We start from the raw sequence: 57308 nt of genomic DNA, 5'->3' as shown, positions 1-57308 counted from the left end.
CAGCCCCCCAAGCTACCGCCCCCGCTCCGCGGGTGATGCTGCCCGACAGGGAGGGCACCGTCATGCGCAGGCGGTTGGCCCGGTCATGGCTGTTCTGGCGCGGCTCGGCCAAGGGGGCCGGCTGGAAGTTCTGGTTCTGCACTGCCCCTTCAGAGGAGAGCTCCTCCACCATGGGAACGTCGGCGCTGCGGCGGCGCGGAGTGGGAGCGGCATCCGCGTCCACCGGCTTCATGGGCATGCTCAGCGAAGGCAGCGAATCCAAGAAGCTCTCGCGGCGGGTGCGGGGCACCGGCACGCTTTCCGCTGCCACGGCCGCGGGGGCGGAGGCAGCGGAGGTGGCGATGGCGGGCACATAGGGGGCCGCCGACTGCTGGGTGGCGTGGCCCTCGGCCGCCGGGGCGGGGGGCACCGGCACGAAACGGCGGGTGGCACCTTCCAGCGGCACTTCCTCGCCAGCCGGCTGCTGGGGCGCCTCTTCCGGCACCATCGGCTGCTGGGAAAGCACCGGCACCGAAGCCATCTGGGCCTGCAGCTCGGCAGCACGGGCAGCGGCTTCCGCGGCCTGGCGCTCCGCTTCGGCGGCTTGGCGCTGGGCCTCGGCCTCTTGCCGTTCCGCCTCCAAACGGGCCGCTTCTTCAGCAGCGGCGCGCTCTTCTTCCTCGCGAGCCCGCTGGGCGGCTTCCATGGCCTGGGCATAACGGGAGCGATAGATGGGGGCGCTCTCGTTCACCGGCTTCTTGGCCTTCTTTTGAGCCGACTTGAACCATGCGGGAACGTCGTCTTCCTTTTCCTCCACCGGCTGCGCCTGCAGCTCTACCGCTTCCTCGGCCGGTTGCGTCTGGGCCTCGCCCTGCGCCTCGGCCTCGCGCTGGGCCATTTCCTCTTCGGAAAGGGGAGCGAAGGCTTCGCGCGTCTTGGAACGGGCCTTTTGCATTCCTTCCTCGGTGGGAGCGGCGATGGGAGGCTCTTGCACCTTCACCAGGTTTTCCGCCAAATCAATGTGAACGGCGTCGCTCACCGGCTTGCCGCTCATGGCAGCCACGGCCGCCTTAGCGGAAAGCAGACGGGCGCGGGCGCTCTGCTCGCTGTCGCCCTCAGTGGAAAGCGCGTCGTAAACCAGCTCGGCCCCTTCTGGCACAAAGCCGGAGGCGTGGGCTTCCTCGACGCCGTGCACCGTGTAGTCGCCCTCGGCAACTGCCGTGGAGCCGTGGGCCACGCGGTCGGCCACTTCCAGCAGCACCGCCACGCCGGCGCCGTTGCAGTTGGCGCCTTCGGTGTAGGGGGAAATGCGGTTCAGCACCGTGGCCAGCAGCGGCAGCGCGGCGCACACGGCGGCGGCAATGCACAGCACGCGGAAGGGAGTGCCCCCCACGCCCGCAACGCGCATCACCATCAACAGCGCAGTGAGGGCGATGCCGCCCACGCCTACCCACTGCAAGATAGGCAGCGCCGCCAGGATGGGCTGGCGGGCCAGCGGGTTAACTTTGCCGGTGTCGTAATGTGCCACCAGCACCACCTTGCGCTGGCGCCCCGGGCGGCCGGTTGCCGGAGCGGCCGGCTTATAGGTGGCCACCACGTTTTGGCTGATGCCGCGCGAGAGCACCTTCGAAATAATGGGCTTATCAAAAATTTCTGCCGCGTAAAGCGCGGCAGCCAGCACAGAGAGTATCAAACAGGGGATGGCCATGAAGGACACCAACATGGCCACAATGGCAGCCACAACCGCCACTGCGGAGCAAACCGCCGCCGGGATGTCGGAATCTGCATTGCAATTGAACTCTTCGGTTTCAGTGGGAAGCCCCGACACCTGCCGCAGTTGGTCGGAGATGAACGTTGCCGCCTTCTGCTCTTCCTCGGTGCCCGCGGGGCGCGGGCCAATGGTCTTGGAGAGGTATTCAACTGTTTGCTGTAGACCGGCCATCGATGCCGCCTTTCAGGAAAACACAAATAAGTAGGCACAATTATTGGCAAGTATACGCCATTTGCCCGATAAACCTGAAAAAGTTTCCCTGGTGACGCAAAGTACGAGGGGCCAAGGAGCCATTATGGGCGCCCAGCGTTACGCCAGAAACTCCCGCAGATGCTCGTCGGCAACGGAAACATTGCTCCGTTCGGCTTGGTAGCTTTGCAGCAGAACCGTCGTGGCGGCGGTAAAGGCCTTCTCATAGGCGCCGTCGGGGTTGGCCTCCGCCAGGGTAAGACAGTCAGCGGCCTGCGCTTCGTAATCGTTTGAGGCGGTGTTCTTCTCGTCCATCAGCTCTTTGTTGCGGGCCAGGTAGGCGTTGTCCGCTTCCACTGCGGCCGACGAGGCGTTTATCTTCAGCTGCAGGTACTGCTCGTAGGTGGACAAATCCACCGCATCGCTGGCCTCTTTGGCGGCGGCAAACTGCTCTTTCGCCTGTTCCAGTTGCTGCAGCGCCTGCTGGGAGCAGTCCCGTGAAGCCTCAACCGTGTCCGCATTCAACGGTGAAAGGGCCTGGGCGGCCTGACGGGAAAAATTCTCCGCCTGCCCCAGCGACTGCCACCCCAAATGGGCTTCTTCCTGGGCTTTTCTCAACGGAAGCGCCTCTTGCAGAATGGCGAAACCGGTTTCTATCATGGCGGCGCGGGCGTGGGCCGAAACCATCAAATTGTTGGCCACCTCTCGGTCGGCGCCGGACATTAGCTTCTCTTCCACCTCTTGGGCCCGCTGCTTCACCGCATCTAACTGGGCCAGAACGTCCCCGTCCCCTTGGGCCAGCAGCGCCTCAAGCGCCTTTGCCTCATCGGCGTCGTAATCGCTGCCATCGGTGAGAGCCAAAACGCCGTTGTCTAAAGCCACCAGCAGCGTGTCCGTCTGCTCAAGCTGTTCCACCAAATCCATCAGTTGCCGTTGCTGCAAGTTCTGGGCGTTCACCAGCGACGCCGCCAAACTGGTAAGGCCCGCCACCACGGCCAGCACCAGAATGAGGCTCACCCCCACCCCCACTAACTGGGCGCGGCGACGGCTGCGCTTGCGCACCGCCACTTCCGAAAGCGGCATCGCCGAGGACGAGCGCCGCGCATCGGTGCTGATGAATTCGCCGGTGGACAAGGTGATGCCCTGCTCTTTGCGAGGAGTGGAGGGGGGCCTGTTGTCGTTTCCCAAGGTGAAAAGCGAAATCTCTCCCGGCGGCGGAGCCACAGGCGACGAAGGGCCCGCCCCTTGGTCGTAAGACTGCCACGCACTCTTCTGCTTTTTCTTGTCGGAGCCCTTGCGCTTCGACGCGGCGTCCAGCACGCTAAAGGAAATCTCATTGGAAGTGCCAAAGGTGGACTTCCGAATGTGAGCCCCCCGCGGGTTGTCCCCTTTCCTACGCAGCCCCATCGCCGGGCCCTTCACGGCGCGCCTGGGCCGCAGCGGCCAGCTCTTCCAGAATTTCCGCCCTGGTCATTACCTTTATGTTGCGGCTGGGCATCGAACGCTGGAACACTTTTCCGTACCATTTAGAAGCCACCCGGCTGTCCACCAAAATCACAACCCCTTCGTCGGAGGCGCGGCGAATCAGCCGGCCCGCTGCCTGCTTCACCTCGGTCACTGCCGCCGGCAGCACGTAGCGCTTCCAGGCGTTGTCGTCGCGGTTGGCCCGTTCGCAGGAAAGCGGATCGCTCGGCTTGGAGAAGGGCAGCTTCGGAATCACCACGCCCTTCAGAGTGGCGCCAGGTGCATCGAATCCTTCCCAGAAACTTTTCAGCGCGAACAACGACAGGTGCTCGTCGGCCACGAAGTCGTCCCGCAGCCCCTTCACCGACACGCCCCACTTCTGGCACACCACCCGCAGGTCCTCCTCTTTCAGGGCCGGAGCCACCGTTTCAAAGCAGCGCTCCATCTCGCGGCGATTGGTGAACAGCGTCAGCATCGCGCCGCCCTGGGCCAGGTGCGCCTGGGCCAAAAACGTGGCCAGCTGGTCCAAATACGCCGGCGCGCTGGGTTCCGGCAGATCCTTCACCACGTAAATGGTCATGCGGTGATCGAAGTCGTAGCTGGAGGGCAGCTCCAGTGTTTGGCAGGCCGACGACGGCGAGGTGTTCAGCCCCATGGCATCGCAGAACGATTGGAAAGTGCCGTCCACGGTGAGGGTGGCGGAGGTGTACACCACCGAATGCAGTTCGGGGTAAAGGGCCTCGTCCAGGTAACCGCCCACGTTGAACAGCTGCGCCTCCAGCTTGTCGGTGCCCTTGTCCTCTTTGCGGTTGAGGAACGCCGAGTACACGTAGCGGTCGCTCATGGTTTTGAACAGAATCTCGCAGGTGCTCACCACGCACTTCAGGTCCAGTACCACCGAAGCCAGCTCCCGCTGCACCCCTTCGCAACCGTCCAGCTCATCCAGATATGCAACCACATCTTGGCTGCGCATGATGAGGCGCTCCACGGCTTCGTTCAACGCCAGCCCCTTTTCCTTCACGTCTTTGAAGGTGTAAGAGCCCAAAATGTCATCGTTGAGCCAAATTTCCACCGTCTCATAGGATTTGGAACGGCGGCTTTCGTCGAAGAACAGTAGCCCCCGCAGCGATTTGGCGTATCCGTCCACTGCCTGGCTGTAAAGTTGGCTGGCTTCCCGCGCCTTCTCCAACAAACCGTACAACAGCGACGACGCCTCTTCCTTCCCCGCCGGGATGGCCGCTTTCACAATGCGGTCGAACAGGCTGCGACGGCGCTCCGTTGACGCCAAATGGCGGGCGATGCGGCGCAAGGGGCCCACTTCCAAATCGCTGGAGAGGGCACGGCGGGCCTCCGCTTCGGCGCCGTGAGCCTCGTCCACCACCCAATAGGCGGAAGGGGGTAGCAGCGCGTGGTCGTGGGACAAATCGCAGAAGAACAGGCTATGGTTGGTAACCACCACATGCGATGCCGCGGCCCGCGCCCGCGCGCCGAACACAAAGCACTTGCCGTTGAAGTAGGGGCACTTGTGGCGCAGACAATCGTGGCTGGCGGTGGTGAAGCTGTAACGGGGCGTGGTCTGGAAGTCGATCTTCAAGGTGTCCATGTCATCGAAATCGCTCTGCTCGGCGAAAGACAGCAGCGCCGCCATCGAGGGGGCCTGGGACACCTCGCGATTGTGCACGTTCACCAAACGGGCTCTATCGCTTACCAACTGCTCCAGCTTCCACAGGCACACGTAATGGGAAAAACCCTTCAGCGGGGCGAAGGTCACTTCCGGCGCTTCCGGATTGACCGCCTTCATGGCCGCCGTCAGCGCCGGCAGCTCTTTGTACACCAGTTGGTCCAGCAGCGCGTTGGTTTTCGTGGCCACCCCCACTGTGATGTTGTTGTCGCGGGCCACCGCTGCGGCGGACAGCAGATAGGCCATGGATTTCCCCACGCCCGTGCCCGCTTCTACTACCAAATTCGTGCCCTGGTCAAAGGCCGACCGCACCGCCTGGGCCATCTGCTGCTGCTCGGAGCGCGGCTCGAATTCGGGGTAAATGCGCGATAACAAGCCGTTCGGGGCGAAGGCGGCGGCAATTTCTTCCTCGGTGGGAAATTGCAGCTCCACCGGCCCCTCTTCCATAATGGATTTGATGTTGCGCTTCGGGGTAAGGTCAACCCCTTTCAGGGCGTCTTTGCGCAGTTGCCGCAACGAGAAGGGCGTCCGTTCGCCACAGCTGGCGAAATATTGGAACACCGCCCCCGTCTGCCATTCCTCCACCGGGCAGAGCGACGCAATCTTCACCACCAGCATGGGGGGCATCTGGGAAACTGCGGCCAAAAGAATGCGGAACAGGGCGCAGGTGGCGGCCACGTCGTCATCGGCGCGGTGGGTGGAAACCGGGGCGCCGAACGCCTTTACCAGGTCGACGAGGCGATGGGATTTCATTTGGGGCAGCGAGATGCGGGCCAAATCGAGGGAATCCACCCACAGGTTCTCCAACAGCGGATACCCTTCCGGGTGACGGGTGGTGAAGGTGCGATCAAAATTGGCGTTGTGGGCCACCACGGTGGCGTCCCCTACAAACTCCACCAGCGCCGCCAGCGCTTCCTGGGGGGTAGGGGCATCGGCCACATCCTCATCGTGGATGTGGGTAAGGTGCACCACTTCTTCCGGAATTGGCTTCCCGGGGTTCACGAAAGTCACGAACCAATCCACCACTTCGCCCTTCTCCATTCGGGCGGCGGCGACTTGGGTCAACTCGTCGTTTTTGAAAGACACGCCGGTAGTTTCAGTGTCCAAAACCACCACGTTGCCGTCAAACGGGCCAAAATCCATTTCGCGCGCCAACTGGGGCAGCCGCGCATAGCGCTCGGCGATGCGTTGGGGAGTTCCGTCGCACATGTATTCGCGCAATTGGTTCATGAATCGTCCTCTTATATCGAAAAGCCCGTTGGGTTCAGGGAAAAACTCCCTTTGGTAAGGGCCCACTACCCTATCATGAATGTTATGGGAAATGCCCCTCTATTCGGGGGTGTGCCGTCGGGTAATTTTACCAGTGGAAAGAAGGCCCTCGTGCAAGAGTATTTTGGAACTTATCAAAGATTCGAAACCGTTTCCAAGAAGGATGCAGGGGCTTTGCTTGGGGCCGACAACATCATCGGTGACCAGTATCAAATTCAACTAGAGCTGGTGGACGGGCAGCACCGCGGTTGGCTGGTGAATCGCTTTAACGCCCGCATCGGCTTCTTTGATGGCGAATTCTCGCGCAAGCTAAGCCTTTTGAAGGCGAAGGGGCTCACTCTCACCGCTATTCTGTCGTTTGTGGCGTTCACCGAAAACCCGGAACCGGGCCATTACTGGGGAGAGATGGCGGTTATCGCTTATCCCGCAGTTGAAGGCGAGGCCTTCCAAAAATTCGCCGATGCCGTGGCGAAGAAGATTGGCGAAGGGGTGCACCCAAACATCACCCTTACCCCAGACGGCGTGCAACAAGTGATTGATGCGCAGGGCGCCTGGCTGCCGGAGAAGAACATCCCCTACCCCACCCTGGACAAGGGCACCGTGTTCCTGAAAAAACGCCGCTCCTTGATGGACGGCGTGGTTGAACAGGGGCGCAAGGGCAACATCGGCTGCTACATTATCAGCTGGGCCGTCTTACTGGGGCTGGTGGCACTGATTATCTGGGGCTTCGTTTCCTGCGGCGCCCAGTAGGGCCTTCTTAAGCCTCCAGCGCATACTCGATCAACTGGGTGCACAGCTCGGGGAACGAAATTCCCGCTGCACGCGCTGCATCCGGCAATAGCGAAGTGGCGGTCATACCGGGAATAGTGTTGGTTTCCAACACCCAGGCCTGCCCGTTGACGGTATCCAAAATGACATCGGTACGGGAAACCCCCGAACATCCCAGCGCTTTATGGGCCTTTACCGCCAAATCCTGCACCAGAGCCGTGTAATCATCCGAGATGCGCGCCGGAATGATGTGCTGCGATCCACCGGGAGCATATTTGGAATCAAAATCGTAGAATTCCCCGCGGGGCACAATCTCAATTATCGGAAGTGCCTGTGGATTCTCATTGCCCACCACCGCCACCGTCAGTTCGGTACCCTCAATGAACGTTTCCACCAGTGCTTGGTCGTCGATTTCGTGAACCTTGGCCAGCGCCTCCTGTACCGATTCCGGCGTATCGGTCATGTAAATGCCCAGGGCGCTTCCCTCAGTGGCCGGCTTCACCACCGAACGCGGCCCCACTTCCTTCACCAACTGCTCAACGTTTACATCCTCGCCTTTGTTCACGGTTACAGAGCAAGGAGTGGGCACGCCTGCTTTGTGATAGAACATTTTGGACAGGCCTTTGTCCATAGCAATACCACTGGCCAAAGAATGAGAACATGTGTACGGTATTCCTAGAATTTCCAGCATGCCCTGCAGCGTTCCGTCTTCGCCGCCTTTGCCGTGCATGCAAAGAAAAGCTACATCGAAGGGCTCTTCCAAAAGGATTTTCAATTCTGATTTCTCGGAAGGATCAATCCGCATTACCTTGAAACCTGCTTCTTCCAACGCTTGAAGGGCGCCTGCCCCCGATGCAAGGGAAATTTCGCGCTCGTTGCTGTTACCTCCACACAGAAGTGCAACTTTGCAATCAGCAGGGTTAATCACGGTTTCACCTTTCATTCGCCATCACAATGGGCTGCAAGTATACCAAATACCCTTGGAAGCTTTTTGCAGTCACTGTACCTGTTTCAAGATTACTATAATGCCCTCATGGAAAACCTCATCAGAACATATTCACTCGACCAGCTGGCGGCTATAACCGCCGAGGCGGGTCAATCTAGATTTCGCGCCAAACAACTGTACGAATGGCTGCATAAACACCATGCACTCAGTTACGAAGAAATGACCAACTTACCCAAGGCGTTTCGAGATCATCTTGAATCCCGTTATCCTTTGCCCGCAGTTACCGTGATCAATCGCCAGGTTTCTCAAGACGGCACACGGAAATACGTACTACAACTTTCCGATGGCGCACTTATTGAAACTGTCGGCATCCCCTCCCGTAACGATCAACGGCTTACGGTATGTGTATCCTCTCAAGTTGGTTGCCCGATGGCCTGCCAGTTTTGCGCCACCGGTAAGGAAGGCTTCACTCGCAATCTTAACGCCGATGAAATCACTAACCAAATTACGGTTGTCGAGAGAGATTTCCAACAGCCGGTTTCCAATGTGGTAGTGATGGGCCAGGGCGAACCATTCCTCAATTACGAGAACTTGCTCATGGCGCTGAAAGAGATAAACAATTCTCAGTCCTTCAACATCGGTGCGCGCCACATCACAGTGTCTACATGCGGCATCTTGGAAGGAATTGAGAAATTCGCCAAAGAACCATTCCAATTCACTTTGGCAATTTCCCTACACAGCGCAATTCAATCAGATCGCGATTCACTGATGCCACGCGTGAAGAGCCAGCCTCTCGATAAATTGAAACAATCCCTGCAGGCATACATCGATCACACAAATCGCCGCATCACTTTCGAATACCTTCTCATTAAGGGCATCAACGATAGCAATCTCCATCTTGCAGCCCTTAAGGCCTATGCAAGCGATTTACTCTGTCACATTAACCTCTTGTCCGTAAACAACGTTGATGGCTCCCCTTTCAAACCACCTGCGCCGGAAACCGTCAATCACTGGTCCAACGAATTAAACAAAGTAGGAATAGAAACCACCATCCGCCATTCCAAAGGCGCAGACATAGACGGAGCTTGCGGCCAACTCAAAAACAAACTCATCTGAGACAAAGGGACAACCCTAATGCCTCAAATCATCTTCGCAAGGCAGAGATTCTATCTCCGCCTAAAACCACCGTTTTGTAGGCGTGTCGGGACATATGCTCTTTTCGCACAGGCCATCAAGGGAACGGAATATCATCTCGGCCTGAAATCGCTACCCTACGCAAGTCGTCCGTTTAGGCAGAGATAAAATCTCTGCCCTATAAATTCAACCTGCAACAGTATCCTGGCTGGGCCGACCCGGCAACTCAATCCAGCAAGAATGTATATCTCATTAAAAGAGTACAGTGCAGCTGTGCGGGGGAAAGGCGAGGGTGGTCCAACAAAGCGAGTTCCGCACGGCGGAAAAGCGCCAGTGGCGCTTTTCCCAAAGTAGGACTGTCTGAGCGACTTGGACCGCCCCGCCCTTCCCCCCTGCTCCAAATAACCAATTGCAAGCTATAAAAAAAAGGAGTGTTTCACGTGAAACACTCCTTTGCAAATCAAAACCTGAAGCTCGCGCTACGCTATCTCATCAAAAATACGGCGCAAATCATCTTCGTCGGTAAACTCAATTTCAATCTTGTTTTTACCTTTTGCACTCTTAATGCGTACGTTAGTCTGCAAAACATCGCGAAGCGCCTTGGCAACTTTCTTATAAGCAGTAGGCAAAGGTTGACGAGGAGAAGGTTGGTCGGAACTCATCTCTTTACCAGAGAAAAGACGAGCGAGTTGCTCAGTTTCACGCACAGTGAGTCTCTGCTCTTTCAACTTCTCAATGAGCTTCTCCTGTGCAACTTCATTCTTAATGGAGAGGATCGCACGAGCATGACCTTCGGTAATCTCCCCATCGAAAAGCATCCGCTGTGCCTCTTCAGGCAAATCAAGCAGACGGAGAAGATTCGCAACAGTTGAACGCCCCTTGGAAACTGCTTGGGCCACTTCCGCTTGAGTCATTCCCTTGCGTTCCATAAGGCGGCGATATCCGTAAGCCTCTTCAATGGGATTCAAATCGGAACGCTGAATGTTCTCAATAAGGGCCAACTCAAGAGCTTTGTCATTGTCGGCTTCTTTGATGATGACGGGAACCTTTTTAAGCCCCGCCCTCTGGGAAGCTTGCCAACGGCGCTCACCGGCAATAATTTGATAGGTGCCGTCAGCCACCTCGCGCACAATGATCGGTTGCAGCAAACCATCCTTTTTAATCGAGGAGGCAAGCTCTTCCAAATCTTCTTCTTTGAAGTTCGTACGGGGCTGATCGGGATTTGGCTTAATTTTGGTTATATCCATCTCATTTGCGTTCTGAGAGGCGCGAGACACAACCCTTGCCTGCTCGGCAGGTACCCCTTTCATCACGCCTTCAGGGCGCTGATTTGAGACTGCAGGAGACGTTTTAGCAACACTAGTAGGGGGTTTGCTAGGGTTTTCACCTTTCGCGCCTTCTAGGGGTATTACAGCGTCTCTGGATTGAATTGTCCTTGGCTCAAGGATAGGGTCATATTCATCTATTTCACCAAGCTCAACCACAACCCTCTCGCGCTGTTGCGAGGGGACAGGAGCCTTTGCCGAACCGGATTCTGTCTTCTTCTCCTCAGAACGAGGAGCTGCCTTATGGGGCTGCGCAGGACGAGCACTCTCATAAGAGTCTCCCAGCAGGGAACTGAGCCCTCTACCCAAACCACTTTTATTAGGCTTAGCCACGACTAATCACTTCCTTCGCAAGCTCAATATAGGAAATCGCACCTTTACCTCGGGGATCATATTCAGTAATAGGCATACCATAACTCGGAGCCTCAGAAAGTTTAACCGTACGAGGAATCAGGGTGTTAAACACAGTACGACCAAAGTAACTTTTTACTTCATCAACCACTTGTTTAGACAAAGTGGTTCGATTGTCGTACATAGTAAGAAGAACACCGGATATCTCGAGGCTGGGATTCAAACGGGTTTTGACACGTTTCATTGAATCGAGGAGTTTTGTCACACCTTCAAGTGCATAAAACTCACATTGAATGGGAATCAGCAGCTTATCAGCCGCAACAAGGGCATTCACCGTTAAGAGACCCAGAGAAGGGGGACAATCAATAAAGATATAGTCGTACTTGCCCCGCATCTGACCAACCGCATCCTTCAAGCGATTCTCACGGGCCATCTCGGACACTAACTCAACTTCAGCACCAGCAAGGTTGATGGTTGCCGGCGCAACATCCAATCCCTCGCATACATCCGGGATAATCACATCCTGAAGTGGCACATCATCAAGAAGAACGTTGTAAATGCAAGATTCCACCAGGCCCTTATCAATACCCAACCCACTGGAAGAGTTACCCTGGGGATCCAAATCCACCAATAACACCTGTTTATTCATGGCACCAAGGGCCGCTGCGAGGTTAATGGAAGTAGTAGATTTACCCACACCACCCTTCTGATTCAACACAGCAATCACTTTAGTTTGCCCAATAGCGTGAGTAACAGGTTTCTTATCAGCGTATTTCTTCAATTGAGTGGGTTCATAACCCTCATTATCAACAGGAGAGGTAACCTCATCAATCTCACGAGTAGTTACCACGTATTCTTCAGGGGAATCAACCGACTCCTCAATCTGATCCTCAATTTGAGAAGAAATCACCTCATCTGAGGGTTTTTCTCGCTTCTTGCCATCAAAGATACCCACATCTACCTCCTACTTCCTATAAAAATACCTCAATAGGCTAATTACCTATATTCCTATCAAAATCAACTGCCTATAAGCAGTAATTCCCTGAATTAGGAGGTGTTTCACGTGAAACACTGAGCATCATTCATACGATTGAACAGGATATAGGACAGAGAGCCCCAGTACAACAGCTATTTTTCACTCACTGAAGATTTATACAGTGCTTTTGTGTGAGTGGTTAAAAGAAAACCGATGAAATAGGTTTTGGAGGGTGGGCCGACCCGTCAGGTATGAAGCCGCTGCCCAGGCGGGCCGTCCATTTAGGCAGAGATAGAATCTCTGCCCTACGAATCCGACCTGCGATGCATCCTGGCTGGGCCGACTCGGCGGGTCGGAGCGAGGTCCGGCCAAGCGGAGTAGAGGGGAAATCCACTCGACCGAAGGTCGAGTTAGTTCCCCTCGTACGGAGCGTCGAGCGCAGGCCTGTCGGGTCGGCCCAGCCTCCGGAAACCCGGCATCATCCCCTTCCCTCGTCATGCAATGCAGCTGTGCGGGGGAAGGGCGGGGGTGGTCCAACAAAGCGAGTTCCGCACGACGGAAAAGCGCCGGTGGCGCTTTTCCCAAAGCAGGACTGTCTGAGCGACTTGGGCTGCCCCCGCCCTTCCCCCTGCTATGAAAAGAGAAAAGGCAGGGATAAGATCTTTAACTTGCAAATAAGCTCAATGTTTCACGTGAAACATTGAAAACTACGATTCAATTTGTTTCACGTGAAACATTACGAGAGTGGATTATGTTGGGCTGCTCCAATTTTACGTGGAAGTTTGAGTTGAGCTGGAGATACCTTCTCGAAAACGAAGATTCGGCGCAGCGTGTTGCCATCACTGAGAACCGTAGAGTAGTCTTTTATTAACTTCATACCGACTTTGGGACAAACTTTCAACGCAAGATCAATTTCACTTTGCTCAGTTTGTGCTTTATAGCAAATGAGTTGGCCTCCAATTTTCAACAAAGGCGATGCTAATTCAATTAAGGAAACAAGTTGAGTAACTGCACGAGCTGTTAAAACAGCAAAGGCTCCTTTCCTCTCTTTAGCAAGCTCCTCAATACGACCACCGTAAGTATCAATTTGATTCGAAAGTCCGAGGGAATCAACGCCTTCTTGAACAACATTTACTTTCTTCTTTACGGAATCGATGAGCACAGCTTTACGTCCTGATTTGACCGCAATGGGAACACCAGGAAAGCCACCGCCAGTTCCCATATCGCCATACAACCCTTCAGGCGCGGAAATTATATCCTGCAAAGGAACGAGGGAGTCTTCTACGTGAAGGATTTTAGCGGTATCCAAATCTGTGATTCGCGTGAGATTGATTCTTTGGTTGGCTTCCAGAATATATGCCAGATAGGCGTCAATCAGCTGATCAGATTTGTCGAGCTCTAACATCAATGGCTCCTTTGGGAATTGGTAACCAGGATAGAGTATACAAACAGCCAGGCAAAAGAAAGGCCCCTTTCGGGGCCTAGGCAATACAAAGGAGCAGTTGCTTATTTAGGGAACACAACTACATGGCGAGCAGGACCTTCTCCTTCAGAGCAGGTGGTCACCCGATCGTCGCCGCGAAGGGCAATATGGATGATGCGCCGCTCATACGGAGTCATGGGGCGCATCTTAACACTGCGACCGGAGCTGGCTGCGCGATTAGCGGTGGATTGAGCCATGGATTCCAACTTAGCGCGTTGACGATTCTTGTAACCCTCAACATCAACTACCAGAGGGTAACGCATACCAAGCTTGCGCATGGAGATGGTTGAAACCATGAACTGAAGAGCATCCAAGTTGCGGCCATGACGACCAATGAGTACGGCAAGATCATCCCCGGTGATGTCAAGAATCAACTCACCCTCATCACCTTCGTACTCATCGATGGTGATTTCACCAACGTCAAAATGCTCAAGAATGTCCTGAATTACGGAAATACCAGTGTCCGCAATCTGGTCGAGCATCTCATCAGAAACAACGCCCTCTTCAGGGTCCTCAACTACTTCTTCAGAAACTTCATCAAGCTCTGCTGACTCGATGATCTCTTCTTCAGCCATAGGTTCTCCTGTCTCTATAAGATGGAGAAGCCCCAAAAACGAGGCTTCATAGGAAACTACTTTTTCTTAGTGGGGCGCTTCTTCTTTTCCTTGCGCGTCACATTCACTTCCACCGGTTTAACTTCAATGACCTGCTCTTCTTCCTTGCGGGCATCTTCCTTGCGACACATGGCCAAGGTAATTTGGTTCTGGGCAATGCCGATCAAGGAAGAGGCGCCCCAGAACAAAAGCACGCCAGCGGGGGAACTCCAAGAAATCCAAAGCATGAACAAACTCATGACGCCGCCCATGATGAGAGTTTGATTGCGCTGCTGAGTGTTTTCCGACTTCAGCTGCATCATAACCATGGGAAGGAATGTGGCACCTGCAAAGATAACCATGAGAATGACATAGGGAACAAATGTTCCAAATCCCACTTCAAGCGCCTGCTGGGGGGTCATAACCAGGTTGGGAACAATATTGTAGAAGCAGTAATCCTGAACTTCCTCGCGTTGTCCCATCTCTCGAAGCACCTGGAACAAGGCAACGAAGATCGGCATCTGCAACAGCATGGGCAAACAACCGGCCAGAGGATTGAACTTAGCCTCCGCGTAGAGTTTCTGCATCTCCTCTTGCTGACGCTGGGGATCGTTGGCGTAGCGCTTCTGCAGATCCTGAATCTTCGGTTGAATCTTCTGCATCTGGTAGTTGGATTTCGCCTGCTTGTGCATGAGTGGCGCCACCAAAATACGAAACAACACCGTAATGATGATGATGGCCAGGCCCCAGTCATGACAGAAGCCATAGAAAAATTGGATGATGGAGAAAATCCAATCCTTAAACCAATCCCACATATCAAATCCTTCCGCACATGTTGAGCGAACCAGTGAGCTATGGCACCGGGTCGTAACCGTGAGGTCCGCCAGGGCGACATCTCATGATTCGCTTGCATGTCAGCTTGAGCCCTTTCATGAACCCATAGCGCTTAAATGCCGTCAAACCGTATTGAGAGCAGGTGGGGACGAATCGACAGCAGGATGGGAACAGGGGAGAAATGCAAAACCGATAAAAAATGATAACGCCAATGGCAATCCACGTAGGAATGCGCACCAGCGGCTTCAACAAATCATTCGGCTTCAATTTCAACGGAAAATCCCGCCCTCGAAAGCGTCTTGCCACATGTGGTAAGAACTTTACTATAAGTTTCCCGTGTTACGGCGCTTTTGGCTAAGAAAACAATATCGGAGCCGGGCCAAGGGCCGCCAAGATCGCAGCAAATTGCTCTCATGCGCCTCTTCGCCCTGTTGCGCCATACCGCGTTGCCAAGTTTTTTTCCCGCAATAAAAGCAACACGACCCTGAGGGCCGTGTGTAAAGGGTTCTTCTTCAGTTGATGATTCTCGGGCGCTAACTATAAAAGTGATGTAAGGAGACTTAAATCTCTTGCCGCACTCGAATAAAGAAGAAATATCGTTGCTGGATTTAATTGTTTCCAACGAACTGCCTGTTTTACACACACAGACGCTTGCGACCCTTGGCACGGCGTGCGGCCAGAACAGCGCGACCACCCTTGGTAGACATGCGGGCGCGGAAGCCGTGGCACTTTGCACGCTTACGGTTGTTCGGTTGATAAGTACGTTTCATGTTTCTACCCTTCCTGGTAAAAAGTGTAACTTCGAAATTGTAACGCCCGATTTTATTAAGTCAACTAGTAATTTTTCTTTCCTTGCATTTCTTCCGCTTGGAGGGAATGGCGGTTATCAAAGGGATTCAGAGGGAATGAACGCTGGCTCCTGGCTTCTCTAAAAAATAAAGCATCATCATCTTAATAAGGACGGTGGAAAAAAGGAAAATGAAAGTAATCCCAGTTGGCATTGAAGGTTTCAAGGTGAGCAAAACGCTTCGGGGTACGCCTGGGTTTCCACAATGGTCCATGAAGCCGTAGTTTTGCTCCACTGCTTTTCCTAACGAAAGCCCGCTGATTCCACTGGGTAATTAACCCTCCATAATCATCTGCTTGATGTTTTCGATTTCCTCTCGCACTTCTCGAGACTGGTTGATCTTCTTCTCTATGGAAGTGTAAGAGTGCATTGCGGTGCTGTGATCGCGGTTGAAGCGTTTACCGATGGTGGCGAAGGGAACATCAAGCATCTGACGGCAGAGGAAGATGGCGATTTGGCGTGGATAGGCGATGTCGCGGCTTCTCTTCGATGACAACATGTCGGTATGTTTCACATGAAAGTACTTTTCCACTTCTTTCTGTATGTCGTCGATGGTGAGGTTGCGGGTAGGACCACCGGTGAAATGGCTGGCCAGCAGCGTATTTAACTCGTCGGCGGTCATGGAAATTTTTCCGAAATAGGTCATGTGGTAGATGACCGTGGTGACCGCGCCTTTCAGCTCGCGGATATTTGGGCTGGAGTTTTCCGCGATGAACAGCTGCACGTCGTCGGGGATGACGATGGAGTCGCCGCCGGCGTTGCGCTGGTATTCGTTGATGAAAAGGCGAATGATGCCAAGTTTTGTCTCAATCTCCGGCGGCTGGATGTCAACGGTGCCTCCGCTTGAGAATCGGGACGAGTAACGCTCATCGATGTCGATATTTTTAGGGGCACGGTCAGCCGAAAGGACAATCTGTTTATTCATGTCGCGCAGCCGGTTGAAAATCTGGAACACGATATTGAGGGTTTGTTTTTTTCCCTGCAGGTGCTGAATGTCGTCGATCAACAGCACATCGGCGTCCTCGTAGCGCTTCTTGAAGTTGACGAAACTGTTTTTCTCGGTGTCGTGGGTGGTACTGGCAATTGTGTAGTCGTTCAGCAGGTCAGCGGCATCCACATACAAGGTGCGCAGGTAGGGGCGCGAATCGCGAATGTAGTTTTCGATGGCCCTCATCAGATGGGTTTTTCCCAGGCCGCTTTTCCCGTAGATGAACAAAGGGTTCAGCGGCTCTTTGCTGGGGTTTTCCGCCACGGCCAGTGCCATTGAGTAGGCCATACGGTTTGAATCGCCGATGACGAAGTTTTCAAACGTGGATGTGGAAACGCGGGATGACGTGCCATCCCCACTGGCGTTTTCCTGCGGCGCAGCTGTTTGGGTTGGGGCGGCGGCGGGAGCTTCTTCGTACACGGTGGCTGTGGTGTTGGCTGGCCTGGTATTGTAGGGCTGCAGCGGCGGGGCAATGGGGACTGCGGGGACCGGAGCCGCGACTGAGGGGGCGGGGCTCGGTGCAACCACCGCCGCCGGTGCAGCCACAGGGGCTGCCGGTGCGGAGTCGATAGCCAGCACCACATTGAAAGGTACTTCAAACATATCTTGCAGTGCTTGGCTGATAAAAGGCAGATAGTGGGCTTCCACCCAGTTTTTCAAAAATTCGTTTTCAGCGGTGAGCATAAAGAAGCCTTCGCTGATTACCTGGGGGTGGAGGCGGGCGAAGAAAGCATCTACTTGGGAAGCGTCAACAGAGTCGTATTCTTTGACTATCCGCCAAACATTTTGCCAGTAGTCGTTAAGAAGGCTGCTGTCCATAGTTTTACTCCTTGAGATGCTGTGTTTTTAGTACATTGTTGAAAACTCAGTGAGTCAAGATAACATATTCCCATTGTGTCTAGGTGAGACAAGCTGTTAATTGTTGCAAAAATTTGGTGGAAAAATCAGTGGAAAATACTAGTCGTGCAACGCCTGGGCTACTTGGTAACCAATATCGGTCAAGGTGCGTAGCTTCGTGTTCACCAAATCGCGGGCTATGAGGCCCTGGTCTTCCAATTGGGAGAGTATCTTGTAGGTGCTGGAAGGGGCGATGCCCGTCCACTCGGTTATGTCGGTGATGCGCAAAGGGCCGCTTTCGTTGTTGAGCAGGCGCAACACGGTGCGGGCGTTTTCGCTGAGATGGGGAATGACGGTGTGACCGAGTGCCCGCTGATGGGTGGGCGCAGTGCTGTAAGGGTAAGCTGCCGGCGCGGGGTATGCGGCCGGTTGTCCATAGGTATTTTGTTGGGGGTAGGCAGCGCCGTAATAGGGCATCGGTTGGTTCACCGGCGCCGCGGCAGCCGGATAGGGAGCGGCCGGGTTTACTGGCATCGCCCCCGCCGGTTGTTCTGTGGGGAGCATTTGGTAGGCAGCTTCATCCCCTGCCGACGGAATTGCCGGAGATGGAGGCTGCGGCGCGGCGGCCAAAGAACTGGGGGCACCCGCAGGCGCCGCCACAACAGGAGAAAGTTCCTTCTCGAGGCTGATGGTGATTACCGATCCGCAATTGAGGTTGTCTTCAATGGTGATGGACCCGTGGCTTACATCCAGATAGTCCTTAACGATAGGCAGCCCGCTGCCAACGCCGCGAATGTAGTGCTTCATGGGTTCCACCGCGGAAGAGAATCCCGGTAGTTGTGCCTTGTCCTTCGATGCAATTCCCGGACCTTGGTCGGCGAATCGGATGGTGTTGCCGTTGTCCATGATGGAGACGATGATTTCCTGGAAGCGGGCATGGATAAAATTTTCCGAAACCTCTCTTATCACAGTGTAAGGGATAGATCCGCCGGAGGTGCGCGCTTGGTTATAGATAGTTGAAGCCAGATTTTCGATAAACAATCCTGTTTCAGCGGGAGGAATTTCCACTACGCGCGGGGCACTGCGAAGGTCGTCATAAATAGCAATGCGGGCAGTGGTATTCACGAAAGAGAAGTCAAAGGGAGCTTCAAGTGATTCCTCGTTCAAGGGTTGGGAGGGGGCGGTGGAGGGGCTCACGGTTGGGTTCCTTTCAAAATACTGCGTTTACCTGGTATGTTTTGAGAGTTACGAAAGGTTTGTTAACTGCTTTCACGCATTTTTCCCAGAAAGAAATTATAAGGGAAGAAATATTCCTAGGAAGAAAAATCTTTTTTCCGGGATGTGGAAAAAGAAATATGGCTTGAACTGGCGTATTTCATAGTTTTCAACAATTTGTTCATTAAATGGGGAAAACCTAGAAAAAACTGCGCAGAAAAGAGAGAAAAAAGAGAAGGAAAATTGGAAATGGTTAAAAAAACTTCTTGATTTTTGACTCGGGAAAGGTTTTACCAGGTGGGTAAACTCTAGCGAAACGATGGTTTTCCCCATTCACCAACTGACTCATCTGTCAACACGAATCTTTGTTCTCTTTAGTGAAAGTAATGATAAAACCGCAGGTCAAGTTTAAAGTTTGAAGGAAAATAATAGAAAAAAGTTTTTTGAAATTCCTTCGCCGAACGGTATGTGGAAAACCTTAAAATTTGTTTTTCACGGCAGAAGGCCCGTATAAGCCCTTCTTTTTCCTTTAATTTCAACATTTTCCACAAAATAGCGGTTGAAAATGTGAATAACTAAGAGCAAAAACATTATGGGACAGGTCATTATTGGAAATAGAGAGCCATCGGAACAACTCTATGGTGTGGGGCCGCCTGCGCCGTTTATAATGAACCCCATCGATGAATAAGGACGAAAAAGGGGCCTCTTGTGAAATTCAGCATCAATAAAGGCGAATTGCAAAATGCGCTGGCAGTGGTATCGAAGGGCATCTCTACCCGTTCCACTCTTCCGTCCCTGGCTGGTGTGTACCTGAAGGCCCAAGGCAACCAGCTCACACTGGAAACCACCAACTTGGATCTGTCCATTCGCCACACGGTGATGGCGCTGGTGGAAGAGGAGGGAACAGCCCTTTTGCCGGGCAAGTTGTTCGGTGACATTGTAAAAAGCTTGCCGGACGCCTCGGTTACCGTGAGCGCCACCCATGAAGAGGCCTACATCACCTGCGACAAATCGTCGTTTGCCATCCAGGCGCTGAACCCCGACGACTTCCCCGGGTTCCCCCACGTGCAAACCTCTCAGGAAATTTCTGTGGAGTTCCCCATGTTTTCCTCGATGGTGAAAAAAGTGGCCCGCAACGTGTCGCGGGACGAAAGCCGTCCCATTCTCACCGGCGTTCTGGTGAATTATGAGAATGGACGCCTGCGCATGGTGGCCACCGACTCTTACAGGCTTGCCATCACCGACGTTGCGGTGCAAGCGGGCGAGGTGGAAGATTTTGAATGCGTTATTGCCGGTGGCTTCATGCTGGATTTGGCGGGGTTGCCCAAAACTGAAGACCCTATCACGCTGGCTTTGGCGGAGAACCAAATACTGGTGCGCTGCGGCGAAACAGTATTTGTGAACCGTCGCATCGAAGGACAGTATCCTCCGTACCAAAAGTTGCTACCCGATGGGTATAGCACCCGCGCTCGGCTGCAGGTGAGCGATTTAGCGGCCAGCATCAAGCGCGCATCGCTGATGGGTAATTCCTCCTCGCCCGTGCGTTTTGATTTGAATGCTGCCTCTCAAACGCTGCAGGTTTCCGCCATGACCCAGGACGTGGGTTCGGCGAAGGAAATTGTGTCGGCCTCCATCGAGGGCGATGACATGGAAATTGCCTTCAACTTCGCCTACGCCTTGGAAGGTTTGGCCGGCGTTGGAGGGGACGAGGTGTATTTGGAACTGCAATCCTCCACAAAACCGGGCATCTTGCGGGCAATCGGACCGGAGAACTACCTGTTCCTCATCATGCCCGTGCGCATTCCGTAGGCCCGGGGCCGAGAGCGGCTATGTTAACTCTCACCCAACTTGAGCTGCACAATTTCCGCAGCTATTCCCAGTTTTCTCTTGAGGAGATTGGGCCCCTTACTATATTCATCGGGAACAACGCGGTGGGGAAAACCAATCTCATCGAAGCCATCCAATTGCTGACGGCGGCGAGTTCGTTTCGCCACCCTCTCATTTCCCAGATGGTGAAATGGGGCGAGAGTGAAGCTCGGTTGAACGGGCTGATCACCGGCGATGGCCGCCATCTGGATGTGCAGTTGCAGATGACGGGCCACAGTAAAAAATTTTCCCTCAACGGCAACCGTAAAAAGGCAGTGGATTTCATGGGCACGTTACCGTCGGTGGTGTTCACCCCCGACGATTTGCAGTTGGTGAAGGGGCCGTCGTCCTTGCGGCGCCGCAGTTTGGATGCGTTGGGGTGCCAGCTTTCCCGAAACCACTATCTTATAAGTAAAGACTACGAGAAAGTGGTGCAGCACAAGAACAAACTGCTGAAGGAAGGAGCCGATCCGCTGCTGCTGGAAAGCGTGAACGAAATGCTCACCATATGCGGCAGCCAGCTGATTGCCTACCGCGCCGCTTTGGCGCACCGGTTCTTCCCCGTTATAGAGCAGCGCTACCGCGAGATAGCCGATGGGGAAGAAGCGGCAGTAATCTATGCGCCGCTGGGAGATTATGGCGAAGGGGAGGAATTGGTTTCCAAAAGTCGCGATGAGCTCAGAGAGGCGCTGGCGAAAAAACTGGTAGCTGCCTTGCCGCAAGAAATGGCGCGGGGGAAAAGCCTGGTGGGTCCCCATGGCGATAAAATCAACTTCCAAGTGAAAGGCATGCCCGCGGCCGACTTTGCAAGCCAAGGTCAGCAAAGGTCGTTGGTGCTGGCGGAAAAACTTGCGGAAGTGGCCATGGTGGAGGAAGTGTTGCACGTGAAACCTGTGCTGCTTCTGGACGACGTGATGAGCGAATTGGATGGAGACCGCCGCAGGGCCATTCTGAATTACATCAACCAAGACGTGCAGACATTCATCACAACTACCCATCTGGAATACTTCGAGAGCAGCCTTCTGGAAAGCGCGCGACTGGTGCATTTGTAGAACTAGAAGCCGCCTATCAAAAAAAATGCGCACCAGAACCCCGTAAACTGGCTTTTGATAGAAAAAACGGGAAATAACTCAAATAGCACTGCAAAAGTGCCTTCACGGGGCTTAAATGGCGCCGCAAGAGCCGCTTAATGAAAACGGTGTGAATAATATGTTAGAATACCAGCACTAATGCGCCGCATTCGCAGGTGCATTTATTTATGTTTCAAAGGGGTATGCGCCCCGTGTATCTGGGAAAAGGAGCGTAACTGTGGCCGAAAAACCAGGTAGTCATTACGATGGATCCGATATTCAGGTGCTGGAGGGACTGGAAGCGGTCCGCAAGCGCCCGGGTATGTACATCGGTTCCACTGGCCCCCGTGGCCTTCACCACTTGGTGTACGAGGTGGTGGACAACTCCGTTGACGAAGCTTTGGCCGGCTTCTGCGACAACATTATCGTGACCATCCACAAGGACAACTCGATTACCGTCGAGGACAACGGCCGCGGCATTCCCGTGGACAAGCACCCGAAAGAAAAAATCCCCACAGTGGAGGTGGTGCTCACCATCCTTCACGCCGGCGGCAAGTTCGGCGGCGAAGGCTACAAAGTGTCCGGTGGCCTGCACGGCGTGGGCGTGTCGGTAGTGAACGCCCTTTCTTCGAAAGTTGTGGTGCGCGTGCGCCGCGATGGCGTGGAGTACGAGATTGACTTCGAGTATGGTAAAACCGCCACGAAGCTGCACAAGATTGGGTCCGCGAAGCGATCCGGCACCACTGTTACCTTCTGGCCCGACCCGCTCATCTTTACCGAGACCACCGTGTACGATTTTGACACGCTGGCCACCCGTTTCCGTGAGATGGCGTTTTTAAACAAGGGGCTGAAGATTACCCTGCGCGACGAGCGCGTGACCGACGCCGAAGGGGAGCCCCGCACCGAGGTGTTCCAGGCGGCCGGCGGCATCGTTGACTTCGTGAAGTACCTGAACGAGGGCAAGGAAACCCTGAACCGCCCCATCTATTTTGAGGCGGAAAACGCCGACGGCACCGTGGAAATTGCCCTGCAGTGGTCCACTTCCTACTCCACTAATTCGGTGCTGGCGTTCGCCAACAACATCAACACCCACGAGGGCGGCACCCATCTGGATGGTTTCAAAAATGCCATCACCCGCACCATCAACGAGTACGCCCGCTCGAAGGGCATCTTGAAGGAGAAGGACGCGAACCTTTCCGGCGACGACGCCCGCGAAGGATTGGCTGCCATCATTTCCGTGAAACTGCACGATCCGCAGTTCGAGGGCCAAACGAAAACCAAGCTGGGCAACACCGAAATTCGCCCGCTGGTGCAAAACGCCGTGATGCGCGGTCTGGCGGAATACCTGGAGGAGAACCCGGCGCCCGCCAAGCGCATCGTGTCGAAAGCGGCTCAGGCGCTGAAGGCTCGCGAAGCCGCCCGCAAGGCCCGCGAGATGACCCGCCGCAAGAACGTGATGGACTCGTTCGCGCTGCCGGGCAAGCTGGCGGACTGCTCGTCGAAGGACCCGTCGGTGTCCGAAATCTTCATTGTAGAGGGTGACTCCGCTGGCGGCTCCGCCAAGCAGGCGCGCGACCGCAAGTACCAGGCCATCATGCCTTTGCGCGGTAAAATCCTCAACGTGGAGAAGGCGGGCCTTCACCGCTCCCTTACCTCCGACACCATCAGTTCGCTAATCACCGCCATCGGCACCTCCATCGGCGACGACTTCAACGCCGACAAGGCCCGTTACCACCGCATCATCATCATGACCGATGCCGACGTGGACGGCGCCCACATCCGCTGTCTGTTGCTCACCTTCTTCTATCGCTATATGCCGGAGCTGATCAACCGTGGCTACATTTACATTGCACAGCCGCCCATTTTCGGCCTAAAGAAGAAGAACTCCCGCAACCCGAAAATCGAGCGCTACATCTACGACGAAAAGGCCCTCTCTTCCACGTTGGCGGAATATGACGACCCATCGAAGTTCGACGTGCAGCGCTACAAGGGCCTGGGTGAGATGGACCCGGAGCAGCTATGGGAAACCACTATGGAGCCGGCCACCCGCACCCTGCTGCAGGTGAGCATCGATGATGCCGTGGAAGCCGAGCGCGTAGTGACCGAATTGATGGGCGACCAGGTAGAACCCCGCAAGGAGTTCATTCAGAAGCACGCCCGCGACGTGCGCTTCCTGGACATTTAAGAAGAGCGCCGAAAGGAACAGCCGAGATTCGTAGGGCAGAGATAGAATCTCTGCCCTACGAAAAAAAAAGCGGGGAGAAAGCCGAAGGTAATCCTTCGGCCTCTTCTCCACCCAACGAGGTATTAAAAAGGGCAAGAAAATTCCCAGGAAAGAAAGGGAACTTATGGCTGAAAATGACGATCGCTTCGACGAGGATCGCGAGAACGTAGACAACTTGGAGCGCCTGCTGGCACGCGCCGAGGAAGATGACAGTGAGGGCGATGAGGAAGCCGAGGTGACATCCGCCTCTTCCACCATCGAAGAGGAAACGGACGTGGACCACGTTATTTCCGAAGAAGAGCGCGCCCGCTCCCTGATTGTGGACATGCCCAACCCCCACGGATCCATCATCGAAGGCGCCAACGGCGGCGAAGGCACCACGGTGCGCGCGGCATTTCTGGGCAAGGAGATGCAGTCTTCCTTCCTGGAATATTCCATGTCAGTTATTGTGTCCCGCGCCCTGCCGGATGTGCGTGACGGCCTGAAGCCGGTACATCGCCGCATTTTGTACGCTATGAATGAAAGCGGCTACACCCCCAATAAGCCGCACATGAAGTCGGCCCGTACCGTGGGCGACGTGATTGGCAAGTACCACCCCCATGGCGACTCGGCCGTGTACGACACCATGGTGCGCCTGGCCCAGCCCTTCAGCATGCGTTTGCCGCTGATTGACGGCCACGGCAACTTCGGCTCCATCGACGGTGACTCCGCCGCCGCCATGCGTTACACCGAGGCGCGCCTGGACAAGGCCGCCATGGAACTGCTGCGCGACCTGGAGAAGGAAACCGTAGACTTCCAACCCAACTACGACGAAAGCCTGCAAGAGCCTAAGGTGCTGCCGGCCCGTTTCCCCAACCTGCTGGTGAACGGCTCCAACGGCATCGCCGTGGGTATGGCCACCAACATTCCCCCGCACAACCTGGGGGAATCCATCGACGCCACTTGCCTCATGCTCGACAACCCCGATGTGACCACCGAGGAACTGTTGCAGGTTATGCCCGGCCCCGACTTCCCTACCGGCGGCATCATCACCGGCCGTCAGGGCATTTTGGACGCCTATGAAACCGGCCATGGCAACCTCACCGTGCGCGCCAAGTGCTCCATAGAAGAGCGCAAAAACGGCCGCTACTCCATTGTGGTGAAGGAAATTCCCTACATGGTGAACCGCAAGCGCCTGCTGGAGAAGCTGGGCGAGCTGGTGCGCGACAAGAAGCTGCCGGAAATTTCCAACATCCACGACGCGGCCGACCGCCACGGCATCGACATCATTATCGACCTGAAGTCGAACGCAGTGCCGCAAGTGGTGCTAAACAAGCTGTACAAGCACACTCAGTTGCAAACCGGCTTCGGCATGAACATGCTGGCGCTGGTGGAAAACACCCCGCGCCTGCTGACGCTGAAGGAAATCCTGTACTACTACATCGAGCACCAGAAAGACGTGGTTACCCGCCGCACCCGCTACGAGCTGGCCCGGGCTGAGGAACGCGCCCACATTCTGGACGGCTACATTGTGGCGCTGGACAACATCGATGAAGTCATCTCCATCATTCGCTCGTCACAAACCGACAAAGAAGCCGCCAAGCGCCTCACTTCGCGCTTCGGCCTTTCCAAGAAGCAGACGGACGCCATCTTGGAGATGCGCCTGCGCCGCCTGACCGGTTTGGAACGGGAGAAGATCGAAGAAGAGTTGGCCGAGCTGCGCGAGAAGATTGCCTACTACAAGCGCGTGCTGGCCGACGAGCGCGAAGTGCGCCTGATCATCAAAGAAGAGCTGCAGGATGTGAAGAAGCGCTACGGCACCCCGCGCCGCACCCGCATCACCGCCGAGGCCAAGGAAATCGACGTGGAGGACCTCATCGCCGACGAGAACATGGTGATCACCATGACCAAGGCCGGCTACATCAAGCGCCTCCCCGTTACCACCTATCGTCAGCAGAAGCGCGGCGGCAAGGGCATGCAGGGGGTCAACCTCAAAGAAAGCGACTTCGTGGAGCACCTGTTTGTGGCCTCCAACCATTCCTACATGCTGTTCTTCTCCACCGCCGGCAAGGTGTATCGCCTGAAGGCCTACGAGATTCCCGAGGCCAGCCGTCATGCCCGCGGCACCGCCATCGTGAACTTACTACCGCTGATGAAGGGCGAAACCATTTCCGCCGTTATCGCTACCAAGGAATTCCCTGAAAACGAATTCCTCATGTTTGCCACCGAACAGGGCATGGTGAAGAAGACGGCCATGAAGCAATTTGCGAACATTCGCAAAGACGGCCTGATTGCCATCAACCTGCGCGACGACGACCACCTGATTGCGGTGCGCCGTGTGGCCCAGGGTCAGAAGGTGATTATGGTGTCCAGTGCTGGCAAGGCCATCATGTGGGACGAGGAAGAAGCCCGCGCCATGGGTCGCGACACCATGGGCGTGCGCGGCATGACGGTGCCGGCCGACGCTCACGTGCTGGGCATGGAGATTGCCCGCCCCGACACCGACCTGTTCGTGATTACCGAGAAGGGCTTCGGCAAGCGCACTCCGGTGAGCGAATATCCCTGCCACCATCGCGGCGGCCAGGGCGTGTACACCATCACCATGACCCAGAAGAAGGGCTTGCTATCGGTGATGAAGATCGTGGGCCCCGAAGATGAAATCATGATTATCTCCGAGGAAGGCGTTGTGGTGCGCACTCCTGTCAGCGGCATTTCCGAACTGGGCCGTTCCACTCAAGGCGTGTGTGTGATGAAGGTGGCCGACAAAGACCGCGTAGTGGCGGTGGCCATTTCCTCTACTGGCAAGAAGCGCAAGGCGAAGACTGCCGAGGAAGGCGCCGACATCGACAAGGAAGAGATGGAAGAGCTTGAGGCCGAAAGCGAAGCCGGCGCCTTGGGCGAAGACGACCTGGACTAGAGTCTCGGAAATTGCCAACAGTCGGTAGGGGAGCGCAAATGCTCTTCTTTTGAACCAAAGGGAAAGGGCCCGCGGGCCCTTTCCCTTTACTTGAAGTCTTCCGGAGCGATGCCGTCCAAGAATTGGCGGAATTCCTCGAACTCGGTTTCCTCGTCCCGTGCCTCTTTGAACACGTAGGGGTAGGAGGCTTTCTCCATCAGGCTGTCCTCCATGTAGAAAGGGGCACCTTGGCGGATGGCTAGGGAGATGGCGTCGGTGGGGCGCGCGTCCAGCGTGATGGTGCGGTCCCCTTGCTTCAGCACCAGATTTGCGTGGAAGGTTTGGCCGCGCATGTCGGTGATTACGGCGTGATCGATGGTGGCATCCAGGTTTGTGATGGCGTCCAGCAGCAAATCATGGGTGGCGGGGCGCGGCAACTTCACCTGCTCAAGGGCAATGCCCAGCGCCGCCGCCTCGTGGGTGCCAATCCATATGGGGATGATGCGCGCCTCGGTAAGCCCTTTGTCGTCGGAGGGTTCAAGCACCAGCACCGCCGGTTGGCCCTGCCCCGGCACCACCAAGGTAAGTACGCGCAAAGGAATCATCTCAACTCCAATCAGCCAAAATACCTTCCCATTGTCCCATAACCTGACAGGGGACGGGGTTAATGTCAGGTTTTCGTATCGTGACAGGGGGACGTTCACTTTTGTCACGTTGGCCATCGCAGGGCCGTGCCGCTATCTCTGCCTTTTGCGTTTCTGGAGGGTGGGTCGACCCGCCGGGCCTGCGCTCGACGCTCCGCACGAGGGGAACTAACTCGCCCTGGCGGGGGGCGAGTGGATTTCCCCTCTGCTCCGCTTGGCCGGACCTCGCTCCGACCCGCCGGGTCGGCCCAGCCCCAGTTGCGCTGCGGGTGCCGTGACAAAAGTGAACGCCCCCTTGTCACAATGAGACATTAGGGTTGTCCCTTCGTCTCACAATAAAAAAACGGTCGCGTGAGCGACCGTAGGATGGATGGTGGAGCATAGGGGAATCGAACCCCTGACCTCAGGCTTGCAAAGCCCGCGCTCTCCCAGCTGAGCTAATGCCCCGATTGGGTTCTGCACAATTCCCCGTAACAATAATAAACGCTCCACCGGCTAACTCGGCTCACGGTGGAGCGTTTATCGCAAAAAATGGTGGGCCCGAATGGACTTGAACCAGCGACCTCACGCTTATCAGGCGTGCGCTCTAACCAACTGAGCTACGGGCCCTTGAAAAAGTGCTTGAATATATTAACCCCCTAACCGATGGGGGTCAAGCAAAAATTAAGGTTATTGGCAAATGGCGGCGAAAACGCAGAAAAGCCGCCCCGACGGCGAAAAAGGCGCGGAGCGGAGTGCTAGCCTGGCAGCAAAAATGCCCGTACTAACCAGATAATCAGCAGATGCGCGGGATAGTAGCCGTAGAAAAACCACTTCATAGGCCGCCCCCGTTGGCCGTTGTAGCAGCTCAGCACCACAATGGCCAAGGTGAAGCCCACGAAGGCATACCCGATGTTGCCCCACACTTCGGCCAAGTGCCCAGCCTGAGCGATGGTGTTGGCAGTGTGGGGGGAGGCGTCGCCGGCAATGAGGCTATCCAACGAGAAAGGCACCATGTTCTCGGCGGTATGGGCGGCGAAGTCGGCAGCCTGGTTGCCGAGGGAGTTGTCGTCGCTGTCGGTCGAGGCCGTGGCCAAGGGGGTGACAGGGGATTCGCCGCCTGCCGCTTCAGCCGCTGCCGTTGTCGGGCCGCCCGCTGTGCCGTTTTGCGCATCAAGCACAGCCGATGGTTGAGCTGCAGCCATTACCGGTTGGGCCTGAACGCCGCCCTCCAAGGCTCCCGGCAGCTCCAACAGTGCCGGAAGGCCGATGGCCAGGTAGGGCACAAGCATGGCGGCGGCAATTCTCCGCCCCGTGGCAAACCTCAAAGAAGGCCCTGTTCCGCCTCCGGCCGCGCCCGCTTCGTCTTCCGGCCGTACCACGTGGAACAAAAATACCAACAGCACGCCGATGCATCCCCAGTCGAAGGGCAAGGTGAGCAGCGCCGCCGCCATCAGCACCAGCAGGAACAGAGGGTTGCGGCCCATTTTGCCATGGAGCCACAGCGCCCCCAACCCCACCAACAGCGTGAACAGCACATTGGGCACCGCGCCCCATAACAGCGAGTAGGGCACTTGGGCCACGCAGGCGAAGATGGCCAACCGCAGCGCGTACTTCCCCACATTAGAGGTATGGTGATAGCCCTCCACTAGCAAAAACGCCATGATGGGGAAGGTGAGGCCGCCCACCGCGAACAAGGGATACAGCACCGCAGCCGGCAGCTGCCCCGCGAACACGTTGGCCACATGGTTGCAGGTCATGGCAACGATGGCGGTCGCCTTCAGCCCAAACCCGTCAAACCCGCCCGGTGCCGATTGTCGTTCGCCCATGTTCTGCCGCTCCTCGCCGGTTTCCGCCCCGCGCCTTTGCCTTAACCGGAAATCCTAGCGTATTTCTTCTGGCTACGGGCGCGGCCGCGAGCAAAAGGTTTACCGCCGCCGCTTCGCCTGCTACGGGCGCGGCCCGGTGATAACCGCTATACTTTATCGGATGAAAACGCAGCGCTGGCTTCTGAAATATCCCCTCATAACCATGGTGGCTACCTATGTGGTCATTACGTTGCTAGCTGGCCCGCAGTTGGCGGACACGTTGGGGGGCGAAGTGGCCCGGACGGCCCTTGCAGCGGTGGTCACTATCGGTGCCCTGTTGTTGCTGGCGCCGGCGGGGTTGCGCTGGATGGCCACAGCGGAAAGCCTCAAGGACCCGTGGGCGCGCCGAGCCCTTTTGTGGGTGGCGCTGTGCGCTTTGGCGGCTTGCTGCGCCAACGGGTTGTTATGGCTGTTGGGGAATACGGACGCCTGGGGGCTGTCGGCCTCGCCGGCCGCCAGTGCCATTGCAGATGGCATCGCCGCATCTGCCGGCCCTGCAGCGCCAACCCTGTTTGAGGGAACAGGCGCCGGGGCCGCCGTCGCAAATCCGGACACTCTTTCCTTGCCAGTGCGGGCGGCACTGCTGCTGGCCTGCTGTTTTGCCACCGCTGTGTTCGAGGAAGGGTTCTTCCGCGGTATTGCGGTGCCCTGCGCTGCCCGTCGCACGCAGCTGGAGCTGGAAGCCCTGAAAAGCGGCGACATAGGCCCCGTCACTCAGGAGACCTACCGGCAGATGAGCGAAGAGGAGCAACGGGAGATAACCAACGTGTCCTATTCCGCTGCCGTGTTCAGCGCCATTTTGTTCGGCGCGGCGCACCTCATGGGCAGCAACCCTTTCGCCGGAAGCGGTGCCACGGCCATTGCCCTTTTGCTGACGGAGGCCGTGGGCAAGGCAGTGCAAGCGGGCATGTTCGGTTACGTGATGGCGGCACTTATGCTGCGCACCCAATCGGTGTTTGCGCCCATGGTGGTCCATTTTTTGTTCGATGTGCTGTATTTCGCACCTGTTGTGCTGGCAACCGGCATGCTGCCGGCCACCTACGCCACGGGCTCCTTCGCCAACTTGGCCATTCTGGCGCTGACCATTGCGACTCTTGTGCCCGCAGTGCGCGCGGCCTCTAGTTGGTTGAAGGGTGCTGACACACCCCTGGAGTATACTGCCTTCTTATGAACAGAACTGAAGCACTGCACATACTGGGGCTTTCCGAAGGTGCTACCCCTCAAGAAATCAAAGAGGCCTACCGCGAGGCGGTGCAGATCATGCACCCCGATAAGTTTGCGGGCAACAAGAAGCTGCAGGCCCGCGCCACCGAGCAGTTCAAGTACCTGCAGGAAGCCTACGACGTGCTGAAAACGCCGGCGGGCCGCGCAGCCAAAGGCGGCCGCAGCGCGGGCCGCAGCTCCGGCGCCGCCAGCCGTCCCGCCGCCCGCTCTTACACGGTGGAGGAAGACGGCACCCAGGTGGAATATCTCACCGTGGAGGAGATAAAGGCGCGCCTGGCTGGCATCGCCGCCGCCCGCGCCCAGCTGGTGGCCCAAAAGGACGCGCTGGAAGACGAACGGCGCAACGGCATCATCATGACTGTCATCGGCGGCCTGGCCACGCTGCTCACCATCCGCCGTCCCTTCGGTATTTTCGGGGCCATCGCCGCCATCGCCAGCGCCGCCACCGTGTGGGGCGTCATCAAAATATGGTCGTGCCAGCAGAGCATCAGCACCCTGGATAAGCATCTCACCGAACTGAAGCGCGAGCGTCAAGAGTACGAAGCCCTCTTGGACGAATAGTGCTCTAAACTGCTCTACTGCATAAATAATCTAAGGAGAATACCCCCATGAAGCAAGAGAACATTCGCAACGTTGCGATTATCGCCCACGTTGACCACGGCAAAACCACGCTGGTAGACCGCCTGCTGTGGTCGTCCCACGTGTTCCGTGAAAACCAGCAGGTGGCCGAGCGCGTGCTGGACTCCAACGACCAAGAGCGCGAGCGCGGCATCACCATTTTGTCCAAGAACATCTCTATCACCTACAAGGGCGTGAAAATCAACGTCATCGACACCCCCGGCCACGCCGATTTCGGCGGCGAAGTGGAGCGCGTGCTGAACATGGCCGACGGCGCTCTGCTGATTGTGGACGCCTACGAAGGCCCCAAGCCCCAAACCCGTTTCGTGCTGAGCCATGCGCTGGAGTGCCACCTGCGCATCGTGGTGGTGGTGAACAAGATCGACCGCCCCAACGCCGATCCGGAAGGCGCCGTGGATAAAGTGTTCGACCTGATGGTGGAGCTGGGCGCCAGCGACGAGCAGCTAGACTTCCCGGTGGTGTACGCCTCGGCCGTGAACGGCTACGCCCGCATGGAGCCCAACGACGGCAACATGGACATGATCCCGCTGCTGGATGCCATCCTTTCCGAAGTCCCCGCCCCCGACGTGGACATCGACGGCCCGGTGGCGCTGCAGGTGTGCACCGTGGACCACAGCAGCTACGAGGGCCGCATTGGTGTGGGCCGGCTGGTCAGCGGCACCCTGCACGAGAAGGAGCAGGTGCTGGTGGTAAAGCCGGACGGCACCGAGCGCCGGGCGCAGATTCGCAAGGTGTACACCTTTGAGAACCTGGGCAAGGCGGAAGTGACCGCAGCTGACGCCGGCGACATTGTGGCGGTGATTGGCATCGAGGACGCCGACATCGGCGACATCATCACCGACATCGAAAACCCGGTGGCCATGGAGCCCATCGCGGTGGAAGAGCCCACCATGGCGGTGGTGTTCGAGGCCAGCAGCAGCCCGCTGGTGGGCCGCGAAGGCGAAATTGTGGGCGGCCGCCAGCTGAAGGAGCGCCTGATGCGCGAAAAGGAGAGCAACATCTCCATGCGCATCAACGAGCTGGAAGACAAGAGTGGCATCGAAGTGGCCGGCCGCGGCGTGCTGCACCTGTCGGTGCTGATGGAAACCATGCGCCGCGAGGGCTTCGAGTTCCAGGTGGGGCGCCCGCGGGTGGTGTACAAAACCGCCGAGGACGGCAGCAAGCTGGAACCCATCGAGGAAGCCACGGTGGACGTGCCCAACGAGTATGCCGGCAAGGCCATCGAAGTGATGGGCACCGCCGGCGGCATCATGGAAGACATGGTGCAGGACGAAACCATGACCCACGTCACCTTCCGCATTCCTTCCCGCGGCACCATGGGGCTGAAAACCCGCATCCTGAACGCCACTCATGGCGAAGCGGTGCTGTTCCACCACTTCAAGGAATACGGTCCTTACACGGGTGAAATGGCCGGCCGGAAAAACGGCGGCATGATTGCCATGTCCACCGGCAAGGCCGTGGCCTACGCGCTGGACACGCTGCAGGAGCGCGGGCGGCTATTCGTGGGCCCCGGCGATGACTGCTACGAAGGCATGATTGTGGGCGAGTCCGCCAAAGAGGGCGACATGGTGGTGAACGTGGAGAAGACGAAGAACCTGGGCAACCAGCGTTCCAGCTCTGCCGACAAGGCCATCCAGCTTACCCCGCCTATCACCTTCACGCTGGAAGAAGCGTTGGAGTACATCGAGGACGACGAGCTGGTGGAAGTGACGCCGCAATCGGTGCGGCTGCGCAAACGGCTGCTGTCCGCCACCGACCGCAAGAAGGCGGCGAAGAAATAACCTTACATATATATATGTAAGCGTTCAGGGGCCTACGGGCCCCCTTTTTTGAGCCGTGGTAAATTGTGGCGGACACCACAAAACCGCTTGAGATGATCACCATCAACCTCACCGCCGACCTGAAGATGCTGGCTCCCGAAGGGCAAGACCCCGACCTGAACTGTGCCGTTACCTCATGGCGCCTGTTGGTAAATGGTGTGGAGAGCAGCTACGGCGCCCCCTCCATCTTCGACGAAGGCAATCTATATCTGTGGCTGCCCGAGGAAGACGCCAAGAAGCGGGTGACGGTGGACCTCAGCTACCTGGGCCCCAACGGGGAAATCATCCCTGTAGAGCCGCTGTACCGCGAACCGGGTTCCACCGAAAAGCTAAAGCGCTATGTGTACTTTACCTCGGAGCCCGATTTCTTTGCGGATCCTGAGGGCAGGACCTCTACGGTCACCGTGCCTTACGATCAACTGGATTTGGAAGAGCAGCGCAAGGTTATCCCCGACGCCAATGGCAATGCGGTGGTGAGTTCGGTTACCAAACCCTATGATGGCCTGTCTTATTCGGTGCGCGAGCTGACTGCCGATGACCCGCTGAATTCGGGGGGTGTCGATAACAAGGACATTTACGACAATATCAGCTATATCTGCCAAGCTTATGACCCGGAAACCAAGAAGCTAGGCGAGCAGGTCACCTCTGCCAACATGCCGGAGGACGCTGGTCTCTCCCGCTTCATCCTGGAATCCAAGCAGTATTCCGATCCTTCCGTTGATAAGGACTTCGCCGACAGCTACTGGGGGCACCGCGCTTATGGGTGGTGCGAGATTACCCCGGTGGATCCGGCTATCGTCACCCTTGAGTCCAGCTGGTTCGACAAGGACGGCAACCTGGTAGACCCGGACGAGAAGAACACGGTAATGAACACCCTTGAGCTGGTGGCGGACATCACCAGCTCGGAGGGCACTGCCAACACCTGCAAGGCGCCCACCGGTTGGGTGCAGCTGGTGGTGGACGGCAAAAAGGTGGGAGAACCCATCAAGTTGATTTACGACGGCGCCGACGCCAACACGGTGAAGACCACCAGCAAGACGGGCACCCGCGTGGCCCAAATCGCTCCGGCCCGCCAAATATTGCAGGCTGCTTCGGCCGCCTCGCCCGCATTCGTCGCTGCTATGCCGGTGGCTCTGGCCGACGACGAACCCAGCGCCCGGGCGGGCTCTTGGAACAATGGCTATGACGGCACTCGCGAGCACGGCATCTTCACCGTTCGACTGAACGCCACCGATCCCGGCTGCGACTGGCTGCTGCCCAACGCTACCAAGGACAATAAGCACACGGTGTCGCTGGAGTACATTCCCGTCAAGAACTACAACCCCACCGAGGGCCTGGCCGACGACAAGAAGCCGAAGGTGGACATAGAGGCCGAGCCGGTTACTCCGGAAACTAAGACCGAGGTGGAGGGCGACGGCGTGATAGACAACCCGGTGCCGCCGCAACCGGGCGATGACGAGAAACACATCGAGCGCCACAAGTTGTCCTACAACTACAAAGACCCCAAGAAGGATACCGGCGACGTGCCCGATCCCGATTGGAATGTCATCAAGGTAAAGGTGAAAACGCCTTCTTCCGGCGACTTCAAGGTGACCACTTCCAATGGCGCAGTGGCCACGGCCGAAGTGCTGCGGGACGAAGACGGCAACATCATTCGCGATGCCGACGGCAATGTGACACTGGTGATCAAAGTGGACAGCGCCGGCGAAACCACTATCACCATCGACCAGGAACCCAACGGCGTGTATTACGGTTCTACCTTCATCTACGACCTTACCGTGGAACCCGACGTGACCATTCCGCCGGAGACGTCGTTGGTGAAAACTGCGAAGAACCTCACCCATGACGGTGACTACATCCGCCCCGGCGACATCATCGAGTACACCATCACGGCCGCCAACGCCGCGAAGGGCTCGGTGTGGCAGTTCCCCTACGTGCAAGATCAGCTGCCGGAAACGGTGGAGCTGGTGCCTGGCAGCCTGAAGCTGACCAACACCTCCATGGGCATCATGACCGCCAAGGTGTTGGACGAGAGCGAATACACGTTTGAGAACGGCAAAATCACCGTGCCGCTCACCCGCGTGTACGGCGGCCAGAACGCCCAACTCACCTTCCGAGCGAAGGTGAAAGAGGGGCTGATGAACCGTGACACGCCCACCGAGCTGAAGTCGGTGGCCAACGATGCGCAGGCCCAGGGCTATACCGGCATGGAGAACGAGCCACTGCCGGGTGGCGGCTACAAGCCGCCGGAGGATCCGGGCAACCCGTTTGAAGACGAAGACACGTCGGATAATCCCGACACCGACCCGGACGACCCGGACGCCCCCAAGCCTCCGGTAACCGACCCCGATGCCCCTAAGAAAACGCCAGTGGTGGAAACCGAGGAGCCGGGCAAGCCCACGGTGGACATCATCGTTCCCAACAACGTGCAAAAAGGCGACATCACCATGGTGAAGACCGCTGCGAACCTCACACGCAGCAGCGGCTCCACCCAGGTGGGCGACCGCATTCGCTACGACATCACGGTGAAGAACGTGAAGCCCGATTCTGTGTGGTGCGACACGGTGATCAAAGACGAGCTGCCGGTGGGCATCCAGCCGGTGCCGGGCACGTTCCAACTGAAGAACGTGGCGGGTGAGGTGGTGGCCGTGCCCGACACGGTGTACAACGCCAAGGCGCACACAGTGGCGCTGAACTGCGGCAACCTTTACGGCGGCGAGAGCTATGTGCTCACTTTCGAAGCCATGGTTACCGAGGACGCCATTGGCAAGGACATCGGCAACGTGGCCGAGGTGTTTGGCACCCAACCCACTGACAAGCTGCCGAAGCCGGAGGATTTGCCGAAGGACCCCACCACGCCGGACGACCCGGACAGCCCGGATAACCCCGACGACCCGGACAATCCCGGCAATCCGGATAACCCGGGGAACAAGCCCGGCAAGCCCAACGACCCCACCGATTTGGAGAACGGCACCGAAGAGGGCACCCCGTTCTGGCCGGAAGAAGGTTGGGATGAGTACGAGAAAGACCACACGTTGCCCATCGATGCCAACAACCCGGAGGCGGGCAAAGTGACGGCTACCAGCGGCCAGCCGGCGTATCCGCTGCCCAACGACGCCATTGAGAAGTCCATCGCCGACCCCAACGGCGGCAAGGGCAACAGGGGCGATGGCAACGGCAACGGTGTGAACAAGAAGCTGCCGAAAACCGGCGACGAAACCTCAACCCCCGCTGCGGCCGCGGTCTTCGGCATGATGGCTGCCCTGGCGGTGGCGGTGATTGCCCATCGCCGCAGGAACGAAGGGCTGCACGGCCGCTTCTAGCGCCCCGCTTTCCTAACCAAGCCCAAGCTGAAGAACGGTTTGCGCCCGATGCACGATGGCCCCGGAAATCCGGGGCCATCCTCATTTTCGCCTGCTGCCTTGTTGCTGAGCTGGAATCATCTCGTAATTGTGAAGTTAACCCCCCCAGCCTGTGAAGTGAATTTGTCCATATTGTGATTGGCAAGGGAGCGTTTTGCGAATATGCAAGAATACACTGGTCAAAACCACGGTTTTACGCGGGGGATATGTTAAATTTGGCCCAATTTGCCCCCAGGTTTTCCGTGTCGGAGAAAGGTAATTATGGAAAAGTACACGTTCATGAAAGCGTTCTGTGCTTTCGGGGTTGCGGTGGCCTGCATGGGTGTTGCCGCAGGATGCTCGAGTACCGAGAATAATAGCGGCACCAGCGGCAATTCCGGTGCCGTGGCTGCTACGGTGAACGGCACTGAGATTTACGAGGACCAAATCACCAACACGATTCAGTCGAATCGCGAGCAGATGGGGCTCTCCGACGAGAGCGCCTGGGGGCAGTGGCTGGCCCAAAACAAAGCCACTCCTGAGTCTATTCGCTCTGAAATAATCGACGGATTCGTGACGCAAGAGGTGGTGCGCCAGGGCGCCGCGGCTCAGAACATTTCTGTGAGTGGCGAAACGGTGCAGTCATATGTAGAGCAAATGAAATCGAACTATAACGATGACGCTGCGTGGCAGGCGGCTCTGGCTTCCGCCGGCGTGACTGAGGATGAGTATCGCGAAAATATTGAGCTGTCTCTGATCATGCAGCAGCTGAATGAGTCGCTGGCTACCAACGCCGAGCCCACTGAGGACCAAATTCTGGAGTATGCCAAGATGTACGCCACCTACTATGATGGCGCTAAGAAGTCCTCTCACATTCTGTTCGACGCTTCCGATGAGGCGACTGCCCAAGAAGTGTTGGATAAAATCAAGGACGGCAGCCTGGATTTCGCCGAAGCTGCCCAGCAATATTCCATCGACAGCTCCGCTTCTGACGGTGGCAACGTAGGCTGGGACAAGCTTACTCAGTTTGTGACCGAGTACCAAACTGGCCTGGACGGCCTGGACAAGGGCGAAGTGAGCGACCTGATTACCAGCCAGTTCGGCATTCACATCATCAAGTGCACCGACGTGTTCAAGGCGCCGGAAGAGGTGACCAGCTCCGACCAGCTGCCCGCCGAGTTTGTGGAGTCTATCAAGTCGCTGATCGTAAACAACAACAATTCGAAGGCTTATAGCGATTGGGTGGCGGCCCAGAAGGAAGCGGCCGACATTGTGATTAACGAAATGCCGGAGGGGCTGCCCTACGACATTGACATGAGCCAGTACGAGAGCCAGTCCGACCAGAAGGCCATCAACGATGGTGCCACCGAAGGCAGTGCCGAGGGCCTGGCGGGTGAGACCGGCGAGACCGTGGATCAAGAGAATGGTGGCGAGAACGTTACCGCTGAGGGCGACGAGAACGCACCCGCAACCGAGGGCAACGTGGATGTGCCGTCTAACGAACCGGCCCCAGCCACCGAAGGCAACCAGGAAGTTGACACCAGCAATGACCCCGGTACCCCCGAGAACCCCGAGGCTCAGGGCGAAGGTTCTGCCCAGTAATCGGCTTCGCGCAACAGATTGCACACCAAAGGGCGCTTCCGAAAGGATGCGCCCTTTTTGCGCGGCAGGGGGGGGTGACAGGGGGACGTACACCTTTGTCACCTGGTGACAAAGGTGTACGTCCCCCTGTCACCCGTGCCACCTATCTGGTTGGAAAATTCGTAGGGCAGAGATTCTATCTCTGCCTAAACCAACAGCCCGCAGTTGTCCGCCCTATGAAGAGGGACCGGTAATCAGTATTTTCCAAACAGGCTGTAATAGCCGTCTTTCTGGCGCACCTGCAGGGGGGTGTCGAACAGTTGGCTGATGATGGCATCGGTGAGCAGTTGCCGCTTGGGGCCATCGGCCACGATGCGCGCGTCTTTCAGCAGCAGCACCCGTTGGATTTCCGGAATGATGTCTTCGGGGTAGTGGCTCACCAGCAGCACTGCTCGCCCCTGTTGCGCCGCGGTGCGCATGCAGCGGCGCACGTAAAACATGCCTTCCGGGTCTAGGCCGGTGCAGGGTTCATCGAAGATGACGGCCGAAGGTTCGCTCACCAACGCCCGCGCTATCAGCACCCGTCGCGCTTGGCCGGTGGAAAGGGTCATCACATCGCGGCTTGCCAAATCGGCGATGCCCAGTGCTTCCATAGTTTCCAGCGCCCGGCGGCGGTCCTCTTCGGTCACCTCTATGCGCCGCGGCACTCCCAGCATCCCGTACAGGCCGCCAATCACCACGTCCAGCGCCGGTAGGTGCACGGCGATTTGCTTCTGCATCGAAGAGGACACGATGCCCAGCGCCGCGCGCACTTCGGTAAGCAGCGGGCGTTCTTGGCCGCGGAACAGCACTGGCGTCTCGTTGCGGTGAAGTGGCAGCACTTCGCGGGTAATCAGCTGGATGAAGGTGGATTTCCCCGCCCCGTTAGGGCCCAGCAGGCAGATGGATTCCCCTTCTGCAATGCTGAGGGAATCGATTTCCAAAATGGGCCGCCCTTCCCGGCGCACCACGGCATCGCGAATCTGCAGAAACGGGGGCGCGACGGGGGTGCAGGGCATGGGGCGGTTCCTTCGGAAGCGGACGGGCGGACGATAGGGGCATTGTACCCGAACCTTCCGCGCCCGTTGCGGGCGGAGACGAGAATTGCCCCTTGTGAAACCGGTGGGATTTGTTACAATGCTTAGCTACTGTGCGGGGGCGGCTCTGCTAACGCACAGGCCTGAATACGCGGAGAGATGTCCGAGCTGGCCGAAGGAGCACGATTGGAAATCGTGTATGCGCCAAAAGCGTATCTGGGGTTCGAATCCCCATCTCTCCGCCAGAATTATCCGCCCTCATTTGTTGAGGGCTTTTTTGAACAAGGGCGGTTCGCGCCGTCCGAACCCCATGCGGAGGGGTGGCAGAGTGGTTGAATGCGGCGGTCTCGAAAACCGTTTTACGCGTAACCCGCGTAACGAGGGTTCGAATCCCTCCTCCTCCGCCAGTTTAAACCAAAGGAACCCCAGGTAACCCTGGGGTTCCTTGCGTTATGGGAATGAGTCATTAGGGTTGTCCCTTTGTCTCATTCGAGATTCTGTTTCGGCCTAAACGGACAGACCGCGCGGGGTTGCAGCTTCAGGCAGAGATAGAATCTCTGCCCTACGAATTCGACCTGAGATGGTGCCCCGTCATGCGGTTGTTCTGGGGAGATGGGGAATCTCGCGCGCACAAGTCCATCAAACCGCTACCATGGCAGAAAAGCCGTGCGAGCGAGGGGACTTTGGCGTTCGGCGGCGCTGTGGGAATCAGCTTTTTTGGGAAGGGAACGCCTATGACGCATTCGGAGGAATGCCCGCACGGCGCTGGGCAGCCGCAGCTTTATTCGCGATTGGTGGGTTATAGTCCCCGCATCAACCAACAGCTGGCCCGTTACGGAGTGAAGTTTGGGCTGTATAAAAACGGTCAGTTCGAGGAGCGGCTTTTCCCCTTCGACGCCATCCCGCGGGTCATTCCCGCCGATGATTGGGCGGTGCTGGAGCGGGGCCTCATTCAGCGGGTAGATGCCCTGAACGCCTATCTGCGCGATTTGTACACCGATGCTGAAATCATCCGCGATGGCGTAGTGCCGCAGCATTTCGCCTACGCCTCCTCTGGATTTTTGCCCCAAGTGGAGCGCATTGTGCCGCCGAAGGGCATCTTTTCCCACATTTCCGGTATCGATTTGGTGGAAGGGGCCGATGGCGCCTGGTACGTGCTTGAGGACAACCTGCGCATCCCGTCGGGGGCCTCATATCCGCTGGTGGCCCGCACACTGTGTCGCCGGTGCGACGCCCAAACCTTCCAGAGCGCTCCGCTGGTAGACAATCGCGATTATCCCGCCCGGCTGCGGGAAGTGATGGACAATGTGAACTGCGGCGGCATCAACGTGGTATTGACGCCGGGCCGTTACAACGCCGCCTACTTCGAGCATTCCTACCTGGCCGAGCGCATCGGTGCGGTGCTGGCCGAGCCCTCCGAGCTGTTCGTGGAAAACGAGGTGCTGTACTACCGCGACAGCATTCGCAATGCACGAGTGGGGGCGGTGTACCGCCGCTTGTCGGACGAGTATCTGGACCCGCTGTGCTTCCTTCCGGAAAGCCTCATCGGCGTACCCAACATCATGACTGCCTACCGCGCCGGCAACCTGGCCATTATCAATGCGCCGGGCAACGGGGCGGCGGACGATAAGGGTATCTACTACTTCGTGCCCAAAATGGTGGAGTACTACCTGGGGGAGAAGCCCATTTTGGCTAATGCCCCCACTTACCTTCCCTATTACGAGGACGATTTGGCTTACGTGCTGGACAACGCGGAACGGCTGGTGATCAAAGACGTGGCGGAGGCCGGCGGCTATGGAGTGATGTTCGGTAGCGATTTGGCCCCCGAGGAGCTGGCCGGGCTGCTGGCCCAGGTGAAGGAGCAGCCGCGTCGCTTCATTGCCCAGGAAGTGATTGACTTCAAGTGCCTTCCCACTTGGATAAACGGCGAAGAGGTGCCCCGCAAGGCCGATCTTCGCACCTTCGTGCTTTCCGGCGAGCGCACCACGGTGTGGCCCAGCGGCCTTACCCGGTACGCCCGCGAGGAAGGCTCCAGTGTGGTGAATTCATCTCAAGGAGGAGGGTTTAAGGACACATGGGTTCTCTCTCGATAGAGCGGGTGGACCGGCTGCTTTGGCTGGGGCGCTACGTTGAGCGTAGCTACACCACCCTGCATTTTGTGCTGGAAGCCTACGATGCCTCGCTGGACTCGGTGGAGGGCAACTGGAAGGGACAGCTGGAAGAGCTGGGCTTCAACCAAGAGGAAGACAACCCCGATCAGTTCTTTCGCGACTGCTTGTTCAGCCCCAGCCTGTCGGCATCCATTGCCTATTCGCTGAATGCCGCCAGCGACAACGCTGTGGTTCTGCGCGATGTGATTGGCAGCGAATCGGCCGCCTACGTGCAGATGGCGCTGAACGATTCGCAGGCGGCGGCCGCATCGGACACGCCGCTGTTGGATTTGCAGTCGGTCACCGACAGCATTATGGCCTTCAAGGGCAGCTGCGACGACTACATTGCCAACGATGCCGCCCGCAACATCATCAAGTGCGGCTTCTCGGTGGAGCGACTGGATTTGTACGCTCGGCTGGGGTATCGGCTGGGCGATTTGCGCCGCGAGGTGCAAAAGTTGGCCAGCCGCATCGACCGCACCGGTATGGATTACAACCGCGATATCTTAAAGCAATTGGTAGATGCCGTGTTCGCCCCCAGCTTCCCCGATGCGGTTACCTATCAGCAGTTGGGACAGCTGCTAGCGCTTGTAGCGCAGTTGTTCTAAGGGGGCCGCATGCGCATTCTCACCTACGTGTTTGAAACGTCCCTCAGCTTCAGCTGCCCGGTGACTGACCACAGCTTCGTGCTGCGCTGTTTGCCGAAAAGCGCCAACACCCAAACGGTGATGGACGCGCAGATTTTTACATCGCCACGGGCGTCCCTGGCCGAGCAGGAGGATGGTTTCGGCAATCGCATCATTGTGGGTTACCTGCCCCAGGAACACGGCAGTTTCAACTTTTACACCACCGGTCACGTGATGGTGGCCTGCGACTTAGCGGGGGAAACGCCCTGCCACCCCATGTTTGTGCAGCCCACGCGGCTCACCGGCGCTACGGCCGAGATGGCGACATTCGCCCGCGAGGTGGTGGGCGCTGTTGGCGGCTGTGCCCTGGCGCAGGGGACTGGCGAAGGCGGCAACCTGCCGCGGTGCGCTGGCGGAGGAGGCGTCTTGGCGCAGGTGCGGGCGCTATGCGAGGCGGTGCACGCGCGGTTTTCCTACGTGCCAGGCGCCACATCCACGGCTACCACGGCCGCCGAGGCCTTCGGTTGCGAAACCGGGGTGTGCCAAGACTATGCTCACGTGATGATTTCGCTGTGCCGCAGCCTGGGAATTCCGGCCCGCTATGTGACGGGGTTGATGGTGGGCCACGGTGCCACTCACGCATGGGTGGAGGTACACGACGGCCGCCGCTGGTGCGGCTTTGATCCCACCAACAACAATGAGATCGACGACCGCTACATGCTGTTCGCCACCGGCCGCGATTTTGAGGATTGCCCCATCGAGTGCGGTATCTTCCGGGGCGCCGCCGTGCAAACCCAAGAGGTAAGCGCCTCCCTGGGAGACGCCACCTCCCAAAACCAACCGGATCAATACCTCACGTTCTAGGCACGCCAAAAGCGAACGTTCCCCGGTGCGCGCTCGAAAGAGAGCATCCCCGGCATGCGCGGATTGCCCCATGGGCGAAAACTGCCATATCCTCTCGTTTTGTGCGGAATCTGCACCAAATACGAGGATGTGGCAAAAATCAGCCGAAAAAATTGCCGTATCCTCGAAAACGTGGCAGGGGCCGTCAAAAAAACGAGGATATGGCAGTTTCGGAAACAGGAAAGGGTCCCTGGCGGGCGAACCGCCGGGAGCTGGTTGTAGCGGAGGCTATTCGCCGTCGTCTTCTACTTCGGCGTAGTCCTCGGTGGGGTTGGCCTCGGGATTGTACAGCCCTTCGCCGTCGTCCTCCAGCTCAACGTAACGCTGGTCCATTTCCTCGGGGGAGTACTCGTCGGCTTCCTTTAGGCCCTCCATGAAGTTGGGGGCCTCGCCGATGTAAGCAGCCTCTTCGCCAAAGGTGATGTTGCCGTCGGCGTCCACCGTGTACAGGTAGCCGACGGCATGCCCCGCCTCGTCGCCCGGCATGCCGCCCTCGGCAATCAGCGCGTCCTTCACGCCCTCGTCGGTTTCGATGTAGCCGTCGTAGCCCATGGCATAAGCATCGGCGCCGCGGGCCCCTTCCACCGTGTGGCGGGCGTCGGCAAAGCACTGGTCGGGGGTGTCGCCGGGGTGCGACTCCATGAACAGGTTGTCTTTCACCACCAGGCAGGTGAAGGGCACGATGTCCTCGCCCTTCTCCATCTTCTCCTTCATTTCCTCAAGGGCGAAAATGATCACTTTCTCCAGCAGCTCGGGCAGCTCGGGCACTTCCTCGGGCATGGTTTCCAAAACGCGATCGGCCATGAAAGGCTCCTTTCAGTTGCAGTTTTCCCTAGTTTAACCGCCCCTTGCCAGCCCGCGCAAAAATGGTTGCCCAACGGAAGCGGCCCGGGCGCTCGTGGTAAGATGCCCACGCCCCACCTGAAGGAGAACCATGCATCAAAAAGAGCTTTTCCGCCTGGAAACCCCCTATCGCGAAACCCTCGCCATCAAAGGCACCGAGTTCGGGTCCGCCGATGCGCCGGAAAGCTTAGCGGTGGTGGGGGCGCTGCGCGGCAACGAGATACAGCAGGCCTACATTTGCGCCCGGCTGGTGCAGCGGCTGCAGCAGCTGGAAGAGGAAGGGCGCATCACCGGCCGCGTGAAGATGCTGGTGATTCCGGTGGTGAACTCGTTTTCCATGAACATTGCCCATCGGTTCTGGCCCATGGACTCCACCGACATCAACCGCATGTTCCCCGGCTACGACCAAGGGGAAACCACCCAGCGCATCGCCGCCGGGCTGTTCGAGCACATTCAGCACGCCACTTACGGCATCCAGCTGGCCAGCTACTACTTGCCCGGCCACTTCGAGCCCCATGTGCGCGTGACCAACGCGAAGGCGCTGGACCCGGCGCGGCTGCGCGATTTGGCCCGCATGTTCGGCTTCCGGTACGCGCTGGTGAAGGAGCCGTCTCCCTTCGACACCACTACCTTGAACTACAACTGGCAGGTGTGGAACACCTATGCTTGCAGCGTGTACTCGTCGGTGACCAGCAGCATCAACGAACGGGCGGCCCAGTTCGTGTTGGCGCGCATCCTGCAGTTCATGGAGGGCATCGGCGCTATAACGCTGGCGGAAGGGGAACTGCTGGCTCCCGCCGCCGAAACCCAATGGGCCCGTGAGGAAGACTTGGTGAACGTGCGCACGCAGCGGGCCGGCTTCTTCCGCCCCGTGGTGGCCGTTACCCAGACGGTGCAGCAGGGAGACGTGCTGGCGGAAATTCTGGACACCGACAATTGCGCGGTGCGGGAGGTGCTTGTGAGCCCGGTTTCCGGCACGGTGTTCTTCATCCACGAATCGGAGCTGATTAACGGCGAGACCATCGCCTTCAAAGTGCTGCACGCGTCGGAAGTGCTGTAGGAGGGCGCCATGATTGAGACTGTTTTCAGCGTTGAGCTGCCGGTGCGCGAGCATTTGCGCGTGCAGAAGAACCGCATTGTGGGGGCCCAGCTGGCGAAGGCGGCGGCGGACGACCCGCGAGTGCTGGAAAATGCGCCGCGGCTGGCGGTGGTCACCGGCATCCACGGCGACGAGCTGGAGGGCCAGTACGTGGCGTTCCACCTGGCCCAAACCCTGAACACCCACCTGGATCAGCTACAGGGCATCGTGGACATTTACCCGGCCATCAATCCCCTGGGTATCAACGCGGTGGAGCGCGGGGTGCCCGGTTTCGACCTGGATTTGAATCGCATCTTTCCCGGCGATTCCGGCGGCCCCCTTACCGAGGCGCTGGCCGCTGCGGTGGTGGACGACATCGAAGGGGCCGTGGCCTGCGTGGACATCCATGCCAGCAACATCTTTTTGCGGGAGATGCCCCAGGTGCGCATCAACGAGAACACCGCCGAGGCGCTGCTGCCGCTGGCGCCGCTGCTGAACGTTGATTTCGTATGGGTGCACGCCTCCGCCACGGTGCTGCAATCCACCTTGGCCTATGCGCTGAACGCCCGCGATACCCCCACGCTGGTGGTGGAAACCGGCGTGGGCATGCGCATCACCCCTGATGAGGACCGCAAGCTGGCGGAAGGGTTGCTGCGGCTGGCGGCCCATTTCGGCATGTGGGGCGGCCCGGTGCAGGCCCACGGCGCGCCGGTGATAAGCGGCGACAAAGCGGTGGAGTTCCTGAACGCCAAAGCCGCCGGCATCTTTTTGGCCCAGGCCCGTCATGGTGTGCGGGTGGGGGCAGGAGAGGTGATCGGCCAGATTGTGGACCCGCTGCAGGGGGCGGTGATGCAAGAGGTGGTGTGCCCCGCTTCCGGCCTGCTGTTCACTCTGCGCGAATACCCGGTGGTCTATCCCGGCTCCCTCCTCGCCCGCGTTCTAAAGGAATAGCGTCCAAGAGTGCACGTCTCCCTGACACGCCCCACATGGCGAAAATTTGGCGAAAGGGGGATGGGGGATTGGGGCGAATTTGCGGTAAGTCTGGCGAAAATTTGTTGGCGAAACCCGTCCGATGCGGCGCTTTTTGCCGGTTGACGTGATATCGGGCTGATAGCCGTTTGGCGCCGCGTTGGCGATTGCGGAACCTATGATGGCCCTAGAGCCGCAAAGGGCAGGGGGCCGCACCACGGATACCCAAACGCTTTGGTCGCAGACGCGACATTCTTTAACTCGGCCGTGAGGTCCTTTGCTCGTTGCGGCTTCTGCAGGGCCCGGCGTTGTGAACCCGGTGCGTCAGACCGCCGAGTTCCAGAAGGCTTTGCTTCTCCGCGCATCCTGGCGCAGCTGCTGCGGGGAGGGGCGGCCTTCCGGGGTCCAAAAAGGAGGCGTCGCAATTGGTTTGTGGGTTTCGCATGCCGTTGGGAGAAGGAGGGCTTGCACTGTTGGAAGACTTTACCTAGAATAAGCGGGCTAATCCTGCCCCGGAATGAGCCTTCTGCACCGAACCGGGGCCGTACATGTCCAGAGGAGGTGAACTAATGAAGGCTTATGAACTGCTGTTTTTTGTTGCTCCCACCATCAACGATGAAACTCGTGCCGGCGTGATGAAGCGCATCGAAACCACTATCGTTTCCGCTGAGGGCCAGATCGACAACGTTGACAACTGGGGCAAACGCAAACTCGCTTATGAGATCAACGGTCTTACCGATGGTGATTACACCCTCATTGATTTCCATGCAGATCCTCAGAGCATTGCCGAGCTGGAGCGTGTTCTGCGCATCACCGATGCCGTAGAGCGCCACATGATCGTGGCTCGCACCGATCGCGACTAAGAAATCAATGGACGGCCCAGCCGTCCGCTAGAGAAGAGGAAACATGAGCATCAACAGAGTCATCATCAGTGGCAACCTTACCCGCGATCCGGAGATGCGTTCCACGGCCAGCTCCATGCCCGTCATGGGTTTTGGCATTGCGGTGAACGACCGTCGTCGCAACGCCTCTACCGGCGAGTGGGAAGACGTTCCCAACTTCATCGATTGCACCATGTTCGGCAGCCGCGCCGAAAGCGTCAGCCGCTTTCTGCACAAGGGCTCGAAGGTGTGCGTGGAGGGCAAACTGCGCTACAGCCAATGGGAGCGCGACGGCCAGAAGCGCAGCAAGGTGGAAGTGATTGTGGACGAGATTGAGCTCATGTCCCAGCGCTCCGACGGCGGTCAGGGCGGCTACGGTCAGCAGGGTGGTTATGGCAATTACGGCCAGGCCCCCGCTGCTCCCGTGTACCAGCCCCCGGCTCCGGTTCAGCCGCCGGTGTACCAGGCCCCCGCAGCTCCTGCGGCCCCGGTGTACGACGGCGGTGCCCCCGTGGCGCCCGCTCCCGCTGCCCCGGCTTACCCCGACGGCAACGTGATCGACACCTCTTCTTCGGCGTATGACGAAGAAATCCCATTCTAAGACGAAAGTTTGAGGTTAATGCACATGTCTGACTATGCAAAGCAGCCTCGTCGTAAGTACTGCCAGTTCTGCAAAGAGGAAACTGAGTACATCGACTACAAAGACACCCAGATGCTGCGCAAATTTGTCACCGACCGCGGCAAAATCAAGCCCCGTCGCGTGACCGGCGCCTGCACCCAGCACCAGCGCGACATTGCCAATGCCGTGAAGCGTGCCCGCGTGATGGCGCTCATGCCCTACTCCGTCCCTGCGGTAAGCGGTCGTGGCGATCGCCGTAATCGCTAGGAGGTGCCGGTATGAAAGTTATTCTTCTGAAAGAGCTTCGTGGCAAGGGCGGTGAAGGCGACATCATCGATGTGGCCCCTGGCTTCGCCAACAACTTCCTGCTCACCGAGGGCTACGCCATCAAGGCCACCCCGGGCAACATCAAGCAGCTGGAAGCCAAGCGCAAGAACATTGCCAAGCGCGAGGAAACCCGCATCGCCGACGCCCAGGCCCTGAAGGCTCAGCTGGATGCCGCCCGCATTCCCGTGGAGGCTCAGATTGGCGAAGAGGGCCAGCTGTTCGGCTCGGTTACCTCCACCATGGTGGCTGACGCCATCAACGCTACCCTGGGCATCGAGGTGGACAAGCGCCGCGTCGAGCTGAACAAGCCCATCAAGACCGCCGGTGTGCACGAAGTGGTGGTTTCCATCTACCGCGACATCAAGGGCACCGTTACCGTGGTCATCGGTGACGATCCCGAGACCGCCGAGGCCGAGGAAGCCGTGGAAGAGGCCATCGCCGACGCCGAAACCCCTGCCGAAGAGGTAGTGGACGTGGAGGTTGTGGAGGACTAGCCTGCTAGCTTCTGCGCGTTCAGGCCGATAAGCCTTTGAGCTGCGAAGCCCCTTGGAGAAGTGCTGCTTGCGACCGATGGTTGCAACAGCAGGCTCCGAGGGGCTTTTTTTATCCGCGGCGGCAGACGGCCTTGCGGAGTTGCCGCGGTGCGCGTTCGCCAGCTGATGGCTTTTTCTGGAGTTGGCGTCGGCGGCCATCGGGGTGGGCCGGGGTGCGCTAAAATGTTGGGTTCCAAACAGAGGGAACATGAGTGCGATTCGGGAGTGTTTCATGGCAAACAATGGCAATGGGCAGGGGCGACGCGATGGCGGTTCGCGCGGCGACGGTTCGCGCGCGGCTTACCTAGACCCGGCCAAGCAGGTGCAGCTGCCTCAGAATGTGGAAGCGGAAGAGGCGGTGCTGGCCGCATGCATGCTGAACAGCGAGGCCACCGAGGAAGTGGTGCTGAAGCTGAAGCCCGAAAACTTCTTCCGGCCGGCGCACCGCATCATCTTCGAGTCCATCGTGGACCTCACGCTGCGGCGCATTCCCGTAGACCCGTTGGTGCTGGCGGACACCCTGAAGTCGAAGAACCAGCTGGATTCCGTGGGCGGCGCCGATTACCTCATCGGGCTTACCATGGACACTTACGCCCTGAACAACTGGCAGCGCCACACCGAAATCGTGAAGCGCAACGCCATCCTGCGCGAGCTGGTGTTCGCCGCCGCCGAAATCAACGCCCTGGCCTACGATGCCCCCGACGATTTGAACTCGGTGGTGGAAGAGGCGGAGAAAACCCTGTTCAACGTAACCGAGAAGCGCGTGAGCTCGTCGTTCGTGAAGATGGACTCCCTCATCAACGACGTGTACGAAGAGCTGACGGTGCTGTCGGCCCAGCGCGGCGCTATCGCCGGCGTGCCCACCGGGTTTCGCGATGTGGATCAGCTGATCCACGGCCTGCGCGGCGGCGACCTGGTAATCCTGGCGGCTCGCCCCGGCGTGGGCAAAACCTCGTTTGCCCTGAACCTGGCGGTGAACGCGGCGAAAGCGGGCACGTCGGTGGCCTTCTTCTCGTTGGAAATGAGCGCCGCCCAGCTGGTGCAGAGGATGCTGTGCTCGGAGGCGTGCCTCAGCCTGTCGAAAATCCGCGCCGGCAGCATCCAGGAATCCGACTGGGCCGCCCTGGCCGATGCGTCGGGCATCTTGTCGCAGCTGGATTTGTTCATCGACGACAGCCCCGGCCTTTCCATTTTGGAAGCGCGGGCGAAGGCGCGCCGCGAGCTGCGCCACGCCGTGGGAGAGAAGAAGGGTCTGATCATCGTTGACTACCTGCAGCTGATGCAGCCGCCCGCCGCCCGCCGCGACGGCAACCGCGCCGTGGAAGTGGGCGAGATTTCCCGTGGCCTGAAGGTGCTGGCCAAGGAAATGGACATGCCGGTGATTGCCCTTTCGCAGCTGTCCCGTGCGGTGGAGATGCGCGGCAAGAAGCGGCCGCAGCTTTCCGACCTGCGCGAATCCGGCTCTATCGAACAGGACGCCGACATCGTTATGTTCATCGACCGCTCGATGGACGAAACCGAGGCGGAAGACGCCGACCGTCCCGATTTGGGGCAGGCCATGCTGATTGTGGCAAAGCACCGCAATGGCGCCACCCGCGATATTCCGCTGGCATTCCAGGCGGAGTTCACCAAGTTCATGGACTTCTACGACGAATCCAACCCGCGCGGGTTCTAGGGGCAGTGGCGGAAAAGCTGACATTCCTGCACGCGGCCGACCTCCATCTGGGGGCGCCTTTCCGCGGGCTGCGCGGGCTTTCCCCCCAATGGGCCGACCGACTGGCGGAGGCCATCGGCCAGGCCTACAACCAGGTGATTGACCTGGCGGTGGAGCGGGCGGTGGACTTCGTGATCATTGCCGGCGACATTTTCGACCAGGCCCGCGCTTCCTATGCCGATTACGCTCGCTTCTTCGAGGGCTGTCGGCGGCTGGATGCGGCGGGCATTCCGCTGTACCTGTGCACTGGCAACCACGACCCTTATACCGCCTGGCGCCGCGATTTCGGTGAACTGCCGGCGTCAAGTTACCTGTTCAGCCCCGAAAAACCCGACTTCACGCTGTACCGCCGCGACGGGCGGCCGCTGTGCGTGCTGGGCGGCCGCAGCTACTACAATCGCGTGTGGTCGGGCGATGACGACATTGCCTGGGGCCTTACCCGCCGCGCCGCCGATGAGGCGCTGGGCCCCGCGGGGGCGCAGGCCCCCTTCGGCGTGGGGGTGCTGCACACCGGGCTGCACCTGGACCCGGTGAAGGCGCCGGCCAACCCGCTGGAGCTGCGCCACGCCGGCTTCGACTACTGGGCTCTGGGGCATATCCACATGCCCTGGCGCGACAGCGAAACCGACCCCAAGCTGGTGTTTCCCGGTTGCATCCAAGGGCGCGACATCCGCGAAACCGGAAAGCGGGGCGTGTTCCTGGTAACGCTGGAAGAGGGCGCCCCGAACCGGGCGGAATTTGTGCCCACGGCCCAGGTGGACTGGGAGCTGCTGCAGGTGGACATTTCCGAATGCCGCGCCCTGCCCGATGTGGTGCAAACCGTGATGCGGCGGCTGTTCGCTGTGAACGGCCGCGCCTGCTGCGAGCAGATGGTCACCCGCATCACCCTCACCGGCACCACGCCGTTGCACGAAGTGCTGCGGCGCCCCGGTCTGCTGGAGGATTTGCGGCTGCAGCTGAACGATTCTTACGGCGATTTCTTCTGCGACGCCCTGCTGGACGCCACGGTGCTGCCCATCCAAAAGGACGTGCTGCGGGAAGAAGGGCTGTTCCCGGCTGCGTTGCTGAGCGCGTCGGAAAGCTTGCAGGCCGACCGCGCGGGGCAGGTGGCCTATCTGCAGGAGGAATTCCTGCGCTGCGGGCTGCCCATGCCCGGAGAGGCCATCGATTCCATCGATGAGCTGGCCCAGCAGGCGGAAAACCTGGTGCTGGACCTGCTAGTGGCAGAGGAGGGCCGATGAGCACGCCGCTTTTGCCCGACGCGCTGGCCAGGGCACCCTACCTGAAATTTGCTTCTCTGGTTCGATTCGGTGCCATGGCCCGCAAGGTGGTGGGGCCGTTTAGCCCAGGGCTCAACGTGGTATTCGGCCCCAACGAGGCAGGCAAAAGCACTCTTGCCGCTTTCGTGGGAGGCGTGCTGTTTGGTTGGGAAGACGCCCGCGGCCGCCGCAACACCTACAAGCCGGAAGACGGCGAGCGGGCCGGCAGCCTGCTGTTCGCCTCGCGCCAGGCTACTGCGGAAGACGAGGTTTCGCTGACGGAGTTATCCCGCAAGCGCAACAGCGACGGCCTGCAGGGGGACGCGGCGCTGGTGGCCGACATCGACAAGGAAACCTTCCGCACCATTTTTTCCCTGAACAGCGACGAGTTGCGCTCGCTGCGCAGCACCCCCGACATCACCGCCAAGCTGCTGACGGCGGGGTCAGGCACCGGCTCTAGCCCGGCGGTGGCCCTTCGCCAGGTGAACGACCAGCTGGCGGAATACACCTCCCGCAGCACCGGCTGCCCCCATTCGTTGGTGCGGCTGGCCGAGGAGCGCGCTCAGCTACGGGCCCAGGTGCAGAAGGCGGGCGAAGAGGCGGAGCGACTGTGCGGCCAAGAGCGCCAGCTGCGGGAATTGCAGCCGCAGCGGGACGGCCTGGCCGAGCGGTTGGCAAAGCTGAACCGGCAGACCGACACCCTTACGGCGGCGGTGGCGGCGCTTGCGCGGGTGGAGCAGGAGCAAGAGGCCATCGCCCAGGAAAAGGCCCAGTTGGAAGCGGAGCGGTCGGCCGCCGCCCGTGCTTACCAGGAAAAGGAAGCGCTGGTGGGCAGCACTCTGGCGCATCTTTCGGCGCCGGAAGAGCGGCAGCTGCGGGAGACGGTGGCGCGCTTGCAGTCGCGGCGGCAGCGGCTGGCCCAATCCACCGACTTGGCCCGCGACCATTATTCCGCATCGAAGGCCGCCTACGATGCCCTGCGGGAAGCCCAGGGGTTGGGGGCTTCTGCCGGCGATGAGTCGGCGGGCCGTTCCCGCGCCGAGCGACAGAAGCTGCTGCGGGCGGCGCTGCCGGTGGCGCTTTTGGCCATCATCTTGGTGTGCGGCGTGGCGCTGCTGATGCGCGGTTACGCGGTGCGCGCTTTCTCGTTCATGGCGTTGGGGGTGGCGCTGATAGCATTTGCCCTCATCATGACCGTAGCGGCCTTCATTCTCATCATGCGCCCTGGCCCGCAGGTGGACATCGCCGTCAAGCTGGAGGACGCCCGATGGGTGATGGTGCAAGACCAGAAGAAGCTGGAATCGTGCCGTGCCGACGAGCGGGCCAATGAGGAAGAAGCGGTGCTGCAGCTGGAAGAAGCGGGGCTTGAGGAAGCGGGCGGCAGCCTGAGCGGCGCGCTGGCGCTTTTGGACGAGGCGCGCCAGGTGCGGGCGGAAATGACGCTTGACCTGCAAACGCGCAAAGCGGCGATGGCCCGCATCTCCGACCTTCGCCAGCGGGAGCAGCAGCTGGCGCAAGAGGCGGCGGAGCACCGGCGCCGCGCTGAGGTGGCGCTGGACATGCCGCTGGAGGAAATGCGCGACGAGCTAGCGCGCCGCACCGCCAACCGCGAAGGGCTGCAGGAAACGGCCAACTCCCTGAACGCCCAGTACGGGCAGCTGAAAGAAGTGCTGGCTCAGGGGCGGCGCGCTCACGATTTCGACCAGCTGAAGCTGCAGCTGCAAGAGGTGGAAACCCGCATCAAAGACTCCAACCGCGAGTTCGCCCGGCTGCTGCTGGCGCGGCGGATGCTGGAGGGGGCCATAACCCGGTGGGAGTCGAAGAGCCAGCCGGAGGTGTACCGCATGGCCGGCCGTTTTCTGGCGCTGATGACCGACGGCCGCTGGGTGAGCGTGAGCCCCACCCCCGAAGGCGAGCTGCAAGTGACCAACAGCCTGATGGAAACCTGCAACGTGCTGCAGCTTTCGCTGGGTACGTGCCAGCAGCTGTACCTGGCCATGCGCATCGCGCTGCTGATTGTGGCCGACAACGTGGGGGCATCGGTGCCAGTGCTGGCGGACGACATTCTGGTGAATTTTGATGCGAAGCGACGCGCTGGGGCCGCCCGCGCCCTGGCCGAGCTGGCCCGCCATCGTCAGGTGATCGTGATGACTTGCCACCAAGAAGTGGCCGACGCCCTGATAGCCGCCGACCCCACCGCCACCCAACTGAACCTGTAAGCCGGCAGGGGCGCCAGCGCGGCGGTTCGCCGCCCTTGAAAATAGCAGGCCGTTGCACCAGTTCGCCCTTCCGGCGCTTCCCGTGTTCCTTGCGCGAAATGACCCGCCCAGAAGCCCGGCAACAGGGGCTTCCTATACTATAATTGGCGGGTTCGGACGACCGTTCGTAATCCGTGAGAGGCATCTTTTTAGCGGGGCCTTCGCCCTGCGCAACGAAAGGACAGGCTTTATGCCCAGCACAGTTCTGGTGGGCGCCCAATGGGGCGACGAAGGCAAGGGGAAGATCACCGACCTCATTGCCCGCGACTACGATTTCGTGGTGCGCTTCCAGGGCGGCAACAACGCCGGCCACACCGTAATCCACGGCGACAAGAAATTGGCGCTGCACCTCATGCCGTCGGGGGTGATGTACCCCGATTGCACGCCGGTCATCGGCAACGGCGTGGTGGTGGACCCCGGTGTTCTGGTGAAGGAAATGGCCATGTTGCAGGCGGAGGGCATTTCCTGCGACAAGCTGAAGATCAGCTGCGACGCCCACGTGATCATGCCTTACCACAAAGACCTGGACGGCGCTGACGAGAAGCGCCTGGGCAGCAACCAAATTGGCACCACCAAGCGCGGCATCGGCCCCTGCTACCAAGACAAGATGGGCCGCAAGGGCATCCGCGTGCAAGACCTCATGGACGAGCGCGTGTTCCGCATGAAGCTGGAGGCGGTGCTGGCCCAGAAGAATCCCATTTTGGAGAAGATTTACGGGCTGCACACCTACACGGTGGAGGAAATCTGCGAAGAGTATCTGCCTTACGCCCGCATCCTGAAGCCGTTTATGGCCGAAACCGCGCAGCTGTTGAACCAGGCGCGTCGCGAAGGGAAGTCCATCCTGTTCGAGGGGGCGCAGGGCACGCTGCTGGACATCGACCACGGCACTTACCCCTACGTTACCTCGTCTTCTTGCTGCGCCGGCGGCGCGTGCACCGGCACTGGCGTGGGCCCCAAGGCCATGGATCGCGTGCTGGGCATCGAGAAGGCTTACGTCACCCGCGTGGGCGGCGGCCCCTTCCCCACGGAGCTGAAATTCCCCGAAGAAGGGGGCGTGGGCCAGGACGCCGCCGACGGCGAAACCCTGTGCTCGGTGGGCCACGAGTTTGGCGTGACAACCGGCCGCAAGCGCCGCTGCGGATGGTTCGACGCGGTGATTGGCCGTTACGCCGCCGAGGTGAACGGCCTGACCGACGTGGCCCTTACCAAGCTGGACGTGCTTTCCGCCTTCGACACCATCAAGGTGTGCGTGGCTTACGAGTGCGACGGCGAACGCTACGACTACTTCCCCATGCAGCAGAGCGTGCTGTTCCATGCGAAGCCGGTGTACGTGGAGCTGCCCGGCTGGAAGGGCGTGGACATCACCGGCTGCACCCAGTACGAGCAGCTGCCGGAGAACGCTCGCAAGTACGTGGAGTACCTGGAGGAGATTACCGGGGTGCCCATTTCCATTATTGCCGTGGGCCCCGATCGCGATCAGACCATTTTCCGAGGCTGGGGTGAATAGCATGAACGTACTGGTTTTGGGAAGCGGCGGCCGCGAGCACGCCATAACCTGGGCGCTGCGGAAGTCGCCTTCGGTGGACGTGCTGTACGTGGCGCCGGGCAACGGCGGCACCGGCGACATTGCCGAGAACGTGCCCGACCTTGACATGATGGACGCCGCCGCGGTGCTGGCGTTTGTGCAGGAGCGCCATATTGGCCTGGTGGTAGTGGGCCCCGAAGCCCCGCTGGTGGCCGGTGTGGCCGATGCGCTGCGGGAAGCCGGCGTGCCGGTGTTTGGCCCCAACGCCGACGGCGCCCAGCTGGAGGGGTCGAAGGCCTATTCCAAGCAGTTCATGCTGGACAACAACATACCCACCGCCGCTTACGCGGTGTTCGATAACGAAGCCGACGCCCTGGCCTACGTGCGCCAGCAAGGGGCTCCCATCGTCATCAAGGCCGACGGCCTGGCCGCCGGCAAAGGCGTAGTGGTGGCCGAAGAGCTGGAAGACGCCGAAGAGGCGGTGCGCGAGTGCTTTGCCGGCGCGTTCGGCGCGGCCGGCAGCACCGTGGTGATAGAGGAGTGCATGACCGGGCCGGAGTGCTCGCTGCTGTCGTTCGTGACCGCCGGCACTTCGCACCCCATGGTGGCGGCCCAAGACCACAAGCGCGCCTTCGACGGCGATGCCGGCCCCAATACCGGTGGCATGGGCGTGTACTCGCCGGTGCCCATCGTGTCGGAGCAGGAGATGGCGGCCATGGAGGACATCATGGCCCGTGCCGCTGCCGCCACGGCCCGCGAACCCTTCGGGCTGGACTACCGCGGCACCCTGTACGGCGGCTTCATGCTCACCCCCGAGGGGCCGAAAATCGTGGAATTCAACGCCCGTTTCGGCGATCCGGAAACCCAGGTAGTGCTGCCTCAGTTGGAGTCCGACCTGGCCCAAATCATGCTGGCGGTGGCGGAAGGGCGCCCGGAGGACATCGATTTGCGCTGGACCGACGACTGGGTGGTGTGCGTGGTGCTGGCCAGCGAGGGCTATCCCGGTTCTTACGAAAAGGGCAAGGTGATTCTGGGAATCGAAGAGGCGGAAGACCTCGACGGCGTGGTGGTGTTCCATGCGGGCACCGTGCGCAACGCTGATGGCGAGCTGCTCACCGCCGGCGGCCGTGTGCTGAACGTGGTGGCTCACGGCAAAACTTTCGAAGAGGCCCGCAACCTGGCCTATGAGGCTTGTGACCTGATTAACTTCGAGGGCAAGCAGTATCGTCACGATATCGGCCGCAAAGCCGCCGAGTACCTGGGCTGCGCGGAGTAAAAGCTGTGACAGGGGACGGGGGCGGTCCCATGTTTTCGTAGGGCAGAGATTCTGTCTCTGCCGAATGACCGGATGGGTTTATCGGCCAGGTCGAGAGAAAATCTTGGCCGCATGGCTGAACGAAAGGAACGAAACATGCTCAGTGAGCGTTTGCTTTCAACGGTGGTGCGCGAAACCACCAAGCAGTACCTGAAGCTGGACTCCTGCACCGACGCGCGCATGCCCGCACCGAAGCCGGGCCAGCCCTACATGCTGTACATGCACGTTCCCTTCTGCGAGCGCCTGTGCCCCTATTGCTCCTTCAACCGCTTCCCCTTCAGCGAGGATCGCGCCCGGCCCTACTTCGCCAACATGCGCAAAGAGATGATGATGCTAAAGGAACTGGGCTACGACTTCGACAGCGTGTACATCGGCGGTGGTACCCCCACCATCATGCTGGACGAGCTGTGCGAAACTATCGACCTGGCCCGCGACACCTTCTCCATCAAAGAGGTGTCCAGCGAAACCAACCCCAACCACCTGATTCCCAGCTATCTGGAGAAGCTGAAAGGCCGCGTGCAGCGGTTGTCCGTGGGGGTGCAGAGCTTCGACGACAACCTGCTGAAGCAGATGGACCGTTACGACAAGTACGGCTGCGGCCAAGAAATTCTGGAGCGCATTGCCGAGGCCAGCCCCTATTTCGTGTCCATGAACGCCGACATGATTTTCAACTTCCCGGCGCAGACGGAAGACACGCTGGTGCACGACATCGAGATGGTGATTGAGTCGGGCGCCAGCCAAACCACCTTCTACCCGCTGATGGCTTCGCCGTCGGTGGAGCGGTCGCTGGCGCGCACCGTGGGCAAGGTGGACTACGAGCGCGAGGGGCGCTTCTACGAGATTATCACCTCGCTGCTCACCGACGAGGTGCCGGGCGTGTACACCGGTCCTGAGGGAGAGCAAGGGGAGAAGGGCCTGTTCAACTTCGGCAGCGCCTGGACCTTCAATCGCCGCCCGGTGCTGGCCCGCGACGTGCAAACGCGGCCGGCCGAGCAGCGGCGCGAGTACGTGAAGCTGCAGCCGGGCAGCGCGCCTGAGATGGTGACGCTGGTGGAGACCGATGCCCCCGTGGCCGAGGCGCCGGTGGCCAGCCAACCGATGATCGACGAGTATGTAGTGGATTACGAGGAGTACCCCGCCATCGGCTCGGGCGGCATCACTTATTTGGGCAGCTCGCTGTTCGTGAACACCTTCTCGGTGAAGGACTACAACGCCGCCATAGAGAGCGGCCGCATGTCGATGATGGGCAAAACTACTTTCAACCTGCGGGAGCGCATGCGCTACCGGTTCATGATGCAGCTGTTTGGGCTGCGGTTGGACAAAAAGGCCTTCGAGCGCGACTTCGGCGTGTCCATCGACCGCGGGCTGCCGGCGGAGATGACCTTCATGCGCGCCTGCGGAGCCTTCGCCACCGACAACGAGTACGAGCTGACGCTCACCGCCAAGGGCCG

Annotated in this window: 44 protein-coding genes and 4 tRNA genes (1 of these 48 only partly in view); 28 read left to right on the top strand and 20 right to left on the bottom strand. The window is 58.8% G+C overall.

Annotation, left to right across the window (positions count from 1 at the left end; genetic code table 11):
* From DMP11_RS05420 to DMP11_RS05410, 3 genes are all read right to left on the bottom strand, one after another.
* Positions 1 to 1921 (bottom strand): hypothetical protein (locus DMP11_RS05420; protein ID WP_235869398.1); only part of this gene is annotated, 1921 nt, incomplete at its 3' end.
* A 138-nt stretch (positions 1922 to 2059) separates the two neighbouring features.
* Positions 2060 to 3346 carry a hypothetical protein gene (locus DMP11_RS05415; protein ID WP_123185482.1) on the bottom strand — a complete coding sequence of 429 codons (1287 nt, stop codon included), beginning with the start codon at positions 3344 to 3346 and terminating at the stop codon, positions 2060 to 2062.
* Positions 3333 to 6314 (bottom strand): helicase C-terminal domain-containing protein, encoded by a 2982-nt coding sequence (locus DMP11_RS05410; protein WP_214647057.1) that lies wholly within the window; start codon positions 6312 to 6314, stop codon positions 3333 to 3335. The genes DMP11_RS05415 and DMP11_RS05410 overlap by 14 nt, the downstream gene beginning before the upstream one ends.
* Positions 6315 to 6464: 150 nt before the next feature.
* Here DMP11_RS05410 and DMP11_RS05405 point away from each other — a divergent pair, with 150 nt between their 5' ends.
* The gene (locus DMP11_RS05405) at positions 6465 to 7103 is read left to right on the top strand and encodes a hypothetical protein (protein ID WP_123185481.1); all 639 of its coding nucleotides are present in this window, start codon (positions 6465 to 6467) and stop codon (positions 7101 to 7103) included.
* Between the two features lie 7 nt (positions 7104 to 7110).
* On the opposite strand, the gene DMP11_RS05400 is transcribed toward DMP11_RS05405, so the two are convergent.
* Positions 7111 to 8049: a D-alanine--D-alanine ligase gene (locus DMP11_RS05400; RefSeq protein ID WP_235869397.1), complete on the bottom strand. Its 939-nt coding sequence runs from the start codon at positions 8047 to 8049 to the stop codon at positions 7111 to 7113.
* 105 nt (positions 8050 to 8154) lie between these two features.
* Here DMP11_RS05400 and rlmN point away from each other — a divergent pair, with 105 nt between their 5' ends.
* Positions 8155 to 9183, top strand: coding sequence for a dual-specificity RNA methyltransferase RlmN (gene rlmN, locus DMP11_RS05395; protein WP_123185491.1), 1029 nt, complete (start codon positions 8155 to 8157; stop codon positions 9181 to 9183).
* A gap of 497 nt (positions 9184 to 9680) precedes the next feature.
* On the opposite strand, the gene DMP11_RS05390 is transcribed toward rlmN, so the two are convergent.
* From DMP11_RS05390 to DMP11_RS05345, 10 genes are all read right to left on the bottom strand, one after another.
* Complete coding sequence (locus DMP11_RS05390) at positions 9681 to 10859, bottom strand: ParB/RepB/Spo0J family partition protein (protein ID WP_235869395.1); 1179 nt, start codon at positions 10857 to 10859, stop codon at positions 9681 to 9683.
* Entirely contained in the window at positions 10852 to 11619 is a 768-nt protein-coding gene (locus tag DMP11_RS05385) for a ParA family protein (protein ID WP_183621492.1), read from the bottom strand. The genes DMP11_RS05390 and DMP11_RS05385 overlap by 8 nt, the downstream gene beginning before the upstream one ends.
* Positions 11620 to 12589: 970 nt before the next feature.
* On the bottom strand, positions 12590 to 13258 hold the full coding sequence (rsmG, locus tag DMP11_RS05380) for a 16S rRNA (guanine(527)-N(7))-methyltransferase RsmG (protein ID WP_123185478.1): 669 nt from the start codon (positions 13256 to 13258) through the stop codon (positions 12590 to 12592).
* Between the two features lie 101 nt (positions 13259 to 13359).
* Positions 13360 to 13911 carry a Jag family protein gene (locus DMP11_RS05375; RefSeq protein ID WP_123185477.1) on the bottom strand — a complete coding sequence of 184 codons (552 nt, stop codon included), beginning with the start codon at positions 13909 to 13911 and terminating at the stop codon, positions 13360 to 13362.
* A 56-nt stretch (positions 13912 to 13967) separates the two neighbouring features.
* Positions 13968 to 14744, bottom strand: coding sequence for a YidC/Oxa1 family membrane protein insertase (locus DMP11_RS05370; protein ID WP_123185476.1), 777 nt, complete (start codon positions 14742 to 14744; stop codon positions 13968 to 13970).
* A gap of 37 nt (positions 14745 to 14781) precedes the next feature.
* A complete protein-coding gene (yidD, locus tag DMP11_RS05365; protein ID WP_235869402.1) occupies positions 14782 to 15000 on the bottom strand; it encodes a membrane protein insertion efficiency factor YidD in 219 nt (72 codons plus the stop codon).
* 16 nt (positions 15001 to 15016) lie between these two features.
* Positions 15017 to 15385, bottom strand: a complete 369-nt coding sequence (gene rnpA / locus DMP11_RS05360; protein WP_123185474.1) for a ribonuclease P protein component — start codon at positions 15383 to 15385, stop codon at positions 15017 to 15019.
* A gap of 13 nt (positions 15386 to 15398) precedes the next feature.
* Entirely contained in the window at positions 15399 to 15533 is a 135-nt protein-coding gene (gene rpmH / locus DMP11_RS05355; RefSeq protein WP_123185473.1) for a 50S ribosomal protein L34, read from the bottom strand.
* A 351-nt stretch (positions 15534 to 15884) separates the two neighbouring features.
* Complete coding sequence (gene dnaA / locus DMP11_RS05350) at positions 15885 to 17417, bottom strand: chromosomal replication initiator protein DnaA (RefSeq protein ID WP_123185472.1); 1533 nt, start codon at positions 17415 to 17417, stop codon at positions 15885 to 15887.
* 138 nt (positions 17418 to 17555) lie between these two features.
* Entirely contained in the window at positions 17556 to 18632 is a 1077-nt protein-coding gene (locus tag DMP11_RS05345) for a helix-turn-helix domain-containing protein (protein ID WP_123185471.1), read from the bottom strand.
* Between the two features lie 726 nt (positions 18633 to 19358).
* Here DMP11_RS05345 and dnaN point away from each other — a divergent pair.
* The 4 genes from dnaN to gyrA all read left to right on the top strand — a co-directional run bounded on the left by dnaN (position 19359) and on the right by gyrA (position 26706).
* Positions 19359 to 20459 carry a DNA polymerase III subunit beta gene (dnaN, locus tag DMP11_RS05340; protein ID WP_123185470.1) on the top strand — a complete coding sequence of 367 codons (1101 nt, stop codon included), beginning with the start codon at positions 19359 to 19361 and terminating at the stop codon, positions 20457 to 20459.
* 20 nt (positions 20460 to 20479) lie between these two features.
* Entirely contained in the window at positions 20480 to 21568 is a 1089-nt protein-coding gene (gene recF, locus DMP11_RS05335) for a DNA replication/repair protein RecF (protein ID WP_123185469.1), read from the top strand.
* Between the two features lie 256 nt (positions 21569 to 21824).
* The gene (gyrB, locus tag DMP11_RS05330) at positions 21825 to 23771 is read left to right on the top strand and encodes a DNA topoisomerase (ATP-hydrolyzing) subunit B (RefSeq protein ID WP_123185468.1); all 1947 of its coding nucleotides are present in this window, start codon (positions 21825 to 21827) and stop codon (positions 23769 to 23771) included.
* 163 nt (positions 23772 to 23934) lie between these two features.
* The gene (gene gyrA, locus DMP11_RS05325; protein ID WP_123185467.1) at positions 23935 to 26706 is read left to right on the top strand and encodes a DNA gyrase subunit A; all 2772 of its coding nucleotides are present in this window, start codon (positions 23935 to 23937) and stop codon (positions 26704 to 26706) included.
* An 86-nt stretch (positions 26707 to 26792) separates the two neighbouring features.
* Here gyrA and DMP11_RS05320 read toward each other — a convergent pair whose 3' ends face one another.
* The 4 genes from DMP11_RS05320 to DMP11_RS05305 all read right to left on the bottom strand — a co-directional run bounded on the left by DMP11_RS05320 (position 26793) and on the right by DMP11_RS05305 (position 29137).
* Positions 26793 to 27290: a bifunctional nuclease family protein gene (locus DMP11_RS05320; RefSeq protein WP_123185466.1), complete on the bottom strand. Its 498-nt coding sequence runs from the start codon at positions 27288 to 27290 to the stop codon at positions 26793 to 26795.
* 410 nt (positions 27291 to 27700) lie between these two features.
* Positions 27701 to 27776, bottom strand: a tRNA-Ala gene (locus tag DMP11_RS05315).
* An 85-nt stretch (positions 27777 to 27861) separates the two neighbouring features.
* Positions 27862 to 27938 (bottom strand) — tRNA-Ile (locus DMP11_RS05310).
* Positions 27939 to 28066: 128 nt separating this feature from the next.
* Complete coding sequence (locus DMP11_RS05305) at positions 28067 to 29137, bottom strand: TraX family protein (RefSeq protein WP_123185465.1); 1071 nt, start codon at positions 29135 to 29137, stop codon at positions 28067 to 28069.
* A gap of 202 nt (positions 29138 to 29339) precedes the next feature.
* On the opposite strand from DMP11_RS05305, the gene DMP11_RS05300 reads away from it, so the two are divergent.
* The 5 genes from DMP11_RS05300 (at position 29340) to DMP11_RS05280 (ending at position 37802) form a co-directional block, all read left to right on the top strand.
* Positions 29340 to 30347, top strand: a complete 1008-nt coding sequence (locus DMP11_RS05300; RefSeq protein ID WP_211329073.1) for a CPBP family intramembrane glutamic endopeptidase — start codon at positions 29340 to 29342, stop codon at positions 30345 to 30347.
* Positions 30344 to 30961, top strand: a complete 618-nt coding sequence (locus DMP11_RS05295) for a J domain-containing protein (RefSeq protein WP_123185463.1) — start codon at positions 30344 to 30346, stop codon at positions 30959 to 30961. Before DMP11_RS05300 ends, DMP11_RS05295 begins: the two co-directional genes overlap by 4 nt.
* Positions 30962 to 31008: 47 nt before the next feature.
* Positions 31009 to 32820: a translational GTPase TypA gene (gene typA / locus DMP11_RS05290; protein ID WP_123185462.1), complete on the top strand. Its 1812-nt coding sequence runs from the start codon at positions 31009 to 31011 to the stop codon at positions 32818 to 32820.
* A gap of 65 nt (positions 32821 to 32885) precedes the next feature.
* On the top strand, positions 32886 to 36182 hold the full coding sequence (locus DMP11_RS05285; RefSeq protein ID WP_148041090.1) for an isopeptide-forming domain-containing fimbrial protein: 3297 nt from the start codon (positions 32886 to 32888) through the stop codon (positions 36180 to 36182).
* A gap of 300 nt (positions 36183 to 36482) precedes the next feature.
* Positions 36483 to 37802, top strand: coding sequence for a SurA N-terminal domain-containing protein (locus DMP11_RS05280; RefSeq protein WP_123185460.1), 1320 nt, complete (start codon positions 36483 to 36485; stop codon positions 37800 to 37802).
* A 233-nt stretch (positions 37803 to 38035) separates the two neighbouring features.
* Here DMP11_RS05280 and DMP11_RS05275 read toward each other — a convergent pair whose 3' ends face one another.
* A complete protein-coding gene (locus DMP11_RS05275; protein ID WP_123185459.1) occupies positions 38036 to 38839 on the bottom strand; it encodes an ABC transporter ATP-binding protein in 804 nt (267 codons plus the stop codon).
* Between the two features lie 171 nt (positions 38840 to 39010).
* On the opposite strand from DMP11_RS05275, the gene DMP11_RS05270 reads away from it, so the two are divergent.
* From DMP11_RS05270 to DMP11_RS05250, 5 genes are all read left to right on the top strand, one after another.
* A tRNA-Ser gene (locus DMP11_RS05270) sits at positions 39011 to 39102 on the top strand.
* Between the two features lie 69 nt (positions 39103 to 39171).
* Positions 39172 to 39264, top strand: a tRNA-Ser gene (locus DMP11_RS05265).
* A gap of 327 nt (positions 39265 to 39591) precedes the next feature.
* The gene (locus DMP11_RS05260; protein ID WP_123185458.1) at positions 39592 to 40950 is read left to right on the top strand and encodes a circularly permuted type 2 ATP-grasp protein; all 1359 of its coding nucleotides are present in this window, start codon (positions 39592 to 39594) and stop codon (positions 40948 to 40950) included.
* The gene (locus DMP11_RS05255; protein ID WP_123185457.1) at positions 40932 to 41615 is read left to right on the top strand and encodes an alpha-E domain-containing protein; all 684 of its coding nucleotides are present in this window, start codon (positions 40932 to 40934) and stop codon (positions 41613 to 41615) included. Before DMP11_RS05260 ends, DMP11_RS05255 begins: the two co-directional genes overlap by 19 nt.
* A 9-nt stretch (positions 41616 to 41624) precedes the next feature.
* Positions 41625 to 42497, top strand: a complete 873-nt coding sequence (locus DMP11_RS05250; protein ID WP_123185456.1) for a transglutaminase family protein — start codon at positions 41625 to 41627, stop codon at positions 42495 to 42497.
* A gap of 267 nt (positions 42498 to 42764) precedes the next feature.
* On the opposite strand, the gene DMP11_RS05245 is transcribed toward DMP11_RS05250, so the two are convergent.
* Positions 42765 to 43340, bottom strand: a complete 576-nt coding sequence (locus tag DMP11_RS05245) for a hypothetical protein (RefSeq protein ID WP_214647056.1) — start codon at positions 43338 to 43340, stop codon at positions 42765 to 42767.
* A 130-nt stretch (positions 43341 to 43470) separates the two neighbouring features.
* Between DMP11_RS05245 and DMP11_RS05240 the strand changes: the two genes are divergently transcribed.
* The 12 genes from DMP11_RS05240 to DMP11_RS05185 all read left to right on the top strand — a co-directional run.
* Complete coding sequence (locus DMP11_RS05240) at positions 43471 to 44439, top strand: M14 family metallopeptidase (protein WP_123185455.1); 969 nt, start codon at positions 43471 to 43473, stop codon at positions 44437 to 44439.
* Positions 44440 to 44448: 9 nt separating this feature from the next.
* The gene (locus DMP11_RS05235) at positions 44449 to 45408 is read left to right on the top strand and encodes a M14 family metallopeptidase (RefSeq protein WP_123185454.1); all 960 of its coding nucleotides are present in this window, start codon (positions 44449 to 44451) and stop codon (positions 45406 to 45408) included.
* A gap of 587 nt (positions 45409 to 45995) precedes the next feature.
* Positions 45996 to 46289 carry a 30S ribosomal protein S6 gene (gene rpsF / locus DMP11_RS05230; RefSeq protein ID WP_123185453.1) on the top strand — a complete coding sequence of 98 codons (294 nt, stop codon included), beginning with the start codon at positions 45996 to 45998 and terminating at the stop codon, positions 46287 to 46289.
* 43 nt (positions 46290 to 46332) lie between these two features.
* Entirely contained in the window at positions 46333 to 46908 is a 576-nt protein-coding gene (locus DMP11_RS05225) for a single-stranded DNA-binding protein (protein ID WP_123185452.1), read from the top strand.
* Positions 46909 to 46932: 24 nt separating this feature from the next.
* Positions 46933 to 47193 (top strand): 30S ribosomal protein S18, encoded by a 261-nt coding sequence (gene rpsR, locus DMP11_RS05220; RefSeq protein WP_123185489.1) that lies wholly within the window; start codon positions 46933 to 46935, stop codon positions 47191 to 47193.
* Positions 47194 to 47204: 11 nt separating this feature from the next.
* The gene (gene rplI, locus DMP11_RS05215) at positions 47205 to 47747 is read left to right on the top strand and encodes a 50S ribosomal protein L9 (protein ID WP_123185451.1); all 543 of its coding nucleotides are present in this window, start codon (positions 47205 to 47207) and stop codon (positions 47745 to 47747) included.
* A gap of 271 nt (positions 47748 to 48018) precedes the next feature.
* Complete coding sequence (gene dnaB, locus DMP11_RS05210) at positions 48019 to 49461, top strand: replicative DNA helicase (protein ID WP_123185450.1); 1443 nt, start codon at positions 48019 to 48021, stop codon at positions 49459 to 49461.
* 5 nt (positions 49462 to 49466) lie between these two features.
* A complete protein-coding gene (locus DMP11_RS05205) occupies positions 49467 to 50741 on the top strand; it encodes a metallophosphoesterase family protein (RefSeq protein ID WP_123185449.1) in 1275 nt (424 codons plus the stop codon).
* Entirely contained in the window at positions 50738 to 52978 is a 2241-nt protein-coding gene (locus DMP11_RS05200; protein ID WP_214647054.1) for an ATP-binding protein, read from the top strand. The genes DMP11_RS05205 and DMP11_RS05200 overlap by 4 nt, the downstream gene beginning before the upstream one ends.
* Before the next feature lie 229 nt (positions 52979 to 53207).
* Positions 53208 to 54524, top strand: a complete 1317-nt coding sequence (locus DMP11_RS05195) for an adenylosuccinate synthase (protein ID WP_123185448.1) — start codon at positions 53208 to 53210, stop codon at positions 54522 to 54524.
* 1 nt (position 54525) lies between these two features.
* Positions 54526 to 55818, top strand: a complete 1293-nt coding sequence (gene purD, locus DMP11_RS05190) for a phosphoribosylamine--glycine ligase (protein ID WP_123185447.1) — start codon at positions 54526 to 54528, stop codon at positions 55816 to 55818.
* A gap of 135 nt (positions 55819 to 55953) precedes the next feature.
* Positions 55954 to 57308, top strand: the 5' portion of a protein-coding gene (locus DMP11_RS05185) for a radical SAM protein (protein ID WP_123185446.1). The gene runs 109 nt beyond the window's last position; 1355 of the gene's 1464 nt are visible here — the first part of the coding sequence; it begins with the start codon at positions 55954 to 55956; its stop codon lies off the right edge, out of view.

Source organism: Parvibacter caecicola, assembly GCF_003725335.1.
GTDB lineage: Bacteria > Actinomycetota > Coriobacteriia > Coriobacteriales > Eggerthellaceae > Parvibacter > Parvibacter caecicola.
This window is presented reverse-complemented; position numbering and strand designations above follow the sequence as displayed.

Coding starts and splice junctions, on each gene's coding strand:
- DMP11_RS05250 (WP_123185456.1), top strand. CDS start 41,625: ATGCGCATTCTCACCTACGTGTTTGAAACGTCCCTCAGCTTCAGCTGC.
- purD (WP_123185447.1), top strand. CDS start 54,526: ATGAACGTACTGGTTTTGGGAAGCGGCGGCCGCGAGCACGCCATAACC.
- dnaA (WP_123185472.1), bottom strand. CDS start 17,417: ATGGACAGCAGCCTTCTTAACGACTACTGGCAAAATGTTTGGCGGATA.
- DMP11_RS05300 (WP_211329073.1), top strand. CDS start 29,340: ATGGTGGCTACCTATGTGGTCATTACGTTGCTAGCTGGCCCGCAGTTG.
- rpsF (WP_123185453.1), top strand. CDS start 45,996: ATGAAGGCTTATGAACTGCTGTTTTTTGTTGCTCCCACCATCAACGAT.
- DMP11_RS05275 (WP_123185459.1), bottom strand. CDS start 38,839: ATGCCCTGCACCCCCGTCGCGCCCCCGTTTCTGCAGATTCGCGATGCC.
- rpmH (WP_123185473.1), bottom strand. CDS start 15,533: ATGAAACGTACTTATCAACCGAACAACCGTAAGCGTGCAAAGTGCCAC.
- DMP11_RS05280 (WP_123185460.1), top strand. CDS start 36,483: ATGGAAAAGTACACGTTCATGAAAGCGTTCTGTGCTTTCGGGGTTGCG.
- dnaB (WP_123185450.1), top strand. CDS start 48,019: ATGGCAAACAATGGCAATGGGCAGGGGCGACGCGATGGCGGTTCGCGC.
- DMP11_RS05225 (WP_123185452.1), top strand. CDS start 46,333: ATGAGCATCAACAGAGTCATCATCAGTGGCAACCTTACCCGCGATCCG.
- DMP11_RS05235 (WP_123185454.1), top strand. CDS start 44,449: ATGATTGAGACTGTTTTCAGCGTTGAGCTGCCGGTGCGCGAGCATTTG.
- DMP11_RS05240 (WP_123185455.1), top strand. CDS start 43,471: ATGCATCAAAAAGAGCTTTTCCGCCTGGAAACCCCCTATCGCGAAACC.
- DMP11_RS05375 (WP_123185477.1), bottom strand. CDS start 13,911: ATGGCTGAAGAAGAGATCATCGAGTCAGCAGAGCTTGATGAAGTTTCT.
- gyrA (WP_123185467.1), top strand. CDS start 23,935: ATGGCTGAAAATGACGATCGCTTCGACGAGGATCGCGAGAACGTAGAC.
- DMP11_RS05370 (WP_123185476.1), bottom strand. CDS start 14,744: ATGTGGGATTGGTTTAAGGATTGGATTTTCTCCATCATCCAATTTTTC.
- rsmG (WP_123185478.1), bottom strand. CDS start 13,258: ATGTTAGAGCTCGACAAATCTGATCAGCTGATTGACGCCTATCTGGCA.
- rlmN (WP_123185491.1), top strand. CDS start 8,155: ATGGAAAACCTCATCAGAACATATTCACTCGACCAGCTGGCGGCTATA.
- DMP11_RS05305 (WP_123185465.1), bottom strand. CDS start 29,137: ATGGGCGAACGACAATCGGCACCGGGCGGGTTTGACGGGTTTGGGCTG.
- DMP11_RS05320 (WP_123185466.1), bottom strand. CDS start 27,290: ATGATTCCTTTGCGCGTACTTACCTTGGTGGTGCCGGGGCAGGGCCAA.
- rplI (WP_123185451.1), top strand. CDS start 47,205: ATGAAAGTTATTCTTCTGAAAGAGCTTCGTGGCAAGGGCGGTGAAGGC.
- rpsR (WP_123185489.1), top strand. CDS start 46,933: ATGTCTGACTATGCAAAGCAGCCTCGTCGTAAGTACTGCCAGTTCTGC.
- DMP11_RS05260 (WP_123185458.1), top strand. CDS start 39,592: ATGACGCATTCGGAGGAATGCCCGCACGGCGCTGGGCAGCCGCAGCTT.
- DMP11_RS05200 (WP_214647054.1), top strand. CDS start 50,738: ATGAGCACGCCGCTTTTGCCCGACGCGCTGGCCAGGGCACCCTACCTG.
- DMP11_RS05255 (WP_123185457.1), top strand. CDS start 40,932: ATGGGTTCTCTCTCGATAGAGCGGGTGGACCGGCTGCTTTGGCTGGGG.
- DMP11_RS05415 (WP_123185482.1), bottom strand. CDS start 3,346: ATGGGGCTGCGTAGGAAAGGGGACAACCCGCGGGGGGCTCACATTCGG.
- typA (WP_123185462.1), top strand. CDS start 31,009: ATGAAGCAAGAGAACATTCGCAACGTTGCGATTATCGCCCACGTTGAC.
- DMP11_RS05245 (WP_214647056.1), bottom strand. CDS start 43,340: ATGGCCGATCGCGTTTTGGAAACCATGCCCGAGGAAGTGCCCGAGCTG.
- DMP11_RS05195 (WP_123185448.1), top strand. CDS start 53,208: ATGCCCAGCACAGTTCTGGTGGGCGCCCAATGGGGCGACGAAGGCAAG.
- DMP11_RS05295 (WP_123185463.1), top strand. CDS start 30,344: ATGAACAGAACTGAAGCACTGCACATACTGGGGCTTTCCGAAGGTGCT.
- recF (WP_123185469.1), top strand. CDS start 20,480: ATGTTAACTCTCACCCAACTTGAGCTGCACAATTTCCGCAGCTATTCC.
- DMP11_RS05410 (WP_214647057.1), bottom strand. CDS start 6,314: ATGAACCAATTGCGCGAATACATGTGCGACGGAACTCCCCAACGCATC.